Consider the following 56196-nt stretch of genomic DNA (forward strand, 5'->3'; position numbering starts at 1 on the left):
GCGGAGCGCTTGCGCGCGCTGCGGCCGAGGGCTTGCGGGCGCTCGGGCGGGTCGTGACCGAGGGCCATGGCGCTCGGGCGCGCTGCGGCTCTGCTACGTTCGGGTTGAGGGGCATCATGGTCAACGTTCCAAGTCCGGCGATCTCCATCGTGGGTCGCCATAATTCCGGGAAAACCACGCTCATCGAGCAGGTCATTGCCGAGCTGGTGGCGCGCGGGCACGACGTGGGGTCGGTCAAGCATCACTCCCACGCGAACTTCGACATCGACCACCCCGGCAAGGACTCCTACCGCCACCGCGCGGCCGGCGCGAGCGAGACGGTCATCGCCTCGCCCACCATGATGGCGCGCGTCAAGACGCTCGACGAGGAGGCGGAGTGCTCCGACATCGTGCGCTCCATGCCCGGCCACGACATCATCGTGGTGGAGGGCTACCGCAAGAGCGGCCTGCCCACCGTCGAGATCATGCGCTCGGGCAATCCGGCCGACGTGAGCGTGGCGACCGCGTTCATCGAGGGCGCCCGCGCCGGCGCCTCGCTCGGCACCGACTTCACGCAGGCCTCGCGCGGGGACGCCGCCTTCGCGGCCGACCTCGAGCACAAGATGCCTACGTCGGACACGGTCGCCGTCGTGACCGACATCCCCGAGGCGCGCCAGGCGGCGTTGCTGTTCAACATCCCGGCGTTCGCGCTCGACGACATCGCGGGCATCGCTGACTTCCTTGAGGAGCACTACGTGCGCCCGCGCGTGACGGTGGTCATCCAGGCGGGCGGGGAGAGCCGCCGCATGGGCCGCTCGAAGGCCACGGTGCCCTTTGCGGGCCGCCCGCTCATCTGCCGGCTGATCGAGCGGCTCTCGCCTGCGGCCGACGAGCTTCTGATCACCACCAACGAGGCGGACAGCCTCGCCTTCCTCGCCGAGGAGTACCCCGAGCTCGACATCAAGCTCGTGGGCGACGCCTTCGACTTCCGCGGCGCCCTGCCAGGCCTCTACACCGCGCTGCAGTCCGCGCGCAACCCGTACGTGGCCGTGGTGGCGTGCGACATGGTGTTCGCCAGCGCGAGCTTGGTGGTGGCCGAGTCGCTCATGATGGCGGAGACCGGCGCCGACGTGGTGGTGCCCGTGAACAAGCACGGGTTCGAGCCCTTCCACGCGCTCTATCGCAAGACCGGCTGCGTGCCTGCGGTGCGCCGCGCGCTCGACGCCGGCGAGAAGCGCGCGCAGGCGTTCTTCGACGACCCCGCGGTGCGCGTGGCGGAGTTCTCGCAGGAGCGCGTGCTGGCGGCCGAGCCGCGCGGCGGCTGCTTCATCAACGCCAACACGCCTGACGAACTCAAGCGCATAGAAGACTCCTACCTCGGTGAATAGGCGGTTTTGACGATGCCCACGATCAACGACGTCATGGAGATGGCCGAGCTTCTGCGCAGCAAGTCGGTCGTGGCCGTCGAAGACCACTGCGTGGCGGTGCGCAACCGCAACGCATCGTGCCACCTCTGCGCCGACGCGTGCATGGCCGACGCGATCACCGTGGGGAAGAACGAGCTTGCCATCGACGCGGGCGCGTGCGTGGCGTGCGGCGCGTGCGTGGCGGTCTGCCCCACGGCGGCGCTCGTGTCGCTCGATCCCATGGACGAGGACCTGGCCGTTGCCGTGGCGGACGCCGTGGCGCAGACGGGTACGGGCACGGCGTGCGTGGCGTGCGCGCGCATGGCCGCGCGCCAGCTGGGCGACCCGGAGAAGTTCGCGTGCGTGCCGTGCCTGGGGCGCGTGACTGAGCCGCTCCTCGTGGGGCTTGCGGCGCACGGCGTTGAGGACATCGTGCTGGTGGACGGCACGTGCGCCACGTGCAAGTACGGCGCGGTCTCGCCGGCGGTCGACGAGACGATCGACGCGGCGGCCTCGCTGCTCGAGGCGGTCGGGGCGCCTGCCGTCATCGCGCGCGCCTCCGAGTTCCCACCTGAGCTGCTCGCCTCTGACGCGCTTGCCGTGCGCGGCGCCGCGCGGCGCGGGTTCTTCACGCAGGCGGGCGGCTACGCGAGAAACGTCACCATGACGGTGGCCGAGAAGGCTGTGGCCGACGCGCTCCACCAGGACCAGAAGCAGAAGCTGCACACGCTGCGCGAGCGGCTCGGCGCGGGGAAGAGCGGCAAGATGCCCACTTTCGTGCCCGAGCGCAACATGCGCATCATGGACGCGCTCTGCCAGGTGGGGGAGCGCACCGGCGCGCTCGAGGCGATCATGCGGGCGGCCGAGGCGGACGACGCCGGCGTGCCCGAGGGCGTCGGCGCTGCCGGTCCCGTTGGGGTTGCCGACGTGCCCGCCGTGGATGCCCCCGACGCCGCAGGTCCCGAGGCCGCCGGCGCTGCCGGTCCTGTTGGGGTTGCCGGCGCCGCAAGCCCCGCCGACGCCGCCGCGCCCTTCGAGCCCGTCCTCAGCACGCGGCACTTCGGCGCGCTCTCCATCGACGCCGAGAAGTGCTCGGGCTGCGGGATGTGCGTGATGTTCTGCCCCACCGAGGCGCTCAAGTACTCCACGCTCGAGGAGCCGGCTGACGAGGACATGCGCTACCTCGAGTTCCAGGCCACCGACTGCACCCAGTGTCGGCTGTGCGTCGACGTGTGCCTGCGACACTGCATCGAGCTGTCGCGCGAGGTGCCGGTGGCCGAGCTCTTCGACTTCGAGCCGCGCCTGGTGGAGATCCCCCGCCCGAAGAAGCCCGCCAAGCTCTTCAACCGCAACCGCTAGGGAAGCGCTGCGCGCATGCGGCAAGAGGCGTCGTCCGGGTCTCCTTGCCACAGATCCCGCCTCGGCTCATCGTGCTTTCCGCTGCAAAGTTGCAAACATGCGAGAAACACGCGATCTGATACCCGCATGCCTCGTGTCGAGCTTGCTGCCCATGCCAAGATGTAGCGAACGCATATTTATTTGTCATGAACGATGCACTGGTGACAGCGTACTCTTCTCGCGTGGCGCTGAGCGGTATCAGATCGCGTGTTTCTCGCCCTTTGGGAAGCGCGGGCGCGCATTTCGCCCCGCTGTGGTATACTTTCAACCGCTCTATCGCTTTATCGTAATAAAGTGTGGGCAAGGCGAAGCGCCGGCAAGGTGGCGCTTCGCGTGAAGGAACGCTTTTTCAGGAGGAACGGAATGAAGAAGAAGATCACAACGCTCGTCGTGGCTGTCGCCATGCTGAGCCTGGGCGCGCTCATGCTGGCGGGCTGCTCGAGCAGCAACGCGAGCTCGAGCGCTGCAAGCTCCGCGAGCTCTGCTGCCGACAAGGCCGCGACCGAAACCACCAAGCTCGTCGTCGGCTTCGACAACGCCTACCCGCCGTACGGCTTCATCGGCGATGACGGCAAGGAGACCGGCTTCGACCTCGACCTCGCCGCCGAGGTCGCCAAGCGCAACGGCTGGGAGTACGAGCAGCAGGCCATCGACTGGGATGCCAAGGATGCGCTGTTGAACCAGGGCACCATCAACTGCATCTGGAACGGCTTCACCATGGAGGGCCGCGAGGCTGACTACACCTTCTCCGAGCCCTATATGCTCAACGAGCAGGTCATCGTGGTGAAGAAGGACTCCGACGTCAAGGCGCTCGAGGACCTGGCCGGCAAGACGGTCATCACGCAGGTTGACTCCGCCGCGCTCGACGTGCTCGAGAACGACGAGGAGGGCGGCCAGGCCGCGCTCGCCGCGACCTTCGCCGAGCTGCAGACCATCGGCGACTACAACAACGCCTTCATGCAGCTCGAGTCCGGCATGGTTGACGCCGTCGCGTGCGACCTGTCCATCGCCGCCTACCAGATGGCCGCCAACCCCGACGCGTACGTGCAGATCTCCGAGCCGCTGAGCTCCGAGCACTACGCGGTGGGCGTGAAGAAGGGCAACACCGAGATGGCCGACCAGATCACCGCCACGCTGAAGGAGATGTACGAGGACGGCACCGTCGAGGAGCTGTGCAAGAAGTACGAGGAGTACGGCCTCACCTTCGACAACTGGATCCTGAAGTAAGAAGCAGGTAGCTCGAGCGGCTTGAATGCCGCGTTGGTCGCGAAGCGGGCGGGGGTGCGTGCCCTCGCCCCCTTCGCATGTTTTGAGGGCTTTTGCGTTTGCCGCGGAATCGACGGCGCGACGCGCGCTGCGGGCGCGGCTGGCAGCGCAGCGCGAGCACGGCACGGCTCGTGCGGGATGGCGGCACGGCACGGCGATGTCGCGGCAAGCGCAAGGCAACATACGAGAGGGGTAGCGCGTGGAATTTCTTGACGCTCTTCTGAAGGGGATGAGCTTCGACGTGATGATGGGCCTCTTGGGCAACGGCCTCATCATGACCTCGAAGATCTTCATCGTGACGCTCATCGGGTCTCTGCCTTTGGGCGTGGTGATCGCGCTCGCGCGCATGAGCAAGTTCAAGCCGCTCTCGTGGCTGGCGCAGCTCTACATCTCCATCCTGCGCGGCACGCCGCTCATGCTGCAGCTCATGGCCATCATGTTCGGCCCGTACTACCTGCTCGGCCTGCAGATGGGCCCCGACTGGAAGTTCATGGCCTGCTACATCGGCTTCATCCTGAACTACGCGGCCTACTTCGCCGAGATCTACCGCTCGGGCATCCAGTCGATCCCGCAGGGGCAGTACGAGGCGGCGAGCGTGCTGGGCTACACGCGCGCGCAGACGTTCATGAAGATCGTGCTGCCGCAGGTCATCAAGCGCATCCTGCCCGCCATGGGCAACGAGATCATCACGCTGGTGAAGGACACCTCGCTCGCCTTCGTGCTGGGCATCATGGAGATGTTCACGCAGGCCAAGGCCATCGCCGCCAGCCAGGTGAGCATGCTGCCCTACGTGGTGGCCGCGCTCATCTACTGGGTGTGCTGCCTCGTGATCGAATTCATCCTGAACCGCGTCGAGAAGAAGCTGGACTACTACCATGACTAACGCCGTCGTAAAGCTGGAGCATGCTCGAAAGAGCTTCGGGGACAACGAGGTCCTCAAGGATATCTCGCTCACGGTGAGCAAGGGCGACGTGCTGGCGATCATCGGCCCGTCGGGCGGCGGCAAGTCGACGCTTTTGCGCTGCCTCACCATGCTCGAGATGCTTGACGCGGGCAGCCTGAGCTACGGGGACCTGTCCGTGACCACCACCGACGCGCAGGGGCGCGCGGTCTACGGCGGCGCGGACGTGATCCGCGAGGCGAAGACGCGCTTCGGCCTGGTGTTCCAGAGCTTCAACCTGTTCCCGCACTACACGGTGCTCAAGAACGTCACCGACGCGCTCATCTGCGTGCAGAAGATGCCGAAGGACGCCGCGCTCGCGCGCGGGCGCGAGCTGCTGGCGAAGATGGGCCTGTCGGGCAAGGAGGACATGGTGCCGTGCGACCTGTCGGGCGGCCAGCAGCAGCGCGTGGCCATCGCGCGCGCCCTCGCCATGAACCCCGACGTGCTGTTCTTCGACGAGCCCACGAGCGCATTGGATCCCGAGCTCACGCGCGAGGTGCTGAAGGTCATCCGCGAGCTGGCGGCCGAGCACATGACCATGGTGATCGTCACGCACGAGATGAGCTTCGCGCGCGACGTGGCTGACCAGCTCATCTTCATGGACGGCGGCGTCATCGTGGAGCAGGGCCGCGCGAGCGACGTCATCAACAACCCTGTGCACGAGCGCACGAAGGCGTTTCTGTCCAACTACCAGCAGGAGTAGGGAAGCGCCGCCAGCTCACCGGCATGGGCGCGGGCTCGCGAGCGGCAGCGGACGCGCGAGTGTGGGCGCCTCGCGCGAGCCTCGCGTGCAGCGCCAGCGCCCGGTCTGCGCCATCTGGCGTACACCAGGTGGAGTATATCCATGACGTAAAGGTGACGATTGCGCGGCGGCACATCGCGCGTACGCGCGGAATGATAAGGTGAGTCCGTCAATTGGAATTGCCTCGCGGGGCATAACTCGGGCCGACCTCCACGGCGTCCCGCGCAGCGGTTCTCGACGTGACGGACATCGAGCTTAAGGAGCATGCCACATGACGGATGCGAGCAATACCCCTTCGGGGGGCGGCTACCCCAGCCAGCCGAACCCCGCAGGTCAGCAGGGCTATCCGGGCGCGCCTTCCGCGCAGCCTGCACCCCGCCACTCGGCGTATCACTCAGCGTACCAGTCGTCCTACCCGCAGGGCGGCGCGAGCCACGCTGCGCCTGCGGGCACCCCCGGCGCCTCGGGCGGCATGGGCGCCGGCTTTCCCGGCGGCGCGCCGCACGAGGCGCAGCGCAAGAAGGGCTCGGCGGGCAAGACCTTCGTCGTGGCGTTCGCGGGCGCGCTGCTCGCCTGCGTGCTGGCTTTCGGCGTTGCCGGCGTGGTCGGCCTGATGAACGACGGCGGCGGCGCGTCGGGCGGCACCTCGCTGGGCGCCTCCACCTCATCTCCGGTTGCCGCGGGCGAGGCTGACGCGACGCTGCCCGAGGCCGTGGCGGCCAAGTGCCTGCCCTCCGTGGCGGCCATCGACGTGTACGCGAGCGCCGCGAGCAGCGCGCTGCCGTTCGGCTTCGGCACCGGGCAGGGCCAGGGCACCGGTGAGCTCGTGCAGAGCTCGCTGGGCTCGGGCGTGGTGCTGACGGCTGACGGCTACATCGTCACGAACTACCACGTGGTGGAAGGCGGCGAGGCCTACAAGGTGACGGTGGGCGGCGAGACGTACGACGCGGAGCTCGTGGGCTCCGACCCCAGCTCTGACGTGGCGGTCCTGAAGGCGAAGGGCGCCTCGGGCCTGACGGCCATCGAGATCGGCGACTCGGACAACCTGACCATCGGCGAGTGGGTCATGTCGATCGGCAGCCCGTTCGGCCTCGAGCAGTCGGTGGCCACGGGCATCGTGTCGGCCACGAGCCGCTCGCAGATCATGGAGCCCTCGACCGACATGTACGGTAACAGCACGGGCGAGTACACCATCTACCCCAACATGATCCAGACTGACGCGGCCATTAACCCCGGCAACTCCGGCGGCGCGCTGGTTGACGCCGAGGGCAAGCTCATCGGCATCAACACGCTCATCACGTCGTACTCGGGCAACTACTCGGGCGTGGGCTTCGCCATCCCGGTGAACTACGCCATCAGCCTGGCCCAGCAGATCATCGACGGCAAGACGCCCACCCACGCGCAGCTCGGCGTGTCGATGACCACGGTGAACCCCTCGATCGCGAAGCGCTACGGGCTCGCGGTCGACGAAGGCGCCTACGTGTCGGCGGTGAGCGCCGGCTCGGGCGCCGCCGAGGCGGGCATCGAGGCGGGCGACATCATCACGTCATTCGACGGGAAGGCCGTGGCGAGCGCGTCCGACCTGATGCTCGACGTGCGGGCGAAGAACCCGGGCGACGTGGTGACGGTCACGGTGAACCGCGACGGCGCGACGAAGGACCTGCAGGTGACGCTGGGCTCCGACGAGTCGAGCATGAGCGCCTTGCAGCAGCAGGGCGGGAACCTGCTCGACATGCTGCGGGGCGACTCGGGCTCAGGCTCGGGTGACGCCGCGTAGCGCGAAAACGCTCTGCGCGAGACAGCCATCCCTGTCGCTTCATCCCTTTCCCTGGCGGCGCCCCTCATGCGAGGGGCGCCGCTGTGCGCAGGCCCAAGGCGCGGGGGGCGGCGCCGCGTGCGAGGCTTATGCGAGGGGCGCTGCTGCGTGCGGGGTTCAAGGCGCGGTCGGCGGCGCGGCTCCCGGCGCAGCCCCCCGGCTCCCGGCGCAGCCCCCCGGTTCCCTGGCACCCCTGGCGCCCCTGGCGCCCCTGGCCCTGCCCGCCGGAAAGTCCCCTTCGACCACTCGGGCCGTCAATGCCCGGGTAATTCCCGCCTGATCACGCCCAGCCCGCGCGATAAGTATTATTCTGTTCTCGCACTTGGAAAACGGAAGGATACTCATGATCAACGAGAGAATGTTCGACCTGGGCGACGAGCCCAGCGCGATCCGCGAGCTGTTCTCCTACGGGCTGGGCCGCAAGGCTGAGATCGGCGCGGAGAACGTGTTCGACTACAGCATCGGCAACCCCAGCGTCCCCGCGCCGGACAAGGTGCGCGACACCATCCTGGCGCTCATGGACGAGGACCCGGTGGCGCTGCACGGCTACACGCCGGCCTCGGGCGACCCGAAGGTGAAGCAGGTGGTGGCCGACCACATCCGCACGAGCTACGGCGCGCCCGCCACCCCGGGCAACATCTACCTCACGGCGGGCGCGGCGGCGGGCCTCGCCATTACGCTCACCGCTATCACCAACCCGGGGGACGAGGTCATCGTGATCTCGCCGTTCTTTCCCGAGTACGCCACGTGGATCGACACCTGCGGCTGCACCCGCGTCGAGGTGCCGGCGCTCGTGCCGAGCTTCCAGATGGACGTGCCCGCCGTCGAGGCCGCCATCACGGCGAAGACGAGCGCCGTCATCATCAACTCGCCGAACAACCCGGTGGGCGCGGTGTACATGCGCGAGAACCTTGAGGCGCTCGCCGCCATGCTCACGCGCAAGGAAGCCGAACTCGGCCATCCGATCTACCTGGTCAGCGACGAGCCGTACCGTGAGATCACCTACGGCAAGGAAGTGCCCTACGTGCCGTGCGTGTACCCGCGCACTATCGTGTGCTACTCGTACTCGAAGTCGCTGTCGCTGCCGGGCGAGCGCATCGGCTTCATCTACGTGTCCGACTACATGGACGACGCGCAGAAGGTGTCGGTGGCCGTTGCGGGCGCGGGCCGCGCGCTCGGCTACATCTGCGCGCCGGCGTTGCTGCAGCGCGTGATCGCCGCGTGCATCGCCGAGCCCTCCGACGTGGAGGCATACGCCACGAATCGCCGCATCCTCACCGAGGGCCTCTCCGCGCTCGGCTACGAGTACGTGGAGCCCGACGGCGCGTTCTATCTGTGGGTCAAGGCGCTCGAGGACGACGCGCAGGCGTTCTCCGACCGCGCCAAGCAGTTCGAGCTGCTGCTCGTGCCCTCCGACAGCTTCGGCTGCCCCGGCTGGGTGCGCCTGTCCTACTGCATCGCCCGCGACACCATCGAGCGGTCGATGCCGGCCTTCAAGCAGCTCATGGAGAGCTACCAGTAGGCAAGCGCGCCGGCAGGCAAGCGCGCTGGGAGATAGCGTGCCGGCAATCGAGCGTGTCGGCAGGCAAGCGCGCTCAGGCGCCGCCCGAAGGCGGACAGCATGACGAAGCGCCCCGTCGCATGAGCGGCGGGGCGCTTTTTCGTCTTCGGGGGTTTCGCGCCCGGTCTTGCGTGTCCGGCCGAGTGCGCTCGGCCCTGCGCATCCAGCCTTGCGCGTTCTGCCGGACGCCTGTATTACGAAATGCTCGCGCCCAGGTCGTAGGCTTGCTGCAGGCCGGGGTTGCCGGCGATGGCGCCCTTCTCGTAGACGCTGTTCACGATCACCTCGCCGATGCTCTCCTGCTTGCAGTAGTTCGCGCACACCTTGTAGCTGTTCACGAGCGGCTCGCAGGTGGAAGCGTCCTTGTCTTCGAAGCAGAGCAGAAGCCCGATCTGCGGGATGTTAAACGGCTTGGCGATGCCGCAGAACATGCGGTCCTGGAAGGCGCGCAGCTGCGCGGGGAAGTTGTAGTAGTACATGGGCGTGGCGAACACGAGCACGTCGGCTTCGCGCAGCAGCGGGTAGAACTGCTGCATCTCGTCTTGCTGGACGCAGGCGCCGTCGTGGCTGAAGCAGTATTCGCACGCCATGCAGCCGCCGATCTTCGCATGCCCCACGTCGATGCGCGTCACGTTGTTGCCGGCTGCCTCGGCTCCCTTGATGAACTCGTCTGCGAGCATGCTCGAGTTCCCGCCTTTGCGCGGGCTGGCATGCACCACCAAGATGTTCTTTGCCATGGAAACGCTCCTTGACCTCGTTTGATACCTCTTGTGGCATTATAGCGCGCATGGCGGGGCGCGTGGCGGAATGCGTGGCGGAGCGCGTGACGGGGGTGGTAGGAGCGGTAGGGTGACGGTGAGGCTCCGATAGCGGGATCTCCAATAAAGCGAAGTCTCCGACAGCCCGTTGACGCCGCCTCCATGTTATGCAATACTTATTACGCAACAATTATTACTTTAATGAGGGACATCCAATCTCAACCAACGGAGGCAGCATCATGCTGAGAATCGAGCACCTGACGAAGGTCTTCGGCACGAAGGTCGCGGTGGACGACTTGAGCCTGCACATCATGCCGGGCGAGATCTACGGGTTCATCGGCCACAACGGCGCGGGCAAGACGACGACCCTGCGCTCGGTGGTCGGCATCCAGCAGTTCGACGCCGGCGAGGTCTACGTCAACGGCCTGTCCGTCAAAGACGATCCGCTCGCCTGCAAGCGAGCGCTCGCCTACATTCCCGACAACCCCGACCTCTACGAGTTCATGACGGGGATCAAGTACCTCAACTTCATCGCCGACATCTTCGAGGTGGGCGCGGCGGAACGGCAGGCGCGCATACGCGACTACGCGGACCGGTTCGAGCTCACTATGGAGCTGGCCCAGCCCATAGCCGCGTACTCCCATGGCATGAGGCAGAAGCTCGCCATCGTGTCGGCATGGCTGCACGAGCCGAGGCTCATCGTGATGGACGAGCCTTTCGTGGGGCTCGATCCGAAAGCGTCGCGCCACCTCAAGGACATGATGCGCGAGGTGTGCGACAGCGGCGGCGCGATATTCTTCTCCACCCACGTGCTGGAGGTGGCCGAGAAGCTGTGCGACAAGGTGGCCGTCATCAAGCGGGGGAAGCTCGTGCGCTCCGGCACCGTGGAAGAGGTCAAGGGCGACGACTCCCTGGAGGACGCCTTCCTCGAGCTGGAGGGGGAGCGATGATCGGCGTATTGCTCAAGAAGCAGGTAGCCGAGGTGTGGCGCGGGTACTTCTACGACGCGAAGGAGAACAAGGCGCGCTCCCGGCTTTCCACCGCGGTGAGGTTTTTGCTGTTCGCCCTGCTGATGATCGTCCTTCTCGGGGGCATCTTCGCGGCGCTGGCCCTCTTCCTCTGCCAGCCGTTCGCCGACGTCGGCATGGGGTGGATGTACTTCGTCGTCATGGGGATGGTCGCCGTCCTTCTGGGGGCGTTCGGCAGCATATTCAACGGCTACGCCGGCCTCTACCTCGCGAAGGACAACGACCTGCTGCTCTCCATGCCCGTGCCGCTCGGCGCCATCCTCGCGGCGCGCCTGCTGAACGTCTACCTGCTCGGGCTGATGTACTCGGGCATCGTGTGCGCGCCGGCGCTGATCGTGTACTGGGCGGTGGCTCGGTGCGACGCCTTCGTCATGCTCGCCGGCCTGCTCTGGGCCTTCCTCGTGTCGATGATCGTGCTGGTGCTGTCTTGCGCGTTGGGCTGGGTGGTGGCGCGCATCAGCCTGAAGCTGAAGGACAAGGGCCTCGTGGCCGCGATCGCCGCGGTGCTCCTTCTTGCTGCGTACTGGGCTTTCTGCGGCCAGATATACGCGGTGCTGTACGACCTGACGGCCAACGCCGCCTCCTACGGCACGCAGGTGCGGGAGTCGGCCGCGGTGCTGTACTGCTTCGGCCGGGCTGCGGAAGGGGACTGGCCCTCGCTGCTCGCCATGGCGGCGGTCATAGGGGCGGCTTTCGCCGTGGTCTGGCTCGTCCTGTCGCGCACGTTCCTGCATACGGTCACGGCGACCGGTGCGCAGGGAAAGGCGGTGTATCGCGAGAAGGCGATGCGGCGGAAGAGCCCCGCGCGCGCCCTTCTGGGAAAGGAGCTGCAACGGCTCGTCTCGAGCGCCAACTACCTGCTCAACTGCAGCCTCGGAACGGTGATGCTCCCTCTGCTCGGCGGGCTTCTGCTTTGGAAGGGGGGAGAGTACGTGGAGCTGTTCGGCGAGGTGTTCGCGGGAATGCCCGGCACGGCGTCGATCTTGCTCTGCGTGGCCGCCTGCATGCTCGCGGTCATGAACGACACGGCCGTCCCCTCGGTGTCGCTTGAGGGCGCGAATCTCTGGCTGGTGCGCTCCCTGCCGGTCTCGACGTGGCGAGTCCTGCAGGCGAAGCTGCGCCTGCAGGTGGCCCTCACGGCGCCGCCGCTGCTCTTCTGCAGCGTGTGCGCGGTTCTGGTGCTGCGCGTCTCGCTGGTGGAGTCGCTGCTTCTGCTGCTCGTCCCGCAGCTGTTTATGCTGCTGCTCGCCCATCTGGGGCTTGCGCTGGGGCTCCTCTGGCCCAACCTCAGGTGGACGGACGAGACGGCGCCCGTCAAGCGGAGCATGGCCGTCATCCTGGCCATGATCGCAGGCTGGGTCTGCGGGCTCGCCCTGGCGGCGATCTGGCTCTGGCAAGGATGGCACCTGGGGGCCGCGCCCTACCTCCTCCTTACGGCCGCGCTGGCCGCCTGCGCGTGCGCAGGCGTTCGCCTCTGGCTCAAATCGAGCGGCTGCAGGCGGTTCGAGGCGCTCTGACCTTGCCTTATAATGGATGCTCGTAGCAGGGGCGTTTTTCGAGAGGAGGCTTTCATGCCGCCGAAGGCGAAGTTCACGAAGGATCAGATAGTCGAAGCCGCTCTCGACATCGTCCGCGAGGGGGGCGTCGAGGCCATCACGGCGCAAGCCATGGCCAAGCAGCTTGGCACGTCCACGCGCCCGATGTTCACCTACTTCGACACGGTGGAGGACCTTCGGACTGCGGCGACGGATGCAGCGTGGCGGATATACGACGAGCGGGCTCGGCAGGGGCTCGCGCTCACGCCGGCGTTCAAGGGGTTCGGGATGGCCTTCGTCCGCTTTGCCGTGGAGGAGCCGAGCCTCTTCCGGCTGCTCTTCATGCGCAAGTCGAAGCACATGAGCATCGACGAGCACCTCGAGCGCGAAGGGCATCTCGACGTCGTCCTCGATGCCGTGATGAGCACCTTCCACATCGGCCGCGATCAGGCCAAGTGGCTTTACGAGAACATGCTGATCTACGTGCACGGAATCGCCGCGATGTGCGCGAGCGAGGCCGTCAGGTTCACCGACGAGGAGGTCGCCTCGAGGCTCGGCCTGCTCTGTCGCGGCCTGCTCATGGGGATGAGCGAGCCTGCGAACGAGCAGACTGCCGTGATGCCCGGCCCCGACGTGGTGTTCGACGGCAGCCTCGAGAACTACCTGTCCCGCTGACAGCCGTCGCTCGCAGCTCCTTTGGGCGCTTTGCGCCGGTTTGCTTTTGCCTGAACTCATCACGCCAGAGGCTTTCGGGCGGGCATATCGTGATGTGAAGGGGCGATGCGCGGTCTTGCCCGCTGCTTGCTGGGGCCCGGGCAGCTTTGCCGGGTTGAGCAGCTCCTCGGGGCGCTTTGCGCTGGCTTGCTGCCCGGGTGCGTCCGCTCATGAGCGTCGTGGCGTATTCCTTCTTTATTCATGAATAATAGTTATAGGTATATCTATCTGGGAAAAGTATTATTCGATAAGCATATTGTGAATGATTCTTCACAGCGCTCGACACGCAGGGGTCTCAGGGCTATAGTGGGCGAGCTTGAGAAACCCAAGAAAGAAGAAAGAAGGCACGTAACATGACCACCGCCACCAAGGCGCTTTCCCAGATGAAGAAGGCGAGCAAGCTCACCAACCGCGCGTTCCGCAAGAACGGCCCCAAGAGCTACAAGAAGGGCCAGGGCGCGCTGCTGAAGGTCCTGCACGTCTCGGGCGGCCAGGCTTCCTCGCGCGACCTTGTCGAGCGCCTGAGCTTCGACCGCGGCGAGCTGAAGAACGTCGTGCGCAAGGCCGAGCGCAACGGGTACGTCACCATCGAGGACGCCGAGGAGAAGCGCACCTACACGGTGAAGCTCACCGAGGAGGGCGAGAAGATCGCCGAGAGGCGCTGCGCCGCCAATTCCAAGACGGCCGAGGAGATCCTGTCCTGCCTCACCGACGAGGAGATCGCCCAGCTCAACGCCATCACCGAGAAGATCATCGTGTCCTGCAAGGAGCACGGCGCGCACGGCAAGCGCAAGAGCGGCAGGAAGTGCCGCCACTCCCACCGCAATCGCCGCTAGAGCGCGCCTACGTGAGCTCGGCAGGCTTGAGCTCATATCATGTCAGCGGGCCGCCGGAGGGCGGCCCGCTTCACATGCGCCTACTCCACGCCCACCATGACCTCGGTAGACTTGATGACGGCCACGGCTTCGCCGCCGACCTCAAGCCCTAAGTCCGAGATGGCCTCGTTGGTGATGGAGCCCTTCACGCGTTGGCCGTCGGGCAGCTCGATGGCCACATGGCCGTTCACGGCGCCCTCCTTCACCTCGACGACAGCGCCGCGCAGCTGGTTGCGCGCGGAGAGGCCCTTGACCTCGGCGTCGGCGAACATCACCGAGCTGGCCTTGATGACGGCCACGGCTTCGCCGCCGACTTTGAGGCCCAGGTCGCGGATAGCGTCCATGGTGATGTCGGCCTTGACGGATCTGTCTGCCAGCTCGATGGTCACGATGCCGTTCACGGCGCCTTCCTGGATGTTGGAAACGGTGCCCTTCAGCTGGTTGCGTGCGGAAATCTTCATGGACTCGTCCTTTCGCTGGGGCAGGTCCCGCCTCGCGGCCTGCCGTCCTCTCTGCTTGGCGTCCGGCGTCGCGAATCCGCCTCTCCCAACGTGTGGGGTGGAGGTTCGTGTGACGCCGCCTGCGCATGGCTTATTATACTCTACTCAGAATTATTTACAATAGAAGATAACACGCAGCATGTTGCTCGACGTGCGAAACAGCAAGCGATTTTGCTTGGGGTATGCGCAAGGATATGTCTTGCTATAGAATGGCCTCGTACTTTGATTCACGCACTTAAGGAGGCGCCGATGCTTTGCTTGGAGGACATACGGAGCTCCGTTGCGGAGGTCGCTCCTGCCTATGATGTCGACAAGGTGTACCTGTTCGGATCGTATGCGCGCGGTGAGGCTCACGAGAAGAGTGACGTTGACCTTTGCTTGGAAACGGGGGCGACGTTCTCGCTGTGCAGCGCAGGAGACTTCTCTCGCAAGCTGGAAAGCGCTTGGGGCACCTCGGTCGACATGGTGACCGAGCGCTCCCTCTACGACTTCGCCCGAAAAAGCTGCCTGAGAGACCGGGTGTTGCTTTATGAGCGAGTCTGACGAGCTGATACTCTCGCAAATCCTCGATTACTGCGAGAAGATCGAACAACGCATCGCGGAGTTTTCTATAGATGAAGATGCTTTTGTGGAGAACACCGCCTACTTCGACATGCTCCTCATGCCCGTCTTTCAGATCGGAGAGCTTGTCGGCGCTCTATCTGAAGAGCTCACCAGCTCAGATCAGGAGGTACCTTGGCACGCCATCAGGGGTTTCAGAAACATAATCGGTCATGATTATGGTGTGGTTGACCCCCTGTGGGCATGGAATACCATCCAAGTCGACATACCGAATTTGAAGGATGCTGTCGCGAGGCTAATCGCCGATTGCGCCGATTGCTAGTTGCGACATCGGCGGCATCCTCCCATGTGTCAAGTGCGCGGAAAAGCCCCGTCAGGGGGCTTTTCCTTATGCCGTGAATCCAATGGGGCGAGCGAAGGGGGCTGGGGCGCCCCACAGTTGCCTCGTGCCGTCGATCTACTGGTCGCAGCACGCCCCTCGCTGTCTCGCCAGCTTGCCCTTTGTTGTCAAACACTCGGGTCAGCCCCGATCAAGAGGCGTACTTCTCCAGGTAGTCGAGGAGGTCTTGGCGGGAGTGCATGTCGCACTTGGCGTAGATGCGCTTGATGTGGGCATGCGCCGTGCCGGGGCTGATGCAGAGCTCCTCGGCCACGCGCTTCTGCGTGAAGCCGAGCGCGTAGAGCGCCAGCACGTCCACCTCGCGCTCGGACAGCAGAAACTGCGCGCCCATGAGCTCGGCGGAGTGGCGCATGGACGCCTGCCGCACGCTCGCGAGCGTCTCCCCCTCGTCGAGGCCCATGATGCGCACGATGGTCGGGCTTGCCACCGGCGCCTGCTCGGAAGGCGCCGCCGCGGGCTCCTGCGCGGAGGTCGCGCGCACGATGCCGAGGAACTGCAGGAGCACGACCTGCGTCGACAGCACCACGAGCGTCCCCATGAGGGCGTTCACGAAGATGTCGCTCGCCGATATCTGGCAGGTCAGAAGGAGCGCGGTGCGCGACGCGGCGCGCGCGCCGATCCACACGAACCAGCCGGCCATGGCGTAGTAGTACGGGTCGCGCCAGCCGCAGCTCATGAACGCGATGATGATGTACCAGCTGAACGCCACCATGAGCGCGTTCAGCGTGGTGGTGAACACCGCGCCCACCTCGAGCGCGTCAGGAAACGCCGCGTACGCCAGAAGCGCCAGGCAGGCGAGCGCCTGCATCAGGGTGAAGATCCCCACGGTCATGACGCGGTGGCACCCCTTGAGCACCAGCACGATGATGGCCGTCGAGATCCCCACGGTGAGCAGCCCGTAGGCGGCGCGCGAGGGCAGGGTGAAGGGGATGGGCATCCCGTCGGGGTAGCCGCGCAGAAGCCCGATCACCACCGACAGAAACCCGATGCCGAACGCCGTGGCGATGAGGAACCGCTTGCTCTGGATCAGGCCCTTCGTGAAGCCGAAGTAGTCAGTTGAGTGCGTGGGCGCGTCGATGTCGCGCGGCTGGACCTGCTTGCGCGCCCACACCATGCAGGGGTACTGCAGGCAGGCGAGCGCCGCCGCGATGAAGTTCCCCAGCCAGATGGGCACGAACGTGACCAGGTACAGCTCCACCTCGCTTGCGATGAGCGCCGAGAACACGAGCACGGCGGCCGCGGTGGTGCTCGTCCCGCGCGCGCGGCGCAGCCAGTAGAAGATGGCGAACGAGGAGAAGAACGTGCACGCGACGGAGAGCGTGAAGCGCAGGGCGAAGTCCTCGGCGCCGAGCAGGTCAGCCAGGCCGAGCCCGGCGATGGTGAGCGCCTCGAGCGCGATGCAAGCGCGCATGACGTGGTTGACGGCGCGCTTCGCCAGCGTGGCCTTGCGCGCGGTGAGGATGGCGAACAGGACGAGCATCGCGAGCAGCGCGACGATCATGGCGCCGTCGGTGAACACCCCCTCGTCGGTTTGCAGGTAGCTGCCGTAGCATGCGACGATGAGCCCGGCGCGCCCGAAGGTGAGGCCGAGGACGAGGGGCCACAGGCAGGCGAGGGGCCGCGCCATGTCGCGCAGGCTGGGGGCGTCGGGCTGCCGTGGCTTCTCGTCGGCCTGCGGCTCAGCTCCTTGCGTCGGCGCGCTCGGCTTTCGCGCGGGCGCGCCGCCTGGCTGCTCTTTTGGCATAGGATCCCCCTATTGCTATATAAAGGCATTTGACCTGGTGTTTCGCCGCGTGACTCAACGATTTATCCCCAAAGAGGGGATGTGTTGCGCGCTTGAGTAGGCATCATAGCATAATGAAATGACAGATTCGCATTGATCTTATCGTGCGCCCGGCTATCCATGTTGCGTGGCGCGAGGGATCGTGAGGGGAGGCGGCCATGGGCGACGTGAGGAACGTCTACATCGAGCCGAAGGACCGCGTGCTGCTGCGCACGGCCGACGTGTACCAGACCGAAGTCGACGCAGGGGTTGAGGGCTACTCCGACACGCTTCTGTCGGTGGTGGCGAACTTCCGGAACGCCGGGCGACCCGAGGGGTTCAACGCGCAGAGCATGGCGGGGAAGTCGAAGCGCGGCGAGGTGGCGTGCCGCCTGTTCGCGGTGGTGGCTCCCGCTGCAGGGACGGAAGGCGCGGGCGGAGGCGCAGGCGCAGGCGCGGACGTGCTGCAGCGGTTCGTGATCGAACGCGCGGGCTTCAAGACACGCGGCTGCCTGGCCATGACGGGCTGCGCGAGCGTGGCCTGCTCGATGATCGAGGGGCGCACGCTCGGCGAAGCGCTCGCGGTGACGACCGAGGGCATCCGCGCGGCGCTCGACGGCGTGCCCGAGGGCAAGGCCAACACGCTGTACTTCGCCGTCTGCGCCATTCGCGGCCTGGTGGGCGATTTCCTGGCGCGCGAGGGCGTCACGCGCGCGGAGCTTGACGCGGCGGTGCCGTGCGAGGAGTACTCGGTTCCATGCATGATGTGCGAGCATTGCAGCCTGCGCGACATGCGCGTGGAGATGCTGGTGGACGAGCAGCGCGCCGAAGAGGAGCGCGCCGAGTGCCGCGCGCTGGCGACCGTGTTCGATGACGTACGCGCGCAGTCGGCCTCAAGCGAGCTGGTGTCGCCTGTGCGCTGGGAGGAGCGGGGATGGGTGCCCGCGCACCTGAGCGCGGAGGACTTCGAGATGCTGGTGTACGACCACTTGGAGACGTGGCGCGCGGAGCAGGCGGAAGATGAGGGCGCGAGTCTGGCTGCGAGCGCGGGCATGCAGGCGGAAGGGCGTGCGGACGCCGCGGGCGCAGGTGCGCAAACGGACGCCGCGGGCGCGGGCTCGGATGCAGCCGGAGCCGCAGGCGCGGGGGCCAATGCGGTCGAGGCTGCGAACGCTGCCGGCGCGTCTGCCGAAGCCGCTTCCGCTCCCCTTCCCACCTCGCTTTATGCGAGCCGCAGCGTGGGCGTGCCGCGGCTGTTCGTGCGCGCGGCGGGTGCGGAAGCCTCTGCGCTGCCCGCGATGCCCGAGACCAAGCGCAGCATCGAGCCGCCGGCGTCGGCGCCCGCAGACGCGGGCCTCAACATCCCCGAGGGCTTCGAGCTCGTTCAGCTTGAGGGCGAGTGGGTGCTCGTCGAGACGGGCGAGCCGGCCGAGCCCGCTGAGGTCGAGGTCAACCCCGCGCACATCAAGGCGCTTGTGGGCGTGCGCAGCTATTACCTCTTCGACTCCTCGATCATGACGGACGCGTACGCGCACTGGGCGTTCCTGGCGGCCGAGGACAACCCGCTCGTCACCTTCGCCGACTGCGTGCGCGAGGACGCGCGCGTCTACCCGCGCCCCATGGCGCGCTCGAGCTTCGCCAACCCGCCCTTCCGCATGGACGCGGAGGCGGTCGAAGCCGCGTGGGAGGCGTCGCGCGCGCACGCCGACTACGCCGACCTCGAGCGCATCGAGGCGTCGAACGGCGACGTCTACTTCTTCTCGACGACCTACCTGAGCCCCGAGCGCGCCTGCGCCCTCGCCGAGTGGGACGCGGTCGAGCGCTACTTCAGCGTGTAGGGCCTCCACTCGCCCTGCCAGGGCGAGTGGAACGGCTTGACTACCTGGAGAAATACTCCTCCTGATCGGGTTGACCCGAGTGTTTGACAGCAGGAGACAGGCTGGCGAGACAACGAGGGGCGTGCTGCGGCCAGCGAGGAGCGTGCTGGCGAGACAGCGAGGGGCAGGCTGGTGAGACAGCGAGGAGCGTGCTGCGACCAGCGGATCGACGGCGCGAGGCAACTATAGGGCGCCCCAGCCCCTTCGCTTGCTTTGTTTGTCTTACGGTGCAAGGAGGGGTGCAGCAGAAGAGCCGCACCCCCTTATCGTTTCAAGCGCTGAGCGCAAAGACCGCGCTTAAGTCCGGCGGTCCTGTCGGTCGTGGGCGGTGACGCGGCCTGTTCGGGCTCTCGGGGCCTGAGACACCGACAACGCCCTCTTTGCATCCACGGCTCGGAAAAGTTGGCTGGAAAACGCCCGTTATCGGTGCTCCGGGCCCCAAAAACCACCGACAACGGGCATTCTCCAGCCACTTTTCTCAAAAAACCACCGATAACGGCCCTGTTTCATCCAGAATCGCCTGAGGGGTGGATGGAAAAGCGCCGTTGTCGGTAACGCTGTCTATTCCAGACCCCAATGGGGGGTTATTTTACCGCGGCGCTTGGGCGCAGGCCGCTGGACGGCATCGCTCGCACCGGCGGGACGAACGGACCCGTTTGACGCCGAGGGGTGAGGCAGAGCGCTTCGGCCCCCCTCGTTTGCTCTACTGGGCCCACGGCATAAGGAAAAGCCCCCTGACGGGGGCTTTTCCTTATGAGGAGCAACTACTGCGGGCAGTATCCGCCCGGCGTCAAACCCTTCGCTACGGCAGGAGCCCCAGCTTGGAGAGCTCTTCCTTCACGTCGTCCATGCCGTACTCGTCCAGGCACGCCGCGGTGGGGCAGCCCAGCTGCTCGTCCCAGCCGAAGCAGCGGTAGAGCATGGTGAGGGCGGTCTGGAAGTCGGCCTTGTCCATCTTGTCGGTGCCTTCGGTGAACGCCTTCGTCGAGTCGAACGGCCACTCGGTCACCAGGTCGTGCACGCCGCGGAAGTCGTTGCAGCCCATCTTCCCGTTCGCGTCCTTCATGCCGCGCGCGGTGTTGGCGCGCTGCAGCGTCATGATGCGCGCGCTGGCCACGTAGAGGTCCTCGGTGGTGACGTCCTCGCCGGTCACGGCCTTGAAGAACTTCGCCTCCAGGTCCAGGTCGCCGCGGTAGTCGCGCGTCTTCGACGGGCTCATGGCCATCGGCCACACCCAGTTGCACAGCGTGAGCGAGTCGTGCAGCACGTCGGTCACGATGCTCCACCAGGCGAAGTTCGCCTTGTTCTCGTTCATGGGCGTGTAGTTCTTCTTGGGGTCGATGGCGTCCGCGCCGCCCCACAGCTCGGCGGCGATCTGCTGCTGGAGCTCGAACGGCAGGCCGCAGCCCTGGAAGTTCACGGCGGAGTGGATCATGTCGTCGCGGTTGAAGATCACGTTGTAGAGCAGGCCCACCTGCCCGAAGCACTCGTGCGCGTGGTGCACCGGCCAGCCGCGGGGGCTGATCAGGGACGACGCGGAGGTGTTGAACCACTGCATGTCATCCCAGCGCTCGCACCACGTGGCGGGGCCGTGCGCCACGTACGCGATCTCCGAGTCGTTGCGCGCGATGAAGGGCAGCAGCTCGGCCATGAGCGACGGGTCGTTCCGCTTGAACTTGTCCCAGTCGAAGCGGTTGTACTCCTCGGGCGGCAGCACGCGCTCGAAGACGCCGGAGGCGTAGCAGTGCGCGATGTCGCGGTACAGCTGCGCGTAGTTGCACCACATGCCCAGGTCGTCCATGATCGAGCCCGTGACCTGGTTCCAGACCAGGCTGTCCTCGGAGTTGCTCTGCACGGTGGTCTTGTCGCCCAGAAGGGAGATCATGAAGTTGAACGGGAAGTTCGCCACGCAGGTGTTGCCCGTGATCTCGTGGCCGCCGTTCTCCCCGCTGGCGGGCACGCGCATGTCGGAGTAGCAGTGGATGGGGCAGCTGTGGCAGCCGTTCATCTTGATGGTGTACTTCTCAGCCTCGGGGCCGTCGTCCTTGACGGCCTTCATGCAGCGGTACCCCACGGTGTTGATCTCGCCGGGCTTCGGCTCGCCGGTCTCGATGGGGCCGCCCTCGGCGTCGGCCCAGAACAGGCCCTTGCGCGCCGTCCAGCGGGAGCCCTTGTCGTAGTACTCGGCCCACTCCTGCTGCGTGGAGGGCACCACGTGGTTGTTGTTCGAGCCGATGACCTCGCGCAGCATGTAGTCGGAGAGCTCGGCCACGGCCTGCGGGTCGGCCACGTTCACGCTGCCGGTGCCGCGCACCACGACCGCCTTGAGGCCCTTCGAGCCCATGACGGCGCCGATGCCCGCGCCAGCGGAGTGGTTGCGCGCGTTCATGACGCATGCGTAGGGCAGCAGGTTCTCGCCGGCGGGCCCGATGGTGGCCACGCAGAAGTCGGTGCCCTCCTTGCGGTTGAGCGCCTCGGTGGCGGCGCGGGTGCCCATGCCCCACACGCTGTCGGCGGGCTTGATGCGCACGTCGTCGTTGTCGATGTAGAGGTAGACGTGCTTGTCGCTCGCGCCCTCCACGATGATGGCGTCCCAGCCGGCCAGCTTCATCTTCGCGCCGAGCATGCCGCCACAATGCGCGTCGACCACGAGCTGGTCGGTGGAGAAGGTGGACAGCGAGCAGATGGTGGTGCGCCCGGCCAGCGGCACGCCCGAGGCCGTCAGGGGGCCGACGGCGAAGACGACCTTGTTCTCGGGGGCGAGCGGGTCGGTGCCGGCGGGCACTTCGTCGTACATGATCTTGTTGGCGATGCCCATGCCGCCGACGTAGGCCTTGTAGGGCTCGGTCGGCTCCGTGGTGATGGCGCCGGTGGACAGGTTCACGCGGAGGATCTTCCCCGTCCAGCCGTATGACTTGTTCGCGTCGCGTTTAGCGTCAGCCATGGTTTAACTCCAAATCTCTTCAGGTTGCCGGTGTTGTGTGACCCTGGGCAGCGATTCGGAGCGCTTGCGAGCAGTATGCCCGAACGGCTTTCCGCGGCATGCCCTCTTTGGGGGTAATGTGCGAAAACGCGAGGTCAGCAGGCGGACGAACATAACGCGGCGGTTACAGAGACGAAAAATCCCTCAAAAGAGGGTATGGCGCCGCACGCGGGTTCGGCTAATGTCGCCCCGTTGTGTGACGGGCTGCGATGAGAGCTCCTTTGCGTCATGCCTGCGCGCGGGCGATGCGCCCTGGCGCGGGCAGGGTTCTTTTGTTTGAGAAACGAGGGGAGATCACGCATGTCAGAGAACAAGTTTGAAGACAAAGCCGTTGTCCAGCCGGAAGAGCGGCTCAACGATACGGCTCAGCCTGCCGACGCCGACGGCCCCGCCGGCGCCTCCGGCAGCGATTCCGCCAGCCCCGCTGGCTCCGCCGAGCCTGTCGGCTCCGGCCATCCCAAGACGTTCACGCGCCGCAACGTGCTGGCCATGGCCGGCTGCGGCGTGGCGGGCCTGGTCGTGGGCGGCGTGCTGGCGTCATGGGGCGTGACCGAGCGGTCGATCGCCTCCGGGCGCATCGACATCCGCACCACGCCCACCAAGATGATCGTCACCGACCGCGCGCGCTGCTCCGGCTGCCAGCGCTGCGAGATGATGTGCACGCTGAAGAACGACGGGCGCGTCAGCCAGCACATCGCGCGCGTGCGCGTGTGGGACAACTACAACTACGGCGCCGGGGCTGACACGGGCGAGGGCTCGCTCGGCTCGGGCAAGGGCGCGTGCCAGTTCACGGTTGAGCACTGCAAGCAGTGCGAGGACCCGGCCTGCGCCAACTACTGCCCCGTGCACGCCATCTACGCCGACCCGGAGTACGGCGCGCGCATCGTCGACGGTGAGGCGTGCGTCGGTTGCGGCATGTGCGCCCAGGCGTGCCCGTGGAACATGCCGCGCGTCGACACCGAGACGGGCATATCCACCAAGTGCATCTCCTGCGGCCGCTGCGCCGAGCAGTGCCCCAACGGCGCCATCCAGTTCATCGACTGGCAGGACATCGCGCAGAAGATCATCGACCAGGGCGTCGTGCGTACCGTGACGCTCGTGGAGGCGTAGGGGAAGGAGCCGATCATGTCAGAGAAAACGTTGACGAGGCGAACCTTCCTGGAAGCGGGCGCGGGGCTGGCGGCTGGCGCCGCCGTGCTCGGCGCGGCGGGCGTGGCGGGCACCGCGGGCGCGGCGCTCGACCCGCAGGTCGCCCACGCGTGGGGCGGGCCCGTGGTGACCACGGCGCACTCCCTGTGCAACGCCTGCTCGAGCAAGTGCGGCTTCACCGCGTACGTGAGGAACGGCGAGATCGACACGGTGCTCGGCGACGAGGGCCATCCCTACGCGAAGGGCAAGCTCTGCGCGCGCGGCTACGGCTACCTGCAGATCGCCACGTCGGAGGACCGCCTGACCGAGCCGCTCAAGAAGAACGACAAGGGCGTCTTCGAGCCCATCAGCTGGGACCAGGCCTACGCCGAGATCGCCGAGAAAGTCCAGGCCATCATCGCGGCGGACGGCCCTGAGGCGCTCGCCATGGTGCAGGACCCGCGCCCGTCCGGCAAGTACTACACCAAGCGCTTCATGAACGCGCTCGGGAGTGCGAACGTGTACACGCACGGCGCGGCGTGCAACCTGTCGAAGGAGGCAGGGTTCACGCAGGTCATCGGCACGGGGAACTACTCGTCCGACGTGGCGAGCTCGAAGATGACCATGTTCATCGGCCGCAGCTACGCCGACGCCATCCGCCCGAGCTCCGTCTCCGCGCTGCAGAAGGCGCACGAGCGCGGCGCGCGCATCGTGCTGGTCGACCCGCGCTGCAACAACAGCATCGCGTTCGCCGACGAGTGGGTGCCGATCAACCCCGGCACTGACCTGGCGCTTCTGCTGGGCATGTCGCACGTTCTGGTGACGCGCGGGCTCTACGACGCCGCGTACGTGGCCGAGAACGCGGTGGGCTTCGAGGAGTGGGCCGCCTCGCTCGCCACCTGCACGCCCGCCTGGGCGGAGGGCATCACGGGCATCCCAGCCGCCACCATCGAGCGGCTGGCCGTCGAGTTCGCCGACGCGGCGCCCGCAGCGTCCATCGAGCCGAGCTGGCGCGGGGCGTTCGGCTGCGCGTACGAGAACTCCGGCGAGACGGCGCGCGCGGTGTGCCTGTTCAACACGCTTCTGGGCTGCTGGAACCAGAAGGGCGGCGCGCTCTTCACGCCGAGCGTCTCGGTGGGCAAGCTCGACGAGGCGAAGTTCCCGAGCGTGCCGAAGCCCGCGGCGAAGATCCTGGGCTCCGAGGAGTACCCGCTCTCGCTCTCGAACATGGGCTCGAACGTCTACGCGGCGCAGATGGCGCATTCGGGCGTGATCAAGGGCATGTTCTTCTACAACTCGAACATGGCGGCGGGCTACTCCAACACGGCGTTTCTGGCCGAGGCGCTCAGCCGCCTCGACCTCATGGTGGTCGTGGACGTGCAGATGTCCGAGACCGCCCAGCTCGCCGACTACGTGCTGCCCGAGTGCAGCTACCTCGAGCGCCTGGAGCTGCCCGAGTTCATCGGCGGCAAGGTGCCGTGCGTGACGCTGCGCGACAAGGTGATCGAGCGCGTGCACCCCGAGACGCGGAGCTGCGACGAGATCTTCTCCGAGCTGGCGCGCGCGTGCGGCGTGGGCGAGTACTTCGACTTCACGGTGGAGGAGCTCGCCGACGCGCAGCTCAAGACGGTGGGCCTGTCGCTTGAGACCCTGCGCGAGGCGGGCGGCACGGCGTCGTTCCCCGATGCGGCGTTTGAGTACGGCAAGACGCCGAAGTGGAAGACGCCCGCGGGGAAGATCCAGTTCACGAGCGAGGCGTGCGCGGCGGCGGGGCTGTCGCCGTACCCGGTGTGGGTGGAGCCCGCGGTCATGCCCGACGAGGCGGCGGGCACGCTGCGCCTGGTCGGCGGCAAGCAGGCGCACATGAGCCACACCCAGACGGCCAACATCGCCGACCTCATGCAGATCACGAAGGACTACGACCTCGACCGCGTGTGGCTCTCCGCCGACGTGGCGCAGCGCTGGGGCATCGCCGACGGCGACGAGGTGCTCGTGTCCAACGAGTGCCACGAGGGCCGCGTGCGCGTCAAGGTGACGCAGCGCGTGAACCCCACGACCCTGTTCATGCCGAGCCATTACGGCTGCTCCTCGCCGGAGCAGCGCACGGCGTACGGCGTGGGCCTGTGCCAGATGGACTTCGTGCCCTTCCGCATCGAGCCGGGCTACGGCGGCATCTGCTCGCAGGAGGCGCTCGTCACGGTTAAGAAAGTAGGTGCATGATGGCACGCTATGGAATGTTGATCGACACGAAGAAGTGCATTGGCTGCTACGCCTGCCGCGTGGCTTGCCAGCGGCTCAACGACCTTCTTCCCGACGAGAACTTCATCCGCTTCGAGGAGCGCGAGGAGGGCGTCTACCCGAGCGTGGCCGTGGAGCACGTGCCGCTGCAGTGCATGCACTGCGAGGACGCGCCGTGCGCGGCCGTGTGCCCCACGGGCGCCGCGCATATCGGGGCTGACGGCATCGTCGCCGTTGACCAGGGCCGCTGCATCGGCTGCCTGTACTGCATGGCGGCGTGTCCCTACCAGGTGCGCGTGCGCAACTCCGAGACGGGCGCGGTGGACAAGTGCCGCTTCTGCGTGGTGACCGCGCACGAGTCGGGCACGCAGACGTGCAACTGCGTGGACGCGTGCCTCACCGACGCGCGCATCTTCGGCGACCTGGACGATCCCGGAAGCGAGATCTCCCGCGCCATCGCCGAGACGCACGCGGTGCCCATCGTGGCTGACCTGACCAAGACCAAAGTATTCTACGTGAGGTGATTGAGATGACGTTCGAACCTATCTGGGATGTCATTATCGCATGCTACCTGTTTCTGGCGGGCTTGGGTGGCGGCGCGTTCATCACCTCGGCCTTCCTGAGGTGGCGCCATCCCGAAGCGGTGAACATGATCCGCATCGGGCGCGTGATCGCTCCGGTGACCGTGATGATCGGCCTCGTGCTGCTGATGTTCGACGCGACGGCGGGCCTTCAGAACCCGCTGCGCTTCGCGCTGCTGCTCACCAACTTCGGGTCGGTCATGACCTGGGGCGTGGTGTTCCTCGGCGCCTTCATGGTGGTGTCGCTCGTGGCGGCGGCGCTCGACCTGACTCATCGGCGCGTGCCGCTCCCGCTCGACCTGGCAGGCGCGGCGCTCGGCCTGTGCGTGGCCGTGTACACGGGCTGCCTGCTCGGCGTGTGCAAGACGTTCCCGCTGTGGAACAACGCGATGCTGCCCATCCTGTTTCTGGTGTCGGCCGTGTCGACCGGCATGGCGGCGGTGCTGGCGGTCGCCATCATCAAGCACCCCGAGGAGTTCAACCGCGTGGGCGTGCTGAAGAAGTTCCACTTCTGCCTGCCGATCATCGAGCTCGTGCTGGTGGCGAGCCTGTTGTTCATCACGGCCAACACGGCGTCGGTTGCGGGTTGGAACTCGGTCATGCAGCTGGTGGCCGGCGACTACGTGCTGGCGTTCTGGTTCTTGTTCGTGCTGGTGGGGCTCGTGGGACCCACGGCGCTGGAGACGTGGCTGCTGTTCTTCAGCCCGCGCGAGTTCGAGGAGTCGCGGCGCGCGCACTGGATCAGCTTCGCCTCTGACGCCGGCGTGCTCGTAGGCGGCTTCGTCCTGCGCCTGCTGGTGCTGGTGGCGGCCCTGCCCGTGACGATGACGGTCCCGTGGCTCTAACGCCTGCGGCTTCGGGTTCGGTTTCGGGTTCGGCGGTTCCCGCAGCTCTAGCCTCTGCGGCTTCGGGTTCGGTTCCCGCTGCTCTAGCCGCTGCGGGTTCGGTTCCGGTTCCGGTTCCGGCTGCTCTGGCCGCTGCGGCTCTAGCGGAATAAGCTCCCTCTCCCCTCGACAGGTGCCCCGCGGCTTCGGCTGCGGGGCACCGCTTGTTTGAGGGTTGGAGCGCGCAGCGGGCTGGGACGCGGGGATGGCGGGCGCGGGCGGGACGTGGGGATGACGGGTGCGGGCGGGCCGAGACGCGGGGCAGCGGAGTGTAGGAGTAGCGGGCGTGGGCTGAGGTGCGAGTGGTGGGCGTGGGGGCGTGCTGGGGCGCAGGCGGGTGCGGGGCGCTGGGTGTGGCGTGCCTGTGTCCAGTGCCCCGTTGCCCCGGCCCTTACAGCATCCCGAGGAACAGCTGGTACACGGTGTCGTCCTCGTCGAGCTCGGGGTGGAAGGCGACGCCGATCTGGTTGCCGGCGCGCGCGGCCACGATGCGGCCGTCTACGCGCGTGAGCACCTCGGCCTTCGTGTCGGTCTCCCCTTCGCGTGCCTTAGCGCTCGAACCGGTCTCCGCGTCGAACTTCCCTTCGCGCATCGCGGCGCCCGTGTCGGCCTCCGCATGGGGCTTTCCTCCGCGCACTTCGGCGCCTGTTTCAGCTTCCTCTTCGCGTATCTCGGTGATGAAGGGGGCGCGGATGAATGTCAGGGGAATGTTCGGCGCCGTGCCGGTTGCGCGCTCGTCTTCGCTGCCGAAGGGCGCGTGGGCGCGGAAGCTGCCGAGCTGGCGGCCGTAGCCGTTGCGTCGCACGGTGACGGGCAGGGTGCCGAAGCCGGCGACGCCGGTGCGCGCGGCGGCGAGGGCGGGGTCGAGCCCGGCCAGGTCGCCGGTGGCGTCCTCGATGCGCTCGGCCAGCAGGATGAGGCCGGCGCACGTTCCCAGCACGGGCATGCCGCCCGCGATGCGTGCGCGCAGCGGGTCGAAGAGGCCCAGCTCGCGCAGCAGCTTCGCCTGCACGGTGGACTCGCCGCCGGGGAGCACGAGCGCGTCGAAGGGGCGCGCGAGATCGGCCGCCTGGCGCAGCTCGAGCGTCTCGCAGCCGAGCGCGCGCAGGCGCTGCTCGTGCTCGATGAACGCGCCTTGGACGGCGCAGACGGCTATGGTCGGATGATGCATGAAACTCCTTTCCGGAGGCTGTCGTTGAGGAGATCGCGCCCTGCGAGCAATGGCCTTGACGCGAACGAGCCTGGCAAGGTGCGAGAAACACGCGATCTGATACCTCGAGCAGGGTGTCTAAGCCTTGCGGAGAAAGACGCGAGAAAACTGACCTGGGGTTTTCCGGCTGAAGATATGTGGAAAGCGGTTTCGGGGCAGCTGAACGGTATCAGATCGCGTGTTTCTCGCACCTTGTCAAGTCCGGACGTGCATCTTGCCGCCGGTGCTGCGACTATGCTGCGACTTTGCTGCGCGTTGGCATGGGAAGGTGGGCGTCTGCGCGGGGGGATGGGGCCCTACTGGTCCTACTGCCCGCGCTCCTCCATGATGAGCTCGATCTCCTGGGCGTTGATGCCCACCATGGCCTCGCCGAGGTCCTCGGACAGCGCGGCAAGCATCTCGGGGTCGTCGTAGTTGGTGACGGCCTTCACGATGGCGACGGCGCGCTTGGCCGGGTCGCCCGACTTGAAGATGCCGCTTCCCACGAACACGCCCTCGGCGCCGAGCTGCATCATGAGCGCGGCGTCGGCCGGGGTTGCCACGCCGCCGGCGGCGAAGTTCACCACGGGGAGCCTGCCGTTCTCGTGCACGAAGCGCACCAGGTCATAGGGGGCTTGCAGCTGTTTGGCGGCTTCGAACAGCTCGTCGGCGCGCAGGTTCTGCACGCGGCGGACCTCGGCGCTCATGAGGCGCATGTGGCGCACGGCCTGCACCACGTCGCCCGTGCCGGGCTCGCCCTTCGTGCGGATCATGCTGGCGCCCTCCGCGATGCGGCGCAGCGCCTCGCCGAGGTTGCGTGCGCCGCACACGAACGGCACGCTGAACTGGGTCTTGTCGATGTGGTAGGTGTCGTCGGCGGGGGAGAGCACTTCGGACTCGTCGATGTAGTCGATCTGGATGGCTTGGAGGATCTGCGCCTCGGCGAAGTGTCCGATGCGGCACTTCGCCATCACGGGGATGCTCACGGCGGCCTGAATGCCCTTGATCATCCTCGGGTCGCTCATGCGTGACACGCCGCCGGCCGCGCGGATGTCGGCGGGGATGCGCTCGAGCGCCATGACGGCGCAGGCGCCGGCCGCCTCGGCGATGTGTGCCTGCTCGGGGGTGGTGACGTCCATGATGACGCCGCCCTTGAGCATCTGGGCGAGCTGCCGGTTGAGGCTCGTCCGCTCGCCGCGCGCGGCAGCGGATGTGGATGCGGAGGTGGTGGCGGAGGGTGCGGATGCGACGGTGCCGGTCGCAGACGTGCCAAGCGGTACGGTTGCGGGCGTGGATATGGTAGCTGCGGAATTAGCGGTTGTAGGCGTTGATGTGGTGGTCGTGTGCGTGCCAATCTGCACGGTTGAACTCGCGGATCCGATAGCGGCTGCTGCGGGCATATCGGGCTGCACGTCCACGGGCGTGGATGTTGGCGCGCTGTGATGGGAGGTTTCGGTCATGGGGCTCCTCTCGGTGCGATTGCAGATGATGCGCAGATGCTAGGGGACTTTTGGCCTTAGTGGTACTATCAGTTGTAGAAAAAACGATAAGACCAGCTACGAACTGCGAGAACTCAAAGCGCAGAGCAGAGAGAACGCCGCACGGAGGGGCGCTCAGGTGGCGAAAGCTGTTTAGCGTACGCCTGCGCGCGCCTGCAAGCGGTTGGGGCAATACCGAGGACACGTCTGCGAGCAGCCGACGCGATAGGAAAGCAGCCGGCGCGATAGGAAGAAGGTGCCGAAGGGCCGCCCTTCCCTTCTTCGGCATGTTTTGCGAAACGCGTTTCGCAAAACACGTACAGATCGGCGGGCTGAGAAGACGGCAAGGAGAGACATGCTGCGTATGGGTGCGGACAGCAAGGGTGTTGCATAAGGGGAACGTTGCCCAAGGGGCATGTGCAGGGTGGCTTGCGTAAGGGGGCGTTGTCTCAAGGAGGCGCTGTGGGTCGCTGTAGATAGTGGAGGCGCACTTCTCTTCGGCGTGTTTTGCGAAACGCGTTTCGCGGGTTTGAACGAGGGGGTTTTATGTTGACGTACGACATGCAGGATCGCGGGGGCGCAAGCCTCTACGAGCACCTGTATCGCTGCATTCGGGCTGACATCGAGCGCGGCGTCATCGCGCCTCGCGAGCAGCTGCCCTCGAAGCGCGCGCTTGCGAAGCACATCGGCGTGAGCGTCATCACGGTGGAGGGCGCCTATGCGCAGCTCGTGGCGGAGGGCTACGTGCGCGCGGTCGAGCGCGTCGGCTATTTCGCGAACGAGGTGAGTCCCGTTCGCATGGAGGTGGCGGAAAGAGGACGCGAGAGCCTTCGCATGGGAGCGCCAGCGGAAGCCGAGCGGGGGCGCTTCCTCGGGGGATCGCCAGCGGAAGCTGCGCGCGGGAGCTCTTTTGGAAGAGTGGCAACAGGGGCCGGGTACGAGAATCTCCTTAGGGAAACGCCGACGGAAGCTGCGCGTGGGCGCGCTCGAAAGAAGCCGAATGTTTCACGTGAAACATTCGGCGGGCAAGCAGCGGAGAAGGAACGGATGTTTCACGTGAAACACTCTGCTTTCGAGGATGCGACTTGCTTTAGGGACATTGGCTGCTCGGAGAGCGCGATTTGCTCCGGTAGTGTTGACCGCACTGAAGGCGCAGCTTGCTCTGGTAGTGCTAACCGCACCGAAGGCACAGCTTGTCATGGAGGCGTTGGCCGCTCTGAAGATGCGACTTGCCGCGGGGGCGTTGACTGCTCGAGGGCCACGGCCCGTGCTGAAAGCGCGGCTTGTCCCGAAAAGGAAAATCACTCCGGAGAGGCAGATCACTCCGAAGAGGCAGATCGCTCCGAAGAGGCAGGCTGCTTCGCTGATGCTGCGGCGGAAGCCGAGCCTGCCGTCGACTTCACGGGGGCGCATGCCGCGTGCGGTCTCTTCCCCTATAAGATGTGGGCGCGCACCGTGCGCGGCGCGCTGAGCGCGGAGGACGAGGGCACGCTGCTCGAGGCGTCGGGCGCGACGGGCTCGGAGGCGCTGCGCCGCGCGCTGGCGGACTACCTGCGCGGCTTTCGTGGCATGGACGTGAGCCCCGACCAGGTCGTCGTGGGCGCGGGCGCGCAGACGCTCTACGCGCTCATCGTGCAGCTGCTCGGCCGCGATCTCACCTACGCGATCGAGAACCCCGGCTACCCGCGCCTGGCGCATATCTACCGAAGCAACGACGTGAAGCTCGCCTGCGTGCCGCTGGACGACGAGGGCGTGCGAATCGACGCGCTGCGCGCGAGCGGGGCCGACGTGCTCCACTGCATGCCGTCGCACCAGTTCCCGACGGGCCTCGTCACGCCCATATCGCGTCGCCGCGAGATCCTGGGCTGGGCGGCGGAGGCCTCGGAGCGCTACGTGATCGAGGACGACTACGACTGCGAGTTTCGCATGGCGGGCCGCCCCATCCCCTCGCTGCAGAGCATCGACGAGCATGAGCGCGTGATCTACGCGAACACGTTCACGAAGAGCCTCGGCGCGGCCTTCCGCATCGGTTACATGGTGCTCCCGCCGCACCTCGCGCGGTGCTTTCGCGAGCGCTTGGGGTTCTACTCGTCCACGGTGGGGACGATCGACCAGCTGGCGCTGGCGCGCTTCATCGAGTCGGGGGAGTACGAGCGGCATGTGAGCCGCCTGCGCACGCACTACCGTCGCGTGCAGGACGCCCTGGTGGCGCGCTTGCGCGCAAGTGCGGCGGCGGATCGGATCCGCCTGCGAAACGTAGGTGCGGGCCTGCACTTCGTCATGGAGGTTGAGGGCTGCGAAGAGGAGGAGCTTCGCGCTTGCTTGCGGAATGAGGGCGTGCTCCTCGCTCCGCTCTCGGCCTACCAATTCGGTTACGCTTCGCAAAACAGCACCAAAATGTTCGGTTACGCTTCGCAAAACAGCGCCAAAATGTTCGGTTGCATTTCGAAAAGCAGCACCAAAGCGGTCGGCGCCGGCTTCGATTCGTCGGACGCGCACGCCTTGTCTGATGACGCGTCCGCCCCAGCCGCAGCCCCTGGCGTCTCGCGCGCCGCTTTCGTCATGAACCTCACGGGGGTTGACGAAACGGGCGCGGCGTACGCCGCCGAGGCCATCGTCAAAGTCCTGCAATCGCTCTAGGGATTGGGGGCTTGCGTTTTGGCGTATTTGCGCGTTGGGCCACATCATGACTCAATGACTGCGGCCACTCGCGTCCCGAAAGGCGTTTCGTCGTGTCTTTCGCGCTTTCTCCAGGAAATCGCAGCACGAGGATAAAGGGCAGCGCTTCTCTTCGCGATGCTTCGCAACCCTCGTTTCGTCCTGAGCTTCGTTTCGAGCTTTGCCTGATCCTGGGGATGCGGATTGACAAAGCCCACTAAACAGCTAGGCTTTAGCTCAGCACAGTACAGCGCGCAACACAGTGCAGCGCACAGTGCAGTACAGCGCACAGCGCGCAGCACAGTGCAGCACGGTGCGGCGTCGTGCGGCGGAGATGGGCGCATCTTCGCGCGGGTCTCGCGCCGGATTCCGATTAGAATGAACGCATCACGAAAAAGGAGGACGCATCCATGACCGTTTACCGCAACGTAGCCGAGCTCATCGGCCGCACGCCGCTCGTCGAGCTCACCAACTACGAGAAGAGCAACAACCTGGCCGCCACCATCCTGGGCAAGGTGGAGTACTTCAACCCTGCCGGCTCGGTGAAGGACCGCATCGCGAAGGCCATGATCGACGAGGCCGTGGCCGCCGGCAAGATCGACGACGACACCGTGCTCATCGAGCCCACCTCGGGCAACACCGGCATCGGCCTGTGCGCCATCGCAGCCATGCGCGGCAACCGCATCATCATCACCATGCCCGAGACCATGTCGGTCGAGCGCCGCCGCCTCATGCAGGCGTACGGCGCCGAGCTCGTGCTCACCGACGGCGCCAAGGGCATGAAGGGCGCCATCGCGCGCGCCGAGGAGCTGGCCGCGGAGATCCCCAACTCGTTCATCCCGTCGCAGTTCACCAATCCGGCGAACCCCGCCGCGCACGAGGCCACCACGGGCCCCGAGATCTGGGAAGGCACCGAAGGTAAGGTGGACATCCTGGTTGCGGGCGTGGGCACGGGCGGCACCATCAGCGGCACGGGCCGCTACCTGAAGGCGCAGAACCCCGCCGTCCAGGTGGTGGCCGTGGAGCCGGCGGACTCGCCGGTGCTCTCCGAGGGCCGCGCGGGCGCGCACGGCATCCAGGGAATCGGCGCGGGCTTCGTGCCCGAGACGCTCGACACGGCTGTCTACGACGAGGTCATCGCCATCGAGAACGAGGAGGCCTTCGCCGCCGGCCGCGAGCTCGCCGCCCATGACGGCCTGCTTGTGGGCATCTCCTCAGGCGCGGCCGTGGCCGCCGCCGCCAAGGTGGCGCAGCGTCCCGAGAACGCGGGCAAGACCATCGTCGTGATCCTCCCCGACACGGGCGAGCGCTACCTCACCACCGCCATGTTCGACTTCGGGGAGTAACGCCGAGGGCGGTTGCGCGCGACCTGCCGAGGGCGGCAACGCTTCGGTCGCAAGCAGCTGCGGAAGGTGATCGGGAAAGCACTCGCGAAAGCGGGAGAAGCGCGGGGCAGGAGGTCGCGAAGGCGTCCCGCCCCGCGCTCGCCGGGGGCTTGCCCTCCCGTCGGCCCGCTGCGCGCGACCTACTCCTCGTACAGCCCTGCGAGCGCGCTGGTGAGCAGGGCAAGGTAGGCCTCGCAGCCGTCGACGCCGGTGAGGTGGGTGCCGTCCCCGTCGAAGTACTCGTCGTGGTTGGCGCTCGCCGCATACCAGTCGATGAGCTCGACGTTGTCGCGCTCGGCTGCGGCCTGCGCGAGCAGGGCGTTGTTGTCGGCCTCGAGCGGCTGGGGTGTGCGGACGTTCACGAGGAACACCCTCTTGTCGGCGGGTACGGCGTCGACCATCGCCGCGATCTGCTCGGACGTGGTGACGCCGTTCGTCCCGATGCTGAACACCACCACTGGCTCGTTCCAGCCTGCGTCGACGTGCTGCTGGTAGACCTCAGGCACGGCCGACGCGTGGCGGCTGATGACGGCGTCGAGCGTGGCGTTCGGGAATGCCTCGCCGAAGTACCCGTAGCCGCCGTCATCGGCCAGCGCGCGGCTCACCGAGTCGCCGATCATGAGGAAGTTCGTGTTGCGGGCCTTTTCTTCGGGCGTTTCGCCAGGCGTCTCGGCGAGCATCTGCTCGACGCTCAGGGGCTCCTCTTCGGCATTCGCCCCGGCTTCCCCCTCGCCAGCGCCGTCGCCCAGCTGCGCCTGGGTGGGGTCGACGCCCTCCTCCATGAGGTAGCCGCCCGTCTGCGTGGCAGTCGGCGGCACCACGATGCAGCAGGTCACGGCAGCCAGCAGGAGCGCCGCCGCAGGGCCCACCTGCAGGGCGTGCGCCTTCAGGCTCTCGATCCACGTGACCTCGCCCGCGCGCACCTGCTTCACGGCGCGCCCGATGGCGCCGTGGCGGATGGGCGTCTCGACGAAGTAGTACGAGAACGCCGAGACCGCCACGATCACCGCGACTTGCCCCAGGTAGGCGTACCACGGCGTGGTACCCGTGAAGTTCTGCGGGTTCATGAGCAGAAGCAGCGGGTAGTGCCACAGATAGATGCTGTAGGAGAGCTTGCCCACCCACACGAGCGGGCGCAGCGCGAAGAAGCGCGCCACCAGGTTCGCCGGGTCCACGAGCGCTAGGATGAGCACGCCGGTGAGCAGCGACAGGATGAGGATGCCGCCGTAGTACAGAAACGGCGAGTAGCCGCTGACGAGGGCCATCATGACGAGGATGCCCGCGAGCGCCAGCAGGCCCAGCCTGCCGACGAGCTTGCGCTGCGAGGCGTCCAGCCCCCGCCGCCCGCGCCCGCATATGCGCGCCGCGGGGAACTCGAACGCCAGCCATGCGCCTATGAGCAGGGAGAACGCGCGCGTATCGGTGCCGTAGTACACGCGGCTCGGGTCGCCCTGCGGGTCGTAGAGCACGCACATCAGCAGCGCCGAGACGGCGCACGCCACCAGGATGCCGCGCTGGACGCTCTTCTTCCTCACGCGGCGGCGGAACAGAAGCAGCAGCACGGGCGGCCAGATGAGGTAGAACTGCTCCTCGATGGCCAGCGACCAGAAGTGCGTGACGGGGGAGGGCGCCCCCATGGCCTCGAAGTAGCTGAGGTCTTGGAAGATGTACCACCAGTTGGTGAACCAGAACAAGGCTGCGACCAGGTCGTTCCGCAGCTTGGTGAGCATGTCGGGCGCGAGTGCGGCCGTGAGCACGGCGGTGCCCGCCAGCACGAACACGATGGCGGGGAACAGGCGTCTCACGCGGCGCAGCCAGAACTGCGGCAGGTTGATGGTCTTGGTCTCGCCCCACTCGCGGATGAGCAGCCCCGTGATGAGGTAGCCCGAGAGCACGAAGAAGATGGTGACGCCCAGAAGCCCGCTCGGCAGGAAAGCCGCGTTCATGTGGTACAGCAGCACCGCCGCGACGGCCAGCGCGCGCAGGCCGTCGAGTGCGGGTATGTAGCGTGACTTCGAGCTCATGGCGAAGACGGTCCCCCCGGTAATTCTTAATGTTAGCGCGAACTCTCATTCTACACGCCGCGAGGGGGAAAGCAACGCCCGTTGCCAGGTTGTTGAGCGGAAGGGGGCTGCGGGCCCCCTCCCCCTCGTTACTCGCTGCGCAGGGCCTCCACCGGGTCCTTGCGGCTGGCGCTGCGCGAGGGCAGCAGGCCGGCGATGAAGGTGAGGAAGACGCTGATCAGCACGAGCACCGCAGCGGCCTGCCAAGGCAGCTGCGCCACGTCGGGGACGTCGAACAGCGCGAGCACGATGGCGCTTGCGGGGATGCACCCCAGCGCGGTGATCCCCACGCCGAGCAGGCCCGCCACCAGGCCCTCGATGATCGTCTCGGCGTTGAACACGCGCGAGATGTCGCCCTTGCTCGCGCCGATGGCGCGCAGGATGCCGATCTCCTTCTTGCGCTCGAGCACGCTGATGTAGGTGATGACGCCGATCATGATGGAACTCACCACGAGCGAGATGGCCACGAACGCGATGAGCACGTAGCTGATCATGTCGATGATCGTGGTCACCGAGTTCATGAGCGTGCCCACGATGTCGGTGTAGGTGATCTCCTTGTCCTCGGCCCCTTCGGCCTTCATGCGGTCGTTGTATGCGTCGAGGATACCGATGATCTCCTGCTTGCTCTCGAAGTCAACGGGGTAGATGTCGATGCTGCTCGGCTTGTCGAGGCTCGCGTAACCCAGCTTCACCAGGTTGTTGTCGAAGGAGTGCTCCTCGGTGGTCATCATCGACATGATGAGCTCGGTGAGCTCCTCCTCGCTGAGGTTGAACTGGAATGCGTTGGCGAACGCGTCGGCGTCGATGCTCATGGCGGTGGCCATGTTGGTCGAGAGCTGCGCCATGGAGCGCTCCATGGCTGCGCTGACCTGCTGCTCGAGCGCGCTGGCCATGCTGGTCATCATGACGGCCATGGCGTTCTGCAGATACGCCTGCACGGCCGTCTGCAGCTGCGCCTGCAGCTGGGTAGTGATGGCCTGCTGGATCGCGGGGATGAGCTGCGCCTGCAGCTGCGTGCTGACCAGGTCCTGCAGCTGGGTTTGCAGCTGGGCGGCCAGGTCGGCCTGCAGGCCGGACAAATCGATGCTGCCCGCGACGGCGGCCTGTATGGCGCCTTCCTGCGTAGCCAAATAGTCGCTCAGGGCGGCCTCAAGGTTGCCGTTGTACGATCCCTTGTTCGCCTCGAACCACGGCATGAACCCTTGCATGACCTTGCCCAAGGAGGCCGCCAGCTTCGCCGTGTCGACCTTCACCGCATCGCTGTTGATCTTGAGGTCAAGCCCGCTCAGGTCGAGCTTCAGGTTGCTCAGGTCGAGCCCCGCGCTCGGGTCGATCTTGATGCTCGACGCGTCGAAGGGCGGCAGCGAGGAGGGGTCGATGCTCACGCCGGACAGGTCGAGCGACATGCCCGACATGCCGGCCGAGAGCTTGCTCTCGTCTATGCGGAAGGCCGACTGCAGCGCGGTCTCGTCGACGCTGAACAGGGAGTTCATGTCGAAGCCCGACTCGTCCTCGCCTTCCTCCTCCTCGGCGAAGGTCTTGCCGTTGAACACGTCGACGTCGGGAGCGGCCAGCTGGTCCTGGACGATCTGCGTCTCGGCGGCCTGCTCGATCAGGTGGCGCGTGAGCTCGGGCGTGTAGAAGATGCCCGAGGAGAGCGCGGTGGCCGTGGCCTCGGGCCGCGGCTGCACGATGCCCGATATCACGAGGTCCTCGCCGCCGTTCACGAGCTCGGTCATGAAGGCCTCGTCGTCGGATTTGTCCACCCACACGCCGTAGTCGGCGTCGTAGCGGTAGCGGTCGGCGGCGTTCACCAGCTTGAAGCGCATGGCGAGGATGTCGTCGTAGGTGATGTCGATGTCCTCGAGGTCAACGACGACCTCCTCCTCGTTCATGAACTGGTTCACCATGCCCTTGAGCTCTTCGGGGTCGCGCAGGCCGAGCACGTAGGACAGAAAGTCGCTGATGTTGCCGTTCGCCGTGAGCACGAGCACGCACTCGTTGTAGCGCTCGGGCCAGTGGCCGGCCACGACGTCGTACTGCCCCTCCACGATGGAGGAGTTGCCCATCATCTCGGCGAACATGTCGGTTGACATGGACATCGACATCAGGCTGTTGCCCGCGTAGGCCGACGAGCCCATGCCCATGGACGAGAACGACGTGTCGGGGTTCACCTGTCGCACGCCGTTCGAGGTGTCGGCGTCGAAGATCTGCGGGGTGACGTTGTAGCCGTAGTCGATGGAGCTCGTGTACTGCTCGATGCCGCTCTCGCCGCTGTCGAGGTAGGCCTTGAGCGAGGCCAGATCGTTGCTCGCGATGCTCGAGAGCATGCGCGTGATCATGGGCGTCTCGCCGATGGTGCCGTCCGCAGCTCCGTCGCCCGCGCCCTCGCCGGCGCCGGCGTCCTCGCCCGCGGCGGCCCCGTCGCCTTCGCCCTCCGCGTCCGCGCCCCCGTCGCCGCCGGCCATGTTCGACACCATCATCGACGTCATGTCGAGGCCGGTGGACATGATCTGCAGCGGGTACACCGACAGCGTCTCCTCCTCGACGGACTTGATGTAGTTGTTCACGCCGTTGGCCAGCGCGAGGATGGCCGCGATGCCGATGATGCCGATGGAGCCGGCGAAGGCCGTCATGATGGTGCGGCCCTTCTTCGTCATGAGGTTGTTGAACGACAGCGACAGCGCCGTGAGGAAGCTCATCGAGGTGCGGCGCACCTGCTTGCTCGACAGGCGCATGTCCTCGGGGCCCGGCTCGAAGGGGTCGGAGTCGCTTACGATGACGCCGTCGGCCAGGTTCACGATGCGCGTGGCGTACTGCTCGGCGAGCTCGGGGTTGTGCGTGACCATGACCACGAGGCGGTCGCGCGCGATCTCGGTCAGAAGGTCCATGATCTGGACGCTGGTCTTGGAGTCGAGGGCGCCCGTGGGCTCGTCGGCGAGCAGGATCTCGGGGTCGTTGATGAGGGCGCGCGCGATGGCCACGCGCTGCATCTGCCCGCCGGAGAGCTGCGAGGGCTTCTTGTTTACGTGGTCGGCGAGCCCCACCTGGGCGAGCGCGACGCGGGCGCGCTCGCGTCGCTCGTCGCGCGACACGCCCGACAGCGTGAGCGCGAGCTCGACGTTGGCCAGGATGGTTTGGTGCGGGATGAGGTTGTAGCTCTGGAAGACGAACCCCACGCGGTTGTTGCGGAAGGTGTCCCAGTCGCGGTCCTTGTACTGCTTGGTGGAGATGCCGTCGATGATGAGGTCGCCGGTGTCGTAGTGATCGAGCCCGCCCACGATGTTGAGCATGGTGGTCTTGCCCGAGCCCGAGGGGCCGAGGATCGCCACGAACTCGTTGTCGCGGAAGGAGACGGACACGTCGTTGAGGGCGACCTGCGTGAAGTCGCCGGTGGTGTACTCCTTGTGGATGTGCTGAAGCTGAAGCATGCGTGCGCCTTTCATTCGTAGCGCTATTGTCCCGCATGCCGGCGCGGCGCGGAAGTGACGCGTGTCACGTGTTTCGGCGAGCGCAGTTGCGGGGCGGCTGTTTCTCGAAGGGAATTTTAGTTGCTAAAGTGAGAGGGCCCCGGCGCGGCGGCAAAACTCCACAAGCCCTGCGCCCGCCGCTCCTCATGCCATCCCGAGCGATCAGCCTCTCCCGTATGTCCCGAGCGATCAGCCTCCCTCATGTCCCAAGCAGAGTCCGCCTAGGTCGTCCTACCGTGTCGTCCCGAGCAGAGTCCGCACAAGTCGCCGTCCCATGTCATCCTGAGCGGAGCGCCCGCAGGGCGCGGAGTCGAAGGATCTGGTCGCGGGTGAGATGTGCATGCGGGCTCGCCGTGCCCGGGGCCGGATCCTTCGACTCGCTTCGCTCGCTCAGGATGACATGAGGAGAGGCTGCTCATCCAGGATGACATGCGGGAGGCTGGTCGCCTGGGATGACAAGGGAGGGCGACTTGGGCAAACGCTCTGCTCAGGATGACACGGGGAGAGGCTGCTCATCCGGGATGACACGGGAGAGGCTGGCCGCCTGGGATGACAAGGGAGGGCGACCTAGGCGGGCCCTGCTTGGGATGACGCGGGAGATGCGGGCTCGCATTTGCAGGAGGGCGCCGACGCCCGACCGCCCGCGCCTCCCGAATTTGATTTCTTGATTTCTTTGCGGCATGGGGGGAATAGTTCTCCCGTTCGTAACACGGCGGCGCTATCATGGGCGCGTACGCAAACCATGAGCCGCACGATCAAGGAGGGCCATCCCCATGGACGCACGTGTCTACGAGCTTATCAACGACCAGATCAACAAGGAGCTGTACTCGGCTTACCTCTACCTGTCCTTCGCCGACTACTACGAGGACGAGGGCCTCGACGGCTACGCCAACTGGTACATGATCCAGGCGCAGGAGGAGCGCGACCACGCCCTCATCTTCCGCAAGTACCTGATCGAGAACGGCGAGAGCGTGAAGCTGCTCGCCATCGACCAGCCCGACAAGACGTTCTCCAACCACCTCGAGCCGCTTGAGGCGGGCCTCGAGCACGAGGAGTACGTGACCGCGCTCATCAACGACATCTACGCCGCCGCCGTCGAGGCGAACGACTACCGCACGCAGAAGTTCCTCGGCTGGTTCATCGACGAGCAGCTCGAAGAGGAGGACACCGCGCGCGACATGATCGACAAGATGAAGCTGTTCGGTAACGACGCCCGCTCCCTCTACGAGCTCAACCAGGAGTACGGCGCCCGCGTCTACGCCGTCCCCTCGCCGCTTGCGGGCGAGTAGGCCGCGAGAGCTGCGAATTTGCAGCAACTGCGATGACGCGGCGTTTGACGGACGCGTGACGGAAGGCCGGGCTTGCCCGGCCTTTTCAGTATGATGGGACGTTGAGGAAGGCTGCTCGGCGGCGCAGCTGCGCAGCGGAGTGCGATGCGCAGCGACACGGCGCGATGGTGTGCCATGCGCTGCGGCGCGGCGTGGTGCGCGGCGGTCGGCGGTGCTACGCGACGGTGTGCGTGGTGGTCGGTGGCGCGACGTGGTGCGCGATGCGCTGCGGCGCGTTGCGGCTGCGAGTGCAGCGCAGCTGCCGGCGGCGTGGGCGAGCGAGGGATTCGGGAGGTGCGAGCATGGAGCAGGCGCTTTTGTGGGCAGCATGCGGAACGGGGTTCACGTTCCTGATGACGGCGCTCGGCGCGTCGACGGTGTTTCTGATGCGCGGGCGCACGAGCGAGATGGCGCAGCGCGTCTTCTTGGGTTTTGCCGCGGGCATCATGATCGCGGCCTCGGTGTGGTCGCTGCTCATCCCCGCTATCGAGCAGGCCGCCGAGACGGGCGGTGAGGCTATGAGCTGGGTGCCCGCCGCAGGCGGCTTCGTGATCGGCGTGGCGTTCCTCATGGTGCTGCACGCGGCGCTGCCGCATCTGCACCCGGGCGCCACGTCGCCCGAGGGCCGGCCCTCGAAGTGGGGGCGGCCGACGCTTCTGTTCACGGCCGTCACGCTGCACAACATCCCCGAGGGCATGAGCGTGGGCCTGCTGTTTGCCATGGCGGGCCTGTCGGGCGACGCGGCGACGTTCGGCATGGCCACGGCGCTCGCCGTCGGCATCGGCATCCAGAACGTGCCCGAGGGCGCGGCGGTGGCGCTGCCGCTTCTGCAGGAGGGCATGAGCGCCCCGCGCGCCTTTCTGATGGGGGCGCTCTCGGGCGTGGCCGAGCCGGTGTTCGGCGTGGGCGTGGTGCTGTTCGCGAGCCTGGTCATGCCGTTCATGCCGTGGATGCTCGCCGCGTCGGCGGGCGCGATGATGTACGTGGTGGTGGAGGAGCTCATCCCCGAGTCCCACCTGGGCGAGCGCGAGGGAGCCGGCCTGCGGGCGAGCGCCGGGACCCTCGCCGTGATGGCCGGCTTCCTCCTCATGATGGTTCTCGACGTGTCTCTCGGGTAGGAAGCGGCTCGCGCTGCGAAGAAGATGCCCCTCTCGCCGCTTTCGGGCGAGAGGGGCATGTGGCGCAAGCAGATGAGGCTGTGCAGGCGGATGAAGCTAGGACTTGTCGGAGCCTTCGCCGGGGTTCTGGGGCTCGGGTTCAGGCGCGGTTGCGGACGCGGGCTCGGGCGCGGCAGCGGGCTGCCCGGCAGGCGCGGACGCGGGCTCAACGGCAGGCTGCGGAATGATCGCGGGTTGTTCGACGGGCTGCACCTGCGCAGCGGGCTGTTCGACGGGCTGTGCCAGGGGCTGCGCGGCGGGCTGCGGAGCGCCGTAGGTTTGCTGGTAGCTCGTCGGCTGCGGCGCGAGCTGGGCGGCGTAGCTAGCCGCGGCGCCCTGCGGCGCGGGCTGCGCGACGGGCTGCGGGGCGGTGTAGCCGGGCTGCTGGCCGTAGGCGTAAGGCTGCGCGGGCTGGGGCGCTCCGTACGCGGGCGCGCCGTAACCCGGCGTGGCGTATCCGGCGGGCGCGCCGTATCCCGGCATGGCGCCCGGAGCGCCGTACCCCGGCGCGTTCTTGTCCTTGTTGGCGTAGACGGCGGCGATCACCATCAGCACGCACGTGATGACGCGGCCGCTGAGCAGCGACGCCACGGCGCCGGCGATGCCCCAGCCGAACACGCGCCCGAGCTTCTCGCGCACGTCAGCGCCGCGCAGGCCGATGATGCCGGCCACCAGCGTCACCACGGCGCACAGGGTTCCCCAGACAAGCGTCACGGCGCCTGCGATCAGGCCGAAGGTCGTCCAGCCCATGAGGTCCCCCTCGTCGAGGTACTCGTCGACGTACCCGCCATGGTAGGCGTCGTACCCGTGGGCGGGCATCGCGTGGTCGACATGGCCGAGCGAGTAGCTGAAGATCTCGGAGCCGTGCTCGTTGACGACGGCCCCGCCCACGCCGAGCGCGAACAAACCCACCACGCAGCCGATGATGCTGATGGCGGAGAAGACGATGACGGCGATGCTTAGGCCCTTGATGGCTTTGGAGTGATTGGTCTGCATGCATGTTCCTTTCGAGAGGGAAGTCGTAAGCCAGTATACTAGAGCCGCCGTCGGGAAACGCCCGGCGGCTCGTTGATAACACAAGGAGCGTTCATGGAGAACTTCGAGTTCGTGTCGCCGACCACGTTCGTGTTCGGCCGCGGCGTGGAAAACCAGATCGGCGAGAAGCTCGCCCAGGAAGGCGCGCGCAAGGCGCTCGTGCACTTCGGCGGCCAGTCCGCCCGGCGAAGCGGCCTTGTCGACCGCGTGTGCGCGTCGCTTGACGCAGCGGGCGTCGAGCACGTCGAGCTTGGCGGCGTGCGCCCGAACCCCGAGATCACGCTCGTGCGCGAGGGCGTGGCGCTCGCCAAGCGCGCGGGGGTCGACTGGGTGGTCGCCGTCGGCGGCGGCAGCGTGATCGACTCGGCGAAGGCCATCGCCAACGGCGCGTGCATCGAATGCGACGTGTGGGAGCTCTTTGAGACGAAGCACCCGAACCCCGACGTGCTGCCCATCGCCGTGGTGCTCACCATCCCCGCGGCGGGCTCGGAGGGCTCGAAGAACACGGTGATCAGCAACGACGCGCTCGGACGCAAGACCGGCTACGGCAACGACCGCCAGCGTCCGCGCCTGGCGTTCATGAACCCGGAGCTCACCTTCACGCTGCCGGCGTTCCAGACCGCCGCGGGCCTCACCGACATGTTCTGCCACTTGCTCGAGCGCTTCTTCGACGACGTGGGCGCGGTGCCGGTGACGGACAACCTCAACCTCGCGCTCATGAAGACCGTGCGCGCCGAGGCGCCACGCGTGCTCGCCGACCCCGAGAACTACGATGCGCGCGCCAACGTCATGTGGGCGGGTATGCTCTGCCACCAGGGCCTCGCCGGCGTCGGCCGCCACGAGGACTGGGCCACCCACGCGCTCGAGCACGAGCTGTCGGCCTTCGACACCTCCATCACGCACGGCGCGGGCCTCGCGGTGATGTTCCCCGCGTGGATGGAATACGTCTACGACGCCAACCCCGCGCGCTTCGCCTTCTACGGACGCGAGGTGTTCGGCCTCGTCCCGACGGGGGACGCAGAAGCCGACGCGCTGTCGGCCATCGACGAGACGCGTGCGTTCTTCGCGTCGCTCGGCATGCCCACCACGCTCGAGGAGCTCGGCATCGGCGAGGAGGGGCTCGACGCCGCGCTCGAGGAGATGCTTCCCACGCTGCGCGCCAACAAGGGCGAGGTTTTCGGCAGCTTCAAGAAGCTCACCGCCGATGACGCCCGCGCCATCTACCACCTCGCGCTCTAGCGAACGCGCATGCAAGGATCGCGGAGATGACGGCAATGAACATAGTGAAGGGGATCACTTCGTAGAGGTCCAGAGCACGAGCACGTCCGATACGATGCCCGAATCATCCTAATGTCAGACACCTGAGAAAACGTTGCGCCAATCGGAGATCCACTCGCCGATTGGCGCAACGTGACTTTTTCTAAGCAGGAAACCTGGGGATAGGCAATAGGATCTCATGGGGAGGTAATACTCCTCGATAGCGGGTCTCGGGTCTTTGCGAAAGGGGGTTTGCAATGGATAGCGCAGTTAAACTGAAGAAGGTATTCTCGTTCGCCTTGTGCGCACTTTTCGCAGCTACGATGACGGTGAGCGCAGCTGGCGTTGCTTTCGCTGGCAACTGGCAGGACAAGTACTATGCCGTCAGCTCGAGCGGGCATGGCTACACGTGGACACCCTCCGAGTGAAGACGTGGGGGACATGCCAAGAACATTTTTCAGGAAGGCAGCGATCGCACTTGTTCTCGGGATTGCGTCGTTCGCCCTCGGCGCCTGCACTTCTCCTTCAAGCCAAGATTCGGAAGAGCCTTTTGCCCCTAAGGCATCTACGCTAAACAACGCGGGGCTGTACGGCCCCGGGGAGACTATTGAGGTGGGGGGGATTATTGCCGGGGGCAAGGATCAGCCGAAGGGTGGGGAGGTGTCTGTCGGCTATCCATCGATCATGAGGATGACGTCGCCGCCTGAAGGAGTGAGCGTCTCTGACTTCAAAGGGGGTGCGTTTGACGAGTCGTCCTCGGAAGCTATGAAAGAGCAGCTCGGCTTCGCGCCCGGGCCCGAAGGCTCGCTGCCATTGGGGTATTCATACGTCGTCGTGGAGCTGGCGATGTCGAACACGGGTAGCGAGACCGTTTCTTACGATGTGAGTCAAGGTAGGTTCATCGAAGTCGACGAAGCTGGCGCGGTGTCCAGTATCGGAATGAACGACCCTCTCTGGCATGACGCATGGGAGGGAGGTAACTTGAAACTGTACTGGATCGTTGACATCGAGGCTGGCGCGACGCTCGAGATAAAGCTCCTCTACGTTCTGCCAGATGACGCGATCAATGACAAGAGACTCGCATACTTGGTCGATCCGGGCAGCGCGAACGGCGAGGAAGGCTTCGTCGGCCTCGAAGCGTTCGATGTTGCCGGGCAGATTCGAGGGTAGGGAGAGCATTATGAAATTGGAAGTCAGAGGGCTCGTCAAGGTCATCAGGGGGGCAACCGTCCTCGATGGTATCAACCTCTCCCTTGAGGGAGGACGCGTATACGGTTTGCGTGGGAAGAACGGATCAGGCAAGACCATGCTCATGCGAGCAATGGCTGGGCTCATTTTTCCCACGGCGGGAGAAATTGTTATCGATGGAAGGGTCCTTGGTCGGGGTGAGTTTCCCCCAAGCGTGGGCGTCATGATAGAGAACCCCGCGTTTGTGGGGAAGTACACGGGTTTTCGCAACTTGAAGTACCTTGCGGGCATACGCGACGAGGTGGGCGACGAGGAGATTGAGCTGGTTCTTGAGGAAGTGGGGCTCGATCCGCGGGACAAACGTGCTTTCAAGAAATATAGCCTGGGTATGAAGCAGCGTCTCGGCATTGCGTGTGCCGTCATGGAGGACCCTGACTTGCTGCTGCTCGACGAGCCCATCAACGCGCTCGACCCCGCTGGCGTCGAGATGGTGCAGCGAATCGTTGCCCGGCAGAAGGAGCGCGGCGCCTTGGTTGTGGTCGCCTGCCACGACGCCGAGGAGCTCGACGGTCTTTCCGACGAGATATACCTGATGGCAGAGGGGCGGATCGTCGGCCACGAGGACTGTGGGGACGATGCCGCATGAGGAGGGCGATCCCGATTATTGCGGCCGCTGCCTGCGTCGCCATTGCCGTTCTGTGCGGTTTTAGGATCGAGCAGGTGAACTCGGCTTATCCTCAGCAGCATAGCTATGTTTACTCGGTTGGAAGCGAGGCGGTCTATGCCGGCCAGAACTCGTCAGGCGAGGAGGTCGATCGGGGCTCGATCGCGGTGAGGGCGCTGAACTTCCGGTCAGTGGGGTACGGGCGCATCAGGGAGATGGTCCCGGGCTATACGGACTCGTCGATAGAGGAGGGAACCGCTTCGGACATGAGGGCGCTTTTGATCGACTTGGAGATTGTCAACACTTCCAGCGACGTGGAAAGAGCGCATGTGCGTGACTACCACGTTGAGTCCAACGCGTGGATGAATGGGTTGTATGCGCCTTTGTACATGAGTATCAACGATGATCCTTCTACGATAGTCGAGCTGGAGCCCGGCGAGAAGGTCGAAAGAACCCTTGTCTATCTGATTTACGACACACAGATGAACAGCCGGGGTGACTGGGAGAGAGTTGAGCAGCGAAGCTACTCTCTTGAGTTGGCCTTGTATCCCGATAAGTACTCAATTGACCTGGGAGCGCCGGACGTCGGCAGAGGGGAAGGGGGCTCGGTATGATCTCGGTAGAGCTGAGGAGGGCGTTTGCAAACAACCTGTTCGTCACGGCTCTCGCCATGGGTTTCGCCCTCGCCATCGCGCAACTTGTCACGGTTGTCGTGCCGTACGGCTTGGGCGAGGAATGGGCGTTCTGGCGCGTGGGATCCAAAGGAGCCTATCCAAACTCTGTCTTCGGTTCGTGGATGGGCGCTACGCCTTTTTCCATCTGGTCTGTGCTGTACTTCTTCGTACTGCCCCTCATCGTCTGTCTGCCTTATGCCGACAGCTTTTACATCGACGTGAAAAGCGGCTATGCTGCGAACGTCGTAACCAGGGGAGGATCAGATCGGTACTTCCTGGCGAAGACGCTTGCCGTGTTTCTGACGGCAGGGGCGGTGGGTGTTGTGCCCCAGCTCGTCAATCTGCTCGGCACGGCGCTTCTCGTGCCGGTACTGCAGCCTGAGCCTACTGCCGGAACGTTTTTTGTCTCGCCGAGCGCGATGCTGGGGGATCTTTTTTACGCATCTCCTTGGCTCTACGTTATGTTTTTCATGCTGCTCTGCTTTGCTGTGTGCGGCCTTGTAGCGTGCTCGTGTCTCGTATTTTCGCATCTGGTGTCTAATCGGTTTATGGTGCTTGTGGCGCCTTTTCTGGTGTGCGCCATCGCCTTCTTCGCATTAGGCAGTGCGGCGGGGTATTCTCCGATAAACCTCTTGAACCCAGCACAGCCTTACGTCGTCGAGTTCCCTGTCGTGTTGATCGTGGTCGGGATGCTCACGCTTTTCGAGGCAGCATTCCTGGTGTGGCGGTGCCGCTGTTATGAGGCGCTGTGAGGAGGGTGCGTGCGAGATATGCAGGCCCAGGCCTTGGGACGTTCGCGCACCTTTTCCGCTATGACCTCTCCGTGGGGTTCTTCTCTAATCGGGGAAAGCTTATCGTGGCCCTTGCCTGCGTCGTCGCCCTCGCAGCGATGTTCTTTGCGGCTCTCGAAGCTGTATCGGGGTATGTAGGGGCGACCGGCTCTGACGGGCTTCTCGGTGGGTTTGGCTTCGTCGATGTGCTCGCGTATTTCTTCGCGGGATCGGATTACTATCGCATTGATGACAAGGTTCCGTTCGTGCTGCCTATTGGATGGTTGATCCAGCAAGTGCTCATTGCCGTTCTCGTCGGCCATTACACTGTGCGAGATTTCGGCGGGCAGGCTCTCCAGGTGTTCATGAGGGTCGGCGGTAGGCGTTCGTGGTGGCTGTCGAAGTGTCTGTGGGTTGTCGCAACGGTGATCGTCTTTTACGTTGCAGAATCGGTTGTTGCTCTGCTTGCGGCTGCTTTTGGAGGGTTTGGGGCCATGGGCGACGTCGAGTCGATCATGGTGCTCGGCTTCCCCTTATCGGCCCTGGACGCGGGCCAGACCATCCTGCTTCTACTGTTGCCCACAGTCTTATCGCTTGCCCTGTCGCTTGCCCAGGTTGCCCTCTCTCTTATCGTTGGACCTTTCATGGCGTTCGCTTCCGTGATCGTGTTCGTTGCGGTTTCGGCTTACTTCGGTTCGCCGTTGCTCATAGGGGACTGCTCGATGATGGCGCGCAGCTCCTTCGTACAGCAGGGAGGCGTGGAGGCGCTTGCGGCCCTTTCAGAATGTGTGATCATCGGAGTGGTTTCCGTGATTTTGGGAGGGGTGGTGCTTGGACGCAAGGACATGGTCGATGGGCAGGATCGGGCTCAGTGAGAGGTGGAGCGATGATCGGGAAACTCAGATCTTATACCAAGGCGGCTGCTCTCGCGTTCAGGGCTGCTCCTGTCGTCATGGCATGCTGCATCTTCGCGGTGGTGTCCTCAGCCTTCGCCTCTTGCGCGGAGCAGACGGCCTATCTCTTGGCGAACGGGCTTAGCCCCGGCTACCTTGACAGCCTTATCTGGCTTTTTTCGTCGCACAGGGGCATACCCTTGTTGTGGTGCGTCGTACCGGCTGCGCTCATGGTATGGCTGACGGTCGCCAGCTCCAACCGCCGTGGGGTAAGTTGGGCTGTTCGCCATGGAAGCGCGCGTGAGCTGTGGGTCGAGGATGTTGCGGACGCAGTCGTAGGGGCGCTTGTCCTCGCTGTGACGACGGTGCTGTCGGCGTGCGCGGCAGCTGCGGTATTCTCGGGAGATTCAGCGGCGGACTTTGGCCCCCACGGGGTCTTTGCTGCGGTGACCGGGCAGGTGCCGGCGGAGCCCCTGGATACCGCTGCCGTCATTGCCGAGGCTACCGCGCTATCGATTCTCGTTCTCGCTGTGTTCGGAACTGCGTTCCAGTTCGGAAGGCTGCTGCTGGACGGTCCCGCCGTGCCGTTCGCCGTGTTGATTCTGTTAGGCCTTCCGGCTGTTCATGGTCCGCAAGCGTTCTTCATAGAGGCGGCGCAACTGCTGAGCTTGGGTGTCGATCCGAACGGTGTTACGAATCCTCTTTCAGTTCCCTTCAACGTGAGCTCGGTGTTCTACGGTTCATGGTTGCCGGGCGCTGGCCATGGCCTCTGGCTGCAGGCCACGCTCTTCGCAGCCCTTTTCGCCATGGGCGTTCTAGCCGCGCCGCGCAAGGATCTTCTGAATTCGTGACGATCCCGCAGCCTAGCGTACTTTCTCCACGAGATTAAACAGCGAGGGCTCCCCTGACAGGGAGGTCCACGCCTCGGCGCCGGCCGAGTCTGGCAGTTGCGACAGACAGGCGCGGTACATGCCCTCGAAGCCCTCGGCGGGTTCGAGCCCATAGGACTTTGTCCGCGAGGTGCCGTCGGAGAATGTTGCGGTGGCGATGACGGTGACGTTTGCGAGTCGCTTGGCATCGCAGGTGGCGAGTAGCGTCTCCATCCCGTCCGCGTCATCGGTCTCGTAGAGGCTATCGAACCTGCCCCTCTCCTCGTCGTCGAGTACGTAGTCGAGTCTGATCTCCCTCACGACTGGCTCGCCGTCGTTGAACGGAATCACGAACGAGTTCGACGACTCCTCTGCGAGGGTTCCCTCGCTTCCTTGGCTGCTTTTCCAGCTTCCGTAGGAGACCCCCTCGCCCTCTATCGAATACTCCACTGTGTTCACGTTTCTGCCGGCGACGGTCATATCGAAGACATAACACCTGCTGACGGCAACTACGTCCCGACTCACCGTGTCGGTTGTCGCGTCGTACAGGTATCCTGCGCTGGTGCGCGAAGGGTAGAATTTCTCAAGTCCGATCCCCGCCGAATCGTCTCCTGCTCGCGACGGCTCTTCCGCATAGGCGATGAGTGAGAAGGAGTTTCCGGAGAGGGCTGCTCCTATTCTATCGGGCATGCAAGCGCCGAACAGAAGTCCCACGCCTGCGATGATGGCTAGGCATGCGGCGAGAGCCGTTCTCCATGCCGATGAGGGGATGATTGCGCCGCCGTTAGGCTTTCGTGTGGGGATGCGCCTTCGCCTCGGAGCGTTCATTTTCCTAGCAGACGTGGAAGCGTTCTTCGCTTCGGGTTTGTCCGGCAGTCCGAGAGCCTGCCTCGTCCTGCGTTTCAGCTCATCGCTTGCCCTCACGTTTTCCTCGATGCGTGCGTAGGCCCGCCTGAACTCGCCTTCATTCATCGCCTGCTCCTTCCAGCGATATTCGGAGCGCCTTTCGCGCCCTGTGGAGATGCGACCTCACGGTCGCTGGCTTCTCGCCGATGATCGAGGCTATTTCCTCCGTCGAATAGTTCTCGTAGTAGTAGAGGTGTATCACGGTTCTCCTGATCGGCGGCACAAGCGCATCGATTGCACTCTCAAGGGGTGTTTTCGACAGGCACGGATCCTCGTCTCTTGTGATCGCGCTCTCCTCGTCGAGGATCGCAGTTGGTCTTCGTTTGCGGAGCACATCGTAGCAGCAGTTGACGGTGACCCTTATGAGCCAGGCTTTCAAGTGCTCGTCGCTTTCTATGCGAACCTTCGATCTCAAGAGCCTCATGAACACGGTTTGAAATACGTCTTCGGCATCGGCTGTGTTCCCTGTGAGGCGTTGAGCGACCCTCATGACAGTGTCGCCCCAGACGTCGATGGCCTCGTCGACGTCGACGTCATAAGCGCTTTTTCTGTTGAACAAGCTCAATCAGCGCTCCTTTGAAGCGGATACGTGCCATGAATCGAATTTGCTACGGCGAGTGGAAGGCATCATGGTGAGGGCGATGAAGCCTCCTTCTCACTCGCGTGTCTAGCAGGAATACGTATGAAGGCTTGATTATGTTGCGCCAATGTTGAAAAAAGCGCAATTTGCTCATCCTCTGCTCTGAAATCCGCGGAGGTCATAAGGCACTTCATTCGCGCTACGCAGGATGACACCAGCGGTTGTGCGCTTTTCGGCCGCCTTTCCGCATCGATCGGCTTTGAATTCTCAAGAACGAAGGAAACGGTTATCTTTCTGGGGCAAGGAGTCGGCTTTACTCGCTCCATCATCTTGTCGTAGAGACGGGTCAGATACGGGGACTGTGAGAAAATGAAGTATAAGCCTTGACTAGTGCAAAGAATCAACCGAATCAATCGAAAGGACGATTGGTTGCCAAAACTAGTTTCTATATCTTACCAAAACTGGTAGCGAAAACTTGCCAAAACTAGTATCACCGCAGGCCGCATGGATGACTTGCGCATTGACTGGTGCGCGCAGTTCTTCCATGCATGGTATAATCAGACGATAATCTGGTTATACCATTGACAAGGAGCGGCTATGGAGGCGATCTTTCCCATCACGGCTCTCACCAAGCAGCAGGCCAAGGTCAAGGAGGCGGCAAGCGAGGACGTCGTCCGCATAACGGAGAACGGGGCGGCCGCATGGATCTTCGCCTCGGAAGAGGCGTTTGAGCGCAGGGTGAAAAACGCTGTCGAAGAGGCGCTTTACGAGGCGTCGGTCGCCTCGGTGATCGCCCGAGGGACGCGCGACTACGAAGAGGGGCGCTACGTCGTGGGAGCTGACGCCGCGCGCGCGAAGCTGGCCGCCCTGCGGGCCGCGCAATGAGCGAAATCATATATACCGAGAGCTTCCTCGAGGACATGCTCCAGGTGAGAGAAAAGCATATCGAGGATGCCATCTTCGAGGCGATAGAGCTTCTGCCCTTCGTCCCCGTGCTTGGCTCGCGCGAGGTGCCTGCCGGACTCAGGCGAAGCTTCGGGGCCGAGGCGCGCAAGATAAGCGTCGCGCCTTTCGACGTGATCTACGTGCCGGTGAACGAGGACGACTTCCTCGTTCTCGGCCTCGTCCACCAGCGGGCTGCGCGCTAAGGCGCGCGTGTCGGTTCTGCGAGGGGCTGCCGACGAGGAATCTCTTGTGGCCGCCCTGCGGGCGGCGCGCCTGCGCTTGCGGGTGCTAGTCGTTGCCGCCGATGATTCCGTTGACGATCCCCGACACGATGGAGATCACGATGGCGGCCACGAACCCGCTGCCGAAGGTGGCGATCTCGAAGCCGACGTTGAACAGGCCGTTCGTCAGCCAGGCGGAGAGGTAGAGCACGGCGGTGTTCACCACGAGGTAGAACAGCCCCAAGGTGATCACCGTCACGGGCAGCGAGAGCACCTGCAGGATGGGCTTCACCGACAGGTTGATGAGCGCGAGCACGAGCGCCAGAAGCGCGATGCCCGCCCACGAGTCACCGCTCAGCACGTCGATGCCGGGCACGAGCCACACGGCGGCGCCCACGGCGACGGCGGTTACGATCCAGCGGACGATGAAGTTCATGGGGCTTTCCTTTCGCGAAGAGGTTTGGTCCACTATAGCAAAGTGATGTGAAAGCTCCTTGTGCGAAGCCGCGCGGTAACCGATGTGACAAAATGGTAAGCATGGAAAAGAAGAACGCATCACAACGCACCAGCAAGCGCCCCGCGGCAAGCGCGAAGGGCGACAAGCCGAAGCCGAAGCGCGCGAAGGCGGCGTCGGGCGGCGGCAAGCACGCGAAGCCCCAGCCTGCGAAGGGCAAGGTGCCGAAGGCGGGCGCGGGCAAGTCCGGCGCGAAGGCCGCGAAGTCGGGGCCTGCCAAGGCTCAAGCCCAGGCGAAGGCGCCGGGCTGCAAGCTCTGCGCGGTGTTCGGGCGCTGCGGCGGCTGCAGCCTGCTCGACATGCCCTACCGCGCGCAGCTCATCGAGAAGCAGCAGCTCGTGATCGACCTGTTCGCGCCGCTCGCTGACCTCACGGCGCTGCGCCCCATCCTCGGCATGGACGACCCCTTCCACTACCGCAACAAGGTGGTGTCGCCCTACGCGCCGGGCCGCAAGGCCGCCGCGCCGCCGCGCCGCGGCAAGCCGGCCGCGCGCCCGCAGGCGCATCGCGAGATCCTCACCGGCATGTACGCCAAGGGCACCCACCAGCTCATCCCCGCCGACACCTGCGCGCTCGAGAACGAGACGGCCAAGGCGATCACGCTCGTGGTGCGCGACCTCATGCGCCGCTGGGACATCGCTCCCTACGACGAGGACACGGGAGAGGGCTTCATGCGCCACTGCGTGGTGCGCGTGGGGCACTCGAGCGGCGAGGTGCTCGTGACGCTCGTGACCAACGACGACGAGTTCCCCTCGTCGAAGTCGTTCTGCCGCGAGCTCGTGCGCCGTGCGCCGGCCGTCACCACTGTGGTGCAGAACGTGAACACGCGCCAGACCAACGTGATCCTCGGCGAGAAGGAGCGGGTGCTCTTCGGCTCCGGGTTCATCCTCGACGAGCTCTGCGGCCTGAGCTTCCGCATCTCGTCGCACTCGTTCTACCAGGTGAACGCCGCGCAGACCGAGGTGCTCTACCGCGAGGCCGTGGCGCTGGCCGACCTGCGCGGCAGCGAGACGGTGATCGACGCCTACTGCGGCACGGGCACCATCGGGCTCGTGGCGGCGCGCGCCGGCGCCGGGCGCGTGATCGGCGTGGACAACGTGGAGTCGGCCATCCGCGACGCGCAGCAGAACGCGCGGCACAACCGCATCGACAACGCCGAGTTCATGGCGCTCGACGCGAGCGCGTTCATGGCCGCGCTGGCCGTGAAGCGCGCCGGGGACGAGCGCGAAGGCGACGCGGCTTCCGCGGGCAGCTTCGGCGCGGCCCCGGCGGACGCTCCCGCGGACGCCCCCGTAGCCGGCGTTCCCGCGAGCGCTCCCGCCGCGGACGCCCCCGCCGACGACCTCGTCGTCATGATGGACCCGCCGCGCGCGGGCTCCACCGAGCGCTTCCTGGACGCGGCCGTGCGCCTGGCGCCCTCGCGCATCGTGTACATCTCGTGCAACCCCGCCTCGCAGGCGCGTGACGTGGCGTACCTCGTGGAGCGCGGCTACCGCGTGGAGGTGGTGCGGCCGGTCGACATGTTCCCGCACACCGACCACGTGGAGTGCATCTGCAAGCTGGTGCGTGCAAAGGGTTGAAGCGTTGAGGGGCTCGGTTCCCAAGTCGCAAGGGGTCACGGTGGACCCATGAACGAACCTGTGGACGAGCCCATGGAAGGAACTTCGGAGTTTTGATCATGGCTGAAGGAAAAGCAAGCGAAACCATCGCGGCGCGCGTGATCGAGCAGGCGCGGCGCACCATGGCCGACCACGCGTTGGCCGGCCCCGACACGGCGGCCCTGCTCATGGTGTCGGGCGGGTCGGACTCCACGGCGCTCGCCTACGTCGCGTCCGAGCTGCGCGCGCAGGGCGCCCTCGGCGCGCTCGCCATGCTGCACGTGAACCACAAGCTGCGCGGCGACGACGCCGATGACGACGCGCGCTTTGTGGCCGAGCTCGCCCACGTTCTCGACATCCCGCTGTTCCAGTGCGAGATCGACATCGCCGCCGAGGCCGCGCGCACGCACGAGAACGTAGAGGCCGTGGCGCGCCGCGAGCGCTACCTGGCCGCGAACGAGGCGCTGCGCTCGATGTGCCAGCACGAGGCGTACCCGCTGGCTGACGGGCGCATCTTCACAGCGCACACCGCCGACGACCGCATCGAGAGCTTCTACATGCGCTCCATCGTGGGCACGGGCCCCGGGGGCTTCCGCTCCATGCGCTACCGAAACGGCCCGGTGGTGCGCCCCGTGCTCGACCTCACGCGCGACGAGCTGCGCTCCTACCTGCACGAACGCGAGCGCGCGGGGCAGCGCGTGGTGTGCGACGCGGCCGGCGAGCTCTGGCGCGAGGACGCCACCAACGCCCACACCGACCGCTTCCGCGCCTTCGTGCGCCACAACATCGTCGCGCGCGCGAAGAAGTGGGACGAGCACATGCCCGCCACGCTCACGCGGTCGATGAACCTCATCGCCGACGAGGACGACATGCTCGAGGAGATGGCCGCGCGCCTGGTCGAGGAGCAGGTATCGTGGGCGGCTCAGGACGAGGAGTGGGGGATCGACCTCACGGAGGGCTTCGTGCTGCAGCCCGGCTTCGGCGCCTCCCCGCGCCCGCTGCAGCGCCGCGCCGTGCGCCAGCTGCTGCTGCGCATGCTGGGGGCCGAGGCGCGCATCGAGGCGGCGTCGGTCGAGGCGGTGCTCGACGGCTTCGACGCGCAGACGGGCGCGCCAGCCAGCGGGTACGTGGCCAACATCCAGAGCGACCTGGCGGTGAGCGCCAACAAGCAGGGCGTGCGCGTGGAGCCCATGGCGTACTTCCGCGCGCGGCGGAAGAAGAAGGACGCGAAGGCGCCTTCGAACGGCAAGCAGAGCAACTAGACGAGCGATCGTGAGGAACGAGGCATGCAGGACAACCAGATGACCGACCAGATGACCGACCAGCCGGGCGAGCAGGCCGCCGACCAGCCGGGCGAGCAAGCGACAAGCCAAACAGCCAGCCAGGTGACCGACCAGGCAACCGACCAACCAGGCAGCCAGGCAGAAGGCGCCTCCGCCGCCGAGGGCGCGCCCGCGTTCGAGGTGATCCTCGCGAGCGGTAGCCCGCGGCGGCGCGAGCTGCTCGAGCAGGCGGGCGTTGCGTTCACGGTGCGCACGCCGGTGACGCCGGTGGACGAGTCGCTCGAGCCCGACCTGGCCGCGCAGCCCGAGGAGGCGTGCAAGAAGCTCGCCGAGCGCAAGGCCGGCGCCGTCATCCAGGAGGTGCTCGCGGAGGACTACACGGGCATGCTCATCGTGCTCGGCGCCGACACCATGGTGGTGAAGGACGGGCAGATCTTCGGCAAGCCGCGCTCGCTCTCCGACGGCAAGCACATGCTGCGCGCGCTGTCGGGCGCCACCCACGAGGTGATAACGGCGGTGTCGGTGTGGATGGTGGCGGCGCCCGAGGCCGAGAAGGTGTCGCTCGGGTTCCGCACGTTCGCCGACGTGAGCCGCGTGACCTTCCGCGACCTGACCGACGAGGAGATCGCCGACTACCTGCGCTGCGGCGAGTCGTTCGACAAGGCGGGCGCCTACGCCATCCAGGGCGCGGGCGCAGCGCTCGTGGAGCGCTACGAGGGCGCGCTCGACACCATCATCGGCCTGCCCGCCGCCCGCCTCGTGCGCGAGTTCCCCGACCTGCTCGCCGCCCGCTAGCCGCCCCTCCGCCTCTCGCGCGAGCTGCTCGCAGGCTGCCCGCTCCCGCGCCCCGCATCCCCCGCAGCCGCCCTCCCGCACGAGCTGCCCGCCGCCCGCAAGCCGCCCGCGCGGAGGGGTCGCGCCCCCGCTCCCTTCGCTTCCCGTATTCGGGTACCCCGGGGGCGCATGGTGCTTGCCTACATATTGAAGTTTGAGCAGGGTGCAGCCTGCCTTTTTCGTGGTATGATCGTGGGTAACGCAATAAAATGGGGAAGAAGCCCATCAAGCGGGGCAGCGCGCGCATGCAGCGCGCGCGGCGTCGCCGTGGGATTCGGCCGAGCGAAAGGAACTGGCAGGTG

At 65.8% G+C, this 56196-nt stretch carries 47 protein-coding genes; 35 read left to right on the top strand and 12 right to left on the bottom strand.

Features of this window, described 5'->3' with window-relative positions; genetic code table 11:
- The first annotated feature begins 116 nt into the window (after positions 1-116).
- From mobB to G7Y50_RS06785, 7 genes are all read left to right on the top strand, one after another.
- Complete coding sequence (mobB, locus tag G7Y50_RS06755; protein WP_165053758.1) at positions 117-1367, top strand: molybdopterin-guanine dinucleotide biosynthesis protein B; 1251 nt, start codon at positions 117-119, stop codon at positions 1365-1367.
- A gap of 12 nt (positions 1368-1379) precedes the next feature.
- Positions 1380-2744, top strand: a complete 1365-nt coding sequence (locus tag G7Y50_RS06760; RefSeq protein WP_165056998.1) for a 4Fe-4S binding protein — start codon at positions 1380-1382, stop codon at positions 2742-2744.
- Positions 2745-3146: 402 nt separating this feature from the next.
- Positions 3147-4010, top strand: a complete 864-nt coding sequence (locus G7Y50_RS06765) for an amino acid ABC transporter substrate-binding protein (protein ID WP_165053754.1) — start codon at positions 3147-3149, stop codon at positions 4008-4010.
- Positions 4011-4278: 268 nt separating this feature from the next.
- A complete protein-coding gene (locus tag G7Y50_RS06770) occupies positions 4279-4932 on the top strand; it encodes an amino acid ABC transporter permease (RefSeq protein WP_165053791.1) in 654 nt (217 codons plus the stop codon).
- Positions 4925-5695, top strand: a complete 771-nt coding sequence (locus tag G7Y50_RS06775) for an amino acid ABC transporter ATP-binding protein (RefSeq protein ID WP_165053752.1) — start codon at positions 4925-4927, stop codon at positions 5693-5695. The genes G7Y50_RS06770 and G7Y50_RS06775 overlap by 8 nt, the downstream gene beginning before the upstream one ends.
- Before the next feature lie 310 nt (positions 5696-6005).
- Complete coding sequence (locus tag G7Y50_RS06780; protein ID WP_165053750.1) at positions 6006-7511, top strand: S1C family serine protease; 1506 nt, start codon at positions 6006-6008, stop codon at positions 7509-7511.
- Positions 7512-7893: 382 nt separating this feature from the next.
- Complete coding sequence (locus G7Y50_RS06785) at positions 7894-9072, top strand: pyridoxal phosphate-dependent aminotransferase (RefSeq protein ID WP_165053748.1); 1179 nt, start codon at positions 7894-7896, stop codon at positions 9070-9072.
- Positions 9073-9305: 233 nt separating this feature from the next.
- Here the strand turns inward: G7Y50_RS06785 and G7Y50_RS06790 are convergent, their stop codons facing one another.
- Entirely contained in the window at positions 9306-9848 is a 543-nt protein-coding gene (locus tag G7Y50_RS06790) for a flavodoxin family protein (RefSeq protein WP_165053746.1), read from the bottom strand.
- Between the two features lie 260 nt (positions 9849-10108).
- On the opposite strand from G7Y50_RS06790, the gene G7Y50_RS06795 reads away from it, so the two are divergent.
- From G7Y50_RS06795 to G7Y50_RS06810, 4 genes are all read left to right on the top strand, one after another.
- Positions 10109-10819 carry an ABC transporter ATP-binding protein gene (locus G7Y50_RS06795; protein ID WP_165053744.1) on the top strand — a complete coding sequence of 237 codons (711 nt, stop codon included), beginning with the start codon at positions 10109-10111 and terminating at the stop codon, positions 10817-10819.
- Positions 10816-12414 (top strand): hypothetical protein, encoded by a 1599-nt coding sequence (locus G7Y50_RS06800; protein WP_165053741.1) that lies wholly within the window; start codon positions 10816-10818, stop codon positions 12412-12414. Before G7Y50_RS06795 ends, G7Y50_RS06800 begins: the two co-directional genes overlap by 4 nt.
- Before the next feature lie 54 nt (positions 12415-12468).
- Positions 12469-13107, top strand: a complete 639-nt coding sequence (locus G7Y50_RS06805) for a TetR/AcrR family transcriptional regulator (protein ID WP_165053736.1) — start codon at positions 12469-12471, stop codon at positions 13105-13107.
- 392 nt (positions 13108-13499) lie between these two features.
- Complete coding sequence (locus G7Y50_RS06810; protein ID WP_165053733.1) at positions 13500-13982, top strand: MarR family winged helix-turn-helix transcriptional regulator; 483 nt, start codon at positions 13500-13502, stop codon at positions 13980-13982.
- An 80-nt stretch (positions 13983-14062) separates the two neighbouring features.
- Here the strand turns inward: G7Y50_RS06810 and G7Y50_RS06815 are convergent, their stop codons facing one another.
- On the bottom strand, positions 14063-14482 hold the full coding sequence (locus tag G7Y50_RS06815; RefSeq protein WP_165053730.1) for a molybdopterin-binding protein: 420 nt from the start codon (positions 14480-14482) through the stop codon (positions 14063-14065).
- A gap of 288 nt (positions 14483-14770) precedes the next feature.
- Between G7Y50_RS06815 and G7Y50_RS06820 the strand changes: the two genes are divergently transcribed.
- A complete protein-coding gene (locus G7Y50_RS06820) occupies positions 14771-15064 on the top strand; it encodes a nucleotidyltransferase family protein (RefSeq protein WP_165053726.1) in 294 nt (97 codons plus the stop codon).
- The gene (locus G7Y50_RS06825) at positions 15051-15404 is read left to right on the top strand and encodes a DUF86 domain-containing protein (protein WP_165053723.1); all 354 of its coding nucleotides are present in this window, start codon (positions 15051-15053) and stop codon (positions 15402-15404) included. The genes G7Y50_RS06820 and G7Y50_RS06825 overlap by 14 nt, the downstream gene beginning before the upstream one ends.
- A gap of 208 nt (positions 15405-15612) precedes the next feature.
- On the opposite strand, the gene G7Y50_RS06830 is transcribed toward G7Y50_RS06825, so the two are convergent.
- A complete protein-coding gene (locus tag G7Y50_RS06830) occupies positions 15613-17226 on the bottom strand; it encodes a LuxR C-terminal-related transcriptional regulator (protein ID WP_241156478.1) in 1614 nt (537 codons plus the stop codon).
- A 197-nt stretch (positions 17227-17423) separates the two neighbouring features.
- On the opposite strand from G7Y50_RS06830, the gene G7Y50_RS12060 reads away from it, so the two are divergent.
- Complete coding sequence (locus G7Y50_RS12060) at positions 17424-19082, top strand: iron-sulfur cluster assembly scaffold protein (RefSeq protein WP_241156477.1); 1659 nt, start codon at positions 17424-17426, stop codon at positions 19080-19082.
- 841 nt (positions 19083-19923) lie between these two features.
- On the opposite strand, the gene G7Y50_RS06840 is transcribed toward G7Y50_RS12060, so the two are convergent.
- The gene (locus tag G7Y50_RS06840; protein ID WP_165053719.1) at positions 19924-22065 is read right to left on the bottom strand and encodes an aldehyde ferredoxin oxidoreductase; all 2142 of its coding nucleotides are present in this window, start codon (positions 22063-22065) and stop codon (positions 19924-19926) included.
- 339 nt (positions 22066-22404) lie between these two features.
- Between G7Y50_RS06840 and G7Y50_RS06845 the strand changes: the two genes are divergently transcribed.
- From G7Y50_RS06845 to nrfD, 4 genes are read left to right on the top strand one after another with little or no spacing between them, the layout of a single operon-like run.
- Entirely contained in the window at positions 22405-23214 is an 810-nt protein-coding gene (locus G7Y50_RS06845; protein ID WP_165053716.1) for a 4Fe-4S binding protein, read from the top strand.
- Positions 23215-23229: 15 nt separating this feature from the next.
- Positions 23230-25452, top strand: a complete 2223-nt coding sequence (locus tag G7Y50_RS06850) for a molybdopterin-dependent oxidoreductase (protein WP_165053713.1) — start codon at positions 23230-23232, stop codon at positions 25450-25452.
- Positions 25452-25994, top strand: coding sequence for a 4Fe-4S dicluster domain-containing protein (locus G7Y50_RS06855; RefSeq protein ID WP_165053784.1), 543 nt, complete (start codon positions 25452-25454; stop codon positions 25992-25994). The genes G7Y50_RS06850 and G7Y50_RS06855 overlap by 1 nt, the downstream gene beginning before the upstream one ends.
- Positions 25995-25999: 5 nt before the next feature.
- The gene (gene nrfD / locus G7Y50_RS06860) at positions 26000-26896 is read left to right on the top strand and encodes an NrfD/PsrC family molybdoenzyme membrane anchor subunit (RefSeq protein WP_165053710.1); all 897 of its coding nucleotides are present in this window, start codon (positions 26000-26002) and stop codon (positions 26894-26896) included.
- Positions 26897-27326: 430 nt separating this feature from the next.
- On the opposite strand, the gene pdxT is transcribed toward nrfD, so the two are convergent.
- Positions 27327-28106, bottom strand: a complete 780-nt coding sequence (pdxT, locus tag G7Y50_RS12065; RefSeq protein ID WP_241156476.1) for a pyridoxal 5'-phosphate synthase glutaminase subunit PdxT — start codon at positions 28104-28106, stop codon at positions 27327-27329.
- A 344-nt stretch (positions 28107-28450) separates the two neighbouring features.
- The gene (pdxS, locus tag G7Y50_RS06875) at positions 28451-29422 is read right to left on the bottom strand and encodes a pyridoxal 5'-phosphate synthase lyase subunit PdxS (RefSeq protein ID WP_370458004.1); all 972 of its coding nucleotides are present in this window, start codon (positions 29420-29422) and stop codon (positions 28451-28453) included.
- A 726-nt stretch (positions 29423-30148) separates the two neighbouring features.
- Here pdxS and G7Y50_RS06880 point away from each other — a divergent pair.
- Both G7Y50_RS06880 and cysK read left to right on the top strand, forming a co-directional pair.
- Positions 30149-32242: a PLP-dependent aminotransferase family protein gene (locus G7Y50_RS06880; RefSeq protein WP_165053707.1), complete on the top strand. Its 2094-nt coding sequence runs from the start codon at positions 30149-30151 to the stop codon at positions 32240-32242.
- Positions 32243-32670: 428 nt separating this feature from the next.
- Positions 32671-33606: a cysteine synthase A gene (gene cysK / locus G7Y50_RS06885; protein ID WP_165053704.1), complete on the top strand. Its 936-nt coding sequence runs from the start codon at positions 32671-32673 to the stop codon at positions 33604-33606.
- Positions 33607-33785: 179 nt separating this feature from the next.
- Here the strand turns inward: cysK and G7Y50_RS06890 are convergent, their stop codons facing one another.
- Together G7Y50_RS06890 and G7Y50_RS06895 are read right to left on the bottom strand one after the other, a co-directional pair.
- On the bottom strand, positions 33786-35669 hold the full coding sequence (locus tag G7Y50_RS06890; protein WP_165053701.1) for an acyltransferase family protein: 1884 nt from the start codon (positions 35667-35669) through the stop codon (positions 33786-33788).
- Between the two features lie 128 nt (positions 35670-35797).
- Complete coding sequence (locus tag G7Y50_RS06895) at positions 35798-39139, bottom strand: ABC transporter ATP-binding protein/permease (RefSeq protein ID WP_165053698.1); 3342 nt, start codon at positions 39137-39139, stop codon at positions 35798-35800.
- Between the two features lie 812 nt (positions 39140-39951).
- Here G7Y50_RS06895 and G7Y50_RS06900 point away from each other — a divergent pair.
- Complete coding sequence (locus G7Y50_RS06900) at positions 39952-40467, top strand: ferritin (protein WP_165053695.1); 516 nt, start codon at positions 39952-39954, stop codon at positions 40465-40467.
- A 341-nt stretch (positions 40468-40808) separates the two neighbouring features.
- The gene (locus tag G7Y50_RS06905; protein ID WP_165053692.1) at positions 40809-41624 is read left to right on the top strand and encodes a ZIP family metal transporter; all 816 of its coding nucleotides are present in this window, start codon (positions 40809-40811) and stop codon (positions 41622-41624) included.
- A 96-nt stretch (positions 41625-41720) separates the two neighbouring features.
- On the opposite strand, the gene G7Y50_RS06910 is transcribed toward G7Y50_RS06905, so the two are convergent.
- The gene (locus tag G7Y50_RS06910; RefSeq protein WP_165053690.1) at positions 41721-42659 is read right to left on the bottom strand and encodes a hypothetical protein; all 939 of its coding nucleotides are present in this window, start codon (positions 42657-42659) and stop codon (positions 41721-41723) included.
- 93 nt (positions 42660-42752) lie between these two features.
- On the opposite strand from G7Y50_RS06910, the gene G7Y50_RS06915 reads away from it, so the two are divergent.
- The 8 genes from G7Y50_RS06915 to G7Y50_RS06950 all read left to right on the top strand — a co-directional run bounded on the left by G7Y50_RS06915 (position 42753) and on the right by G7Y50_RS06950 (position 48995).
- Positions 42753-43937: an iron-containing alcohol dehydrogenase gene (locus G7Y50_RS06915; protein WP_165053687.1), complete on the top strand. Its 1185-nt coding sequence runs from the start codon at positions 42753-42755 to the stop codon at positions 43935-43937.
- 275 nt (positions 43938-44212) lie between these two features.
- Positions 44213-44383: a hypothetical protein gene (locus tag G7Y50_RS06920; RefSeq protein WP_165053684.1), complete on the top strand. Its 171-nt coding sequence runs from the start codon at positions 44213-44215 to the stop codon at positions 44381-44383.
- A 13-nt stretch (positions 44384-44396) separates the two neighbouring features.
- Entirely contained in the window at positions 44397-45125 is a 729-nt protein-coding gene (locus G7Y50_RS06925; protein ID WP_165057000.1) for a hypothetical protein, read from the top strand.
- A 10-nt stretch (positions 45126-45135) separates the two neighbouring features.
- Complete coding sequence (locus G7Y50_RS06930; protein WP_165053678.1) at positions 45136-45789, top strand: ABC transporter ATP-binding protein; 654 nt, start codon at positions 45136-45138, stop codon at positions 45787-45789.
- Positions 45786-46421 carry a hypothetical protein gene (locus G7Y50_RS06935; RefSeq protein ID WP_165053676.1) on the top strand — a complete coding sequence of 212 codons (636 nt, stop codon included), beginning with the start codon at positions 45786-45788 and terminating at the stop codon, positions 46419-46421. The genes G7Y50_RS06930 and G7Y50_RS06935 overlap by 4 nt, the downstream gene beginning before the upstream one ends.
- Positions 46418-47233, top strand: coding sequence for a hypothetical protein (locus G7Y50_RS06940; RefSeq protein ID WP_165053673.1), 816 nt, complete (start codon positions 46418-46420; stop codon positions 47231-47233). Before G7Y50_RS06935 ends, G7Y50_RS06940 begins: the two co-directional genes overlap by 4 nt.
- A 104-nt stretch (positions 47234-47337) precedes the next feature.
- Positions 47338-48126 (top strand): hypothetical protein, encoded by a 789-nt coding sequence (locus tag G7Y50_RS06945; protein ID WP_165057002.1) that lies wholly within the window; start codon positions 47338-47340, stop codon positions 48124-48126.
- Positions 48127-48137: 11 nt separating this feature from the next.
- On the top strand, positions 48138-48995 hold the full coding sequence (locus G7Y50_RS06950) for a hypothetical protein (RefSeq protein ID WP_165053663.1): 858 nt from the start codon (positions 48138-48140) through the stop codon (positions 48993-48995).
- A gap of 12 nt (positions 48996-49007) precedes the next feature.
- Here G7Y50_RS06950 and G7Y50_RS06955 read toward each other — a convergent pair whose 3' ends face one another.
- A complete protein-coding gene (locus G7Y50_RS06955) occupies positions 49008-49985 on the bottom strand; it encodes a hypothetical protein (protein ID WP_165053660.1) in 978 nt (325 codons plus the stop codon).
- On the bottom strand, positions 49978-50484 hold the full coding sequence (locus G7Y50_RS06960; protein ID WP_241156475.1) for an RNA polymerase sigma factor: 507 nt from the start codon (positions 50482-50484) through the stop codon (positions 49978-49980). The genes G7Y50_RS06955 and G7Y50_RS06960 overlap by 8 nt, the downstream gene beginning before the upstream one ends.
- Before the next feature lie 612 nt (positions 50485-51096).
- Here G7Y50_RS06960 and G7Y50_RS06965 point away from each other — a divergent pair.
- Together G7Y50_RS06965 and G7Y50_RS06970 are read left to right on the top strand one after the other, a co-directional pair.
- Positions 51097-51384, top strand: coding sequence for a hypothetical protein (locus G7Y50_RS06965; RefSeq protein WP_165053657.1), 288 nt, complete (start codon positions 51097-51099; stop codon positions 51382-51384).
- Complete coding sequence (locus G7Y50_RS06970) at positions 51381-51647, top strand: hypothetical protein (RefSeq protein WP_165053654.1); 267 nt, start codon at positions 51381-51383, stop codon at positions 51645-51647. Before G7Y50_RS06965 ends, G7Y50_RS06970 begins: the two co-directional genes overlap by 4 nt.
- 85 nt (positions 51648-51732) lie before the next feature.
- On the opposite strand, the gene G7Y50_RS06975 is transcribed toward G7Y50_RS06970, so the two are convergent.
- A complete protein-coding gene (locus tag G7Y50_RS06975; RefSeq protein ID WP_165053651.1) occupies positions 51733-52101 on the bottom strand; it encodes a phage holin family protein in 369 nt (122 codons plus the stop codon).
- A 101-nt stretch (positions 52102-52202) separates the two neighbouring features.
- On the opposite strand from G7Y50_RS06975, the gene rlmD reads away from it, so the two are divergent.
- The 3 genes from rlmD to G7Y50_RS06990 all read left to right on the top strand — a co-directional run bounded on the left by rlmD (position 52203) and on the right by G7Y50_RS06990 (position 55855).
- Positions 52203-53759, top strand: a complete 1557-nt coding sequence (gene rlmD / locus G7Y50_RS06980) for a 23S rRNA (uracil(1939)-C(5))-methyltransferase RlmD (protein ID WP_165053648.1) — start codon at positions 52203-52205, stop codon at positions 53757-53759.
- Positions 53760-53857: 98 nt separating this feature from the next.
- Positions 53858-55039 carry a tRNA lysidine(34) synthetase TilS gene (gene tilS / locus G7Y50_RS06985; protein ID WP_165053644.1) on the top strand — a complete coding sequence of 394 codons (1182 nt, stop codon included), beginning with the start codon at positions 53858-53860 and terminating at the stop codon, positions 55037-55039.
- 24 nt (positions 55040-55063) lie between these two features.
- Positions 55064-55855 carry a Maf family nucleotide pyrophosphatase gene (locus G7Y50_RS06990; RefSeq protein ID WP_241156474.1) on the top strand — a complete coding sequence of 264 codons (792 nt, stop codon included), beginning with the start codon at positions 55064-55066 and terminating at the stop codon, positions 55853-55855.
- The last annotated feature ends 341 nt before the right edge of the window (positions 55856-56196 follow it).

This window comes from Adlercreutzia sp. ZJ176 (assembly GCF_011038975.1).
Classification (GTDB): domain Bacteria; phylum Actinomycetota; class Coriobacteriia; order Coriobacteriales; family Eggerthellaceae; genus CAAEEV01.

What these genes read in the sequence shown, in the direction of transcription:
- tilS (WP_165053644.1), top strand. Translation starts at nt 53,858, where the DNA reads ATGGCTGAAGGAAAAGCAAGCGAAACCATCGCGGCGCGCGTGATCGAG.
- G7Y50_RS06850 (WP_165053713.1), top strand. Translation starts at nt 23,230, where the DNA reads ATGTCAGAGAAAACGTTGACGAGGCGAACCTTCCTGGAAGCGGGCGCG.
- G7Y50_RS06910 (WP_165053690.1), bottom strand. Translation starts at nt 42,659, where the DNA reads ATGCAGACCAATCACTCCAAAGCCATCAAGGGCCTAAGCATCGCCGTC.
- G7Y50_RS06915 (WP_165053687.1), top strand. Translation starts at nt 42,753, where the DNA reads ATGGAGAACTTCGAGTTCGTGTCGCCGACCACGTTCGTGTTCGGCCGC.
- G7Y50_RS06800 (WP_165053741.1), top strand. Translation starts at nt 10,816, where the DNA reads ATGATCGGCGTATTGCTCAAGAAGCAGGTAGCCGAGGTGTGGCGCGGG.
- G7Y50_RS06780 (WP_165053750.1), top strand. Translation starts at nt 6,006, where the DNA reads ATGACGGATGCGAGCAATACCCCTTCGGGGGGCGGCTACCCCAGCCAG.
- G7Y50_RS06965 (WP_165053657.1), top strand. Translation starts at nt 51,097, where the DNA reads ATGGAGGCGATCTTTCCCATCACGGCTCTCACCAAGCAGCAGGCCAAG.
- G7Y50_RS06950 (WP_165053663.1), top strand. Translation starts at nt 48,138, where the DNA reads ATGATCGGGAAACTCAGATCTTATACCAAGGCGGCTGCTCTCGCGTTC.
- G7Y50_RS06940 (WP_165053673.1), top strand. Translation starts at nt 46,418, where the DNA reads ATGATCTCGGTAGAGCTGAGGAGGGCGTTTGCAAACAACCTGTTCGTC.
- G7Y50_RS06770 (WP_165053791.1), top strand. Translation starts at nt 4,279, where the DNA reads ATGAGCTTCGACGTGATGATGGGCCTCTTGGGCAACGGCCTCATCATG.
- rlmD (WP_165053648.1), top strand. Translation starts at nt 52,203, where the DNA reads ATGGAAAAGAAGAACGCATCACAACGCACCAGCAAGCGCCCCGCGGCA.
- G7Y50_RS06895 (WP_165053698.1), bottom strand. Translation starts at nt 39,139, where the DNA reads ATGCTTCAGCTTCAGCACATCCACAAGGAGTACACCACCGGCGACTTC.
- G7Y50_RS06815 (WP_165053730.1), bottom strand. Translation starts at nt 14,482, where the DNA reads ATGAAGATTTCCGCACGCAACCAGCTGAAGGGCACCGTTTCCAACATC.
- G7Y50_RS06830 (WP_241156478.1), bottom strand. Translation starts at nt 17,226, where the DNA reads ATGCCAAAAGAGCAGCCAGGCGGCGCGCCCGCGCGAAAGCCGAGCGCG.
- G7Y50_RS06955 (WP_165053660.1), bottom strand. Translation starts at nt 49,985, where the DNA reads ATGAATGAAGGCGAGTTCAGGCGGGCCTACGCACGCATCGAGGAAAAC.
- G7Y50_RS06990 (WP_241156474.1), top strand. Translation starts at nt 55,064, where the DNA reads ATGCAGGACAACCAGATGACCGACCAGATGACCGACCAGCCGGGCGAG.
- G7Y50_RS06775 (WP_165053752.1), top strand. Translation starts at nt 4,925, where the DNA reads ATGACTAACGCCGTCGTAAAGCTGGAGCATGCTCGAAAGAGCTTCGGG.
- G7Y50_RS06905 (WP_165053692.1), top strand. Translation starts at nt 40,809, where the DNA reads ATGGAGCAGGCGCTTTTGTGGGCAGCATGCGGAACGGGGTTCACGTTC.
- G7Y50_RS06825 (WP_165053723.1), top strand. Translation starts at nt 15,051, where the DNA reads ATGAGCGAGTCTGACGAGCTGATACTCTCGCAAATCCTCGATTACTGC.
- G7Y50_RS06920 (WP_165053684.1), top strand. Translation starts at nt 44,213, where the DNA reads ATGGATAGCGCAGTTAAACTGAAGAAGGTATTCTCGTTCGCCTTGTGC.
- G7Y50_RS06925 (WP_165057000.1), top strand. Translation starts at nt 44,397, where the DNA reads ATGCCAAGAACATTTTTCAGGAAGGCAGCGATCGCACTTGTTCTCGGG.
- G7Y50_RS06785 (WP_165053748.1), top strand. Translation starts at nt 7,894, where the DNA reads ATGATCAACGAGAGAATGTTCGACCTGGGCGACGAGCCCAGCGCGATC.
- G7Y50_RS06845 (WP_165053716.1), top strand. Translation starts at nt 22,405, where the DNA reads ATGTCAGAGAACAAGTTTGAAGACAAAGCCGTTGTCCAGCCGGAAGAG.
- G7Y50_RS06970 (WP_165053654.1), top strand. Translation starts at nt 51,381, where the DNA reads ATGAGCGAAATCATATATACCGAGAGCTTCCTCGAGGACATGCTCCAG.
- mobB (WP_165053758.1), top strand. Translation starts at nt 117, where the DNA reads ATGGTCAACGTTCCAAGTCCGGCGATCTCCATCGTGGGTCGCCATAAT.
- nrfD (WP_165053710.1), top strand. Translation starts at nt 26,000, where the DNA reads ATGACGTTCGAACCTATCTGGGATGTCATTATCGCATGCTACCTGTTT.
- G7Y50_RS06890 (WP_165053701.1), bottom strand. Translation starts at nt 35,669, where the DNA reads ATGAGCTCGAAGTCACGCTACATACCCGCACTCGACGGCCTGCGCGCG.
- G7Y50_RS06805 (WP_165053736.1), top strand. Translation starts at nt 12,469, where the DNA reads ATGCCGCCGAAGGCGAAGTTCACGAAGGATCAGATAGTCGAAGCCGCT.
- G7Y50_RS06790 (WP_165053746.1), bottom strand. Translation starts at nt 9,848, where the DNA reads ATGGCAAAGAACATCTTGGTGGTGCATGCCAGCCCGCGCAAAGGCGGG.
- pdxT (WP_241156476.1), bottom strand. Translation starts at nt 28,106, where the DNA reads ATGCATCATCCGACCATAGCCGTCTGCGCCGTCCAAGGCGCGTTCATC.
- G7Y50_RS06760 (WP_165056998.1), top strand. Translation starts at nt 1,380, where the DNA reads ATGCCCACGATCAACGACGTCATGGAGATGGCCGAGCTTCTGCGCAGC.
- G7Y50_RS06930 (WP_165053678.1), top strand. Translation starts at nt 45,136, where the DNA reads ATGAAATTGGAAGTCAGAGGGCTCGTCAAGGTCATCAGGGGGGCAACC.
- G7Y50_RS12060 (WP_241156477.1), top strand. Translation starts at nt 17,424, where the DNA reads ATGGGCGACGTGAGGAACGTCTACATCGAGCCGAAGGACCGCGTGCTG.
- G7Y50_RS06975 (WP_165053651.1), bottom strand. Translation starts at nt 52,101, where the DNA reads ATGAACTTCATCGTCCGCTGGATCGTAACCGCCGTCGCCGTGGGCGCC.
- G7Y50_RS06935 (WP_165053676.1), top strand. Translation starts at nt 45,786, where the DNA reads ATGAGGAGGGCGATCCCGATTATTGCGGCCGCTGCCTGCGTCGCCATT.
- G7Y50_RS06820 (WP_165053726.1), top strand. Translation starts at nt 14,771, where the DNA reads ATGCTTTGCTTGGAGGACATACGGAGCTCCGTTGCGGAGGTCGCTCCT.
- G7Y50_RS06880 (WP_165053707.1), top strand. Translation starts at nt 30,149, where the DNA reads ATGTTGACGTACGACATGCAGGATCGCGGGGGCGCAAGCCTCTACGAG.
- G7Y50_RS06795 (WP_165053744.1), top strand. Translation starts at nt 10,109, where the DNA reads ATGCTGAGAATCGAGCACCTGACGAAGGTCTTCGGCACGAAGGTCGCG.
- G7Y50_RS06765 (WP_165053754.1), top strand. Translation starts at nt 3,147, where the DNA reads ATGAAGAAGAAGATCACAACGCTCGTCGTGGCTGTCGCCATGCTGAGC.
- G7Y50_RS06855 (WP_165053784.1), top strand. Translation starts at nt 25,452, where the DNA reads ATGGCACGCTATGGAATGTTGATCGACACGAAGAAGTGCATTGGCTGC.
- cysK (WP_165053704.1), top strand. Translation starts at nt 32,671, where the DNA reads ATGACCGTTTACCGCAACGTAGCCGAGCTCATCGGCCGCACGCCGCTC.
- G7Y50_RS06900 (WP_165053695.1), top strand. Translation starts at nt 39,952, where the DNA reads ATGGACGCACGTGTCTACGAGCTTATCAACGACCAGATCAACAAGGAG.
- G7Y50_RS06810 (WP_165053733.1), top strand. Translation starts at nt 13,500, where the DNA reads ATGACCACCGCCACCAAGGCGCTTTCCCAGATGAAGAAGGCGAGCAAG.
- G7Y50_RS06840 (WP_165053719.1), bottom strand. Translation starts at nt 22,065, where the DNA reads ATGGCTGACGCTAAACGCGACGCGAACAAGTCATACGGCTGGACGGGG.